We start from the raw sequence: 56,013 nt of genomic DNA, 5'->3' as shown, positions 1-56,013 counted from the left end.
GAACATCACCAGGGAAACGAGGAAGATCCGCCGGGCGCCGAGGACATCGCCGAGCCTGCCGAGCACGGGCAGCAGCACGGTGCTGGCCAGGGTGTAGCCCACCACCACCCAGCTCATCAGCTGCAGTGCACCCAGCTCTCCGGAAATGGTGGCAAGGGATGTGGAGACCACCGTGTGGTCCAGTGCCCCGAGGAACGAGACGGTGAGCAGGGAGGTAGTGAGGAGGCGAAGTTTTACAGGTGATAGTTGCATAGTGGTCTGTCCGAACGATCGGACCGTCGACGCGACGTGGTGTGCCCCCGGCGCACCAACACGACGGGGAACGGGTCCGGACGGGACCCCGGCGCCACTCCCCACCCTACAACCACTTAAGTCTAAAAACAACAAAAGATTGCACGGAATCGACGGAGTCACTGGGCGGCCCGCGCGCTTGCCACCTCGTGGGCCAGCCGTTGGTCTTCCAGCAATTCCTGCAGGTCAGCCAGCTCCCTGCCGCTCGAGGCGGCTTCGATGGCGCGGCGCAAGGCCAGCCGGGCCGGAGCCTCGTAGCGCTCCGGCGCCCTCAGCGCCCCCTCCACCGTCGAGGTCTCCAGCTTGACCCGGCCGGCAGCATGGTCAATGGCAACCTCCGTCCTGACCTCGCCCAAGGCCAGGACCTGGAGCAAGCCGCCCGCGGCGGGCCCTTCGAGGACGGTGCCTACCACGGTGGACGAAAGGCGGCTTCCGCCGGCCACCGGCGAATCCAGCAGTGCCATGATGCCCTGCGCGGCCGCCATCCCCACCCGGAAGGTCAGCCGGGAACCCGCCAGGGACCGGACCCAGCCGAGGCCGTCACGGATCACGGCATCCAGGAGCGCTGCGGGGGCGGCGCACTCCACGGTAACCACCCTCGGCAGCGTCCCGCGCCGCGCCCGGACCGCGTCCGCCACCATGTCGGCGCGGAGGCCGGGGCGTTCGACGACCACCGGGATACCTCCGGACCAGGTCCCCGCTGCGAAGACCTCCCGGGGCAGGGCCTCGGGATCCGCGATCACCACCGCCGCCGCTCCCTGGTCCCGGGCATCCAGCAGCCCGGCCCACCAGTTGCCGGAGCCGGGGATGACGGCAACAGCACCGCACACGTCATCCGCCAGCCTGGCACTGGCGGGAAGCCAGGTCGATTGCGTAGTGCGCGTCAGCCAGCAGTTCGTCGTACTCCACCGGGACCTTGGCCTCAAGGCACGATGCCAGGGCGCGCCACTCAGCCACATAGCCGTCCACGGGATCCCTCCCGTACTCGGTCCGCTGCCCATCGTCCGCGCGTGCGCTGATGACGGCGCTTCCCGCGTGGACGAAGGCCGGCGGGAAGTTGACCTCGATCCGGTCATGGGAGGTGGCAATGGCCATGCGCCAGAGGGCGTCGGGGCCTTCCGGAAGCATGGTGAGGGCGAGTTGGACCAGGACACTGCCTGCCCGGTACCCCACCAGGTAACCGATGGGCGGGGCGAGCTGTGCATAGACAACCTCGTCGATGCCCGGCGCGATGCCCCTGACCGCAGGCAGGTCATGGATGGCCAGCCCGATCAGCAGTTGCCGCAGGACTCCTGCCGCAATCTCCGGGCGGCCCAGGTCCGGGCGGCCGTGGGCTGCAGCCTGGAACGGGGCGCCTTCCGCCACGAGCCGGTGGTACCTGTCGTTGGGCGGAAGCGCCAAAGTGACCGATACGGCCCGCACCCCGCCGTCGAGCGCAGCAAGGTGGTGCCTGGCGCGGCCCCAGGCGGCATCAAACACGTGGTTTGTTCCCACCAGGAGGATGGCGCCGGCCGCGCGGCAGGCATCGATGGCTCGGCTGGCATCTTGCCTGGTGGTGGCCAGGGGTTTTTCGCAGAAGATGGCCCGCTTGCCGGCCGCCACTGCCGCCAGGATATGGCGGGCGTGTTCTGACGGCGGGCTGCAGACAGCCACCACTTGCACCGCCGGGTCTGCCAGCAGCTCCCCATCCCCGCTGGACCAGCGCGCACCACACGGTTCAGCAAGATCCCGGGAACGGCCACTTCCGGCATCGGCGAGATGCACCACATCAAACAGGTCCGGGAGCCCGCGCAACACCGGCAAATGAAGGGCCGCAACGCCGGGCCCCGCTCCGAGTATCCCTATTCTCCAAGGCATCGTCGCCTCCTTCTTATGTCTCTATTATTCATAAGTCGGCGAAGTTTTAGCCATAGTTGATCTGATTTCGCGCCTTAGTCGCGTGCCATGTGTGAGAATTGGTGCCATGACGACAGACTCCACCCTCCGTTTCGGAGCACAAACGGACGAAGTGACCAGCCTGCTGCGGATCGTCAACCTGGTGCGGACAGGCGAGGCGACCACCCGGCCGGAAATCGGCAAGGTTACCGGGCTGGGCCGGGGCGTCGTGAGCCAGCGGGTGGACCAGGCCATCGCGATCGGATTCCTGGGTGACGGCGATTTCGGGGCCTCGTCCGGAGGCCGCGCGCCGCGGACCCTCCGCTTTCGCTCGGAACAGGGGCGGATTGTCATCTGCGCCCTCGGCGCGGCACACATCAGGGTGGGCTTCGCGGCGCTCGACGGCGACATCATTGACCACGCACACCGCAGCTGGGACATCGCCCAGGGACCGGAGAAGACGATCGATGCCGTCATGTCCCTTGTTGAGGACGTGCTCAAAGATCACCCTCCCGTGCCGGTATGGGGCGTCGTGGTTGGCCTGCCGGGACCGGTGGACTTCGCCACGGGACAGCCCGTCGCTCCGCCGATCATGCCCGGGTGGAACGGCTACGACGTCCGGACGCCCTTCGAGGAACGCTTCAACGCGCCGGTATGGGTGGATAACGACTCCAACCTGCTGGCGCTTGGTGAGCGGGCCCGCCGTCGCGACATGCTCACGGACCTGATCTACTGCAAGATCGGCTCGGGCGTCGGCTCCGGCCTGCTGTCCAAGGGCCGTATACATCGTGGTGCCAACGGCGCTGCCGGGGACATCGGCCACGTCCGGGTCTCCGACTCCAACGAGCAGTGCCGCTGCGGCAAGGTCGGATGCCTCGAAGCTGTGGCCGGCGGATGGGCCCTGGTGCGGGACGCAGAGCACGCCATCAAGGAAGGCGCCACCACTTCCCTGGCCGGCCGGGCGAAAGAGCGGGCGCTGACGCTGGAGGACATCACGCTCGCGGCACAGGCCGGCGATTCGCTCGCCATCTCGCTCGTCCAGAAGTCCGCCCATGTAGCCGGCGAGACCATTTCAGCCCTGGTCAACATGTTCAACCCGGGAGTCATTGTCATCGGCGGTGCCATTGCCTCTGCGGGCGAGGTGTTCCTGGCCGAGGTTCGGCAACGCGTGTATGAGCTGTCACTGCCCCTCGCCACCCGCGACCTCACCATCACGTTGTCCGTGAACGACGAGCGCGAACCACTGCGCGGCGGAGCCGAGCTTGCACGCGAGCAGTTGTTCGATGTCACCTTCCCGCGCTGGTTTGCCGAAGGCCGGCCATCCCCCGAACGCACGGCAGTGCCGGCCTGACCTGGCATTCCCGTCCGGCAGCGCCGCTCACGCCACGTCGCGGGAGATGCCCGGCACCACGGCCGGACGTACAGCCAGCCGGGCCTCAACGTGGAACGGGAGTACCAGCGCAGACCCTGATGGTGCCTGGAGGTACGGCACCATCAGGGTGAAATCGACAGCGACGGCGTGCGCGCCGGCGGAGATTTCCTGCGGGAACGCCAGGACAAGCCTGTCCTGGATGAACCACCAGCCGGACTCTGCTTGCAAGGCATCGGCAGGCACGCGCCTGGCACCGAGCACCACCGACACCAGGCCCGCCGCAACCGGCACTCCATCCACCTCCACAGCCAGGCCCGCCACACTGGAGAGCGGCATCGAACGGATCCACGGCAAACCGAGCCGGAGCTCGAAACCGGCGGGAACGGCGGTCAGCGCATCGTCACGCAAAGCGGTTTCCAATCCAACACCCTTCCTTTATCCTAAAACTGACATAAGTTTGTCAGTTAAGTGCATAAAAGGAAAGGGAGCCATGGCTAACGAAATTCCCGGCGGCTGGACCCTCTGCGCCAGCTCATTCAATTGGGTGCCCGACATCGTGGCCGCCCGGCGGACGGCCAGGGACATCGTTTCCGGCATTGCGGACTCGGTGCGGACGGTGGAGCTCGAACCGGGGCTCGTGTGGCGGTCCTTTCCCGCTCCGCAGGACGATGAGGTGGACGCCCTCCGGGAATCCCTGGCCGCGAAAGGGGCCCGCATCAGCATTGTCGGGGCGAGCCTGGACGACTTCACCTCCCCCGGCACCAGACGGTCCCAGAAGGAGCGGCTGGACTTCCTGGTGCCCCAACTGCAGGCTGCGCACCGGGTGGGAGCCCACGGAGTGCGCCTGCCGATCGGCCAGGCAGGGCCAGAGCTGCTTACCCTGCTGCAACCGCTGCTGCACCGGCTGGACATGGTGTTGTACGAGGAAATCCAAGGGCGGCAGGCTCCGGGGAGCCCCGGCGTCGACCCTGCACTGGAGGCGATCGCCGCGCTGGCGGATGACCACGTGCGGGTGCTCGTGGACATCAGCATGCTCATGCCCGCCCTTCCCCCCACCTACCTCGAGGAACTTCGCCGAGGCGGCATCCCCGCGGACCTCCTGGCACGGCTGGAACACGACTGGCTGGATCCCGCCACCCTCGACGCCGTCACGGCCCTGCTCCGGTCGGGGCAGGTGCCGCCGCGGATCCACACCCTCTACATGAACCTGTTGATCCGTTTCGGCCGCAGCGAGGCTGCGGACCTGCGGGGCATCATGCCCTTGGTGGGGGCCTTCCACCTGAAGTTCTGGGACCTGCACGACGACGGCGGGCGGGTTTCGCAGCCGCTGCGGGACGTTGCCGCCCTGCTCAGCCGGAGCAGCTTCACCGGCACGCTGACCAGCGAGTGGGGCGGCCACGAGTGGCTGCAGGACGATCCCACCGAGATGACGCGGCGGCACCTGGCCCTGGCGGAAGCGGCGCTGTCCACGGGCGTTTGAGCCTGGTAGCCAAACATAACGGCCGGCCCGGAATCTTCCGGGCCGGCCGTTGTGTTGGCGTTGCTATTTGGTGCTGAAGGCGGCGTCGAACGCGGCCGCAGATGGCTCGTAGCCGGAAAGCCTGCGGACAAACTCAAGCGCTTCGGGAGCGCCGTCCAACCGGTCCATGCCTGCGTCCTCCCATTCCACTGAGAGCGGTCCGCGGTAGCCGATCGAATTGAGCATCCGGAACGCGTCCTCCCAGGGCACATCGCCGTGGCCGGTGGAGATGAAATCCCAGCCGCGGCGCGGGTCGGCCCACGGCAGGTGGGACGACAGCCGGCCGTTGCGTCCGTTGACCAGCCGCTTCTTCGTGTCCTTGCAGTGCACGTGGTAAATGCGGTCCTGGAAGTCCCACAGGAATCCCACGGGATCAATGTCCTGCCAGACCATGTGGCTCGGGTCCCAGTTCAACCCGAAGGCTTCCCGGTGGCCGATCGCCTCCAGGGTGCGCCGGGTTGTCCAATAGTCGTAGGCAATCTCCGACGGGTGCACCTCATGGGCAAACCGGACGCCCACCTCGTCAAAGACGTCGAGGATCGGGTTCCACCGGTCGGCAAAGTCCTGGTAGCCGGCGTCGACCATCTTCTCCGTGGCCGGCGGGAACATGGCAACGTACTTCCAGATGGACGATCCCGTAAAGCCCGTCACCGTCTTCACGCCTAGCTTCGCAGCCAGCCTTGCGGTGTTCTTCAATTCCTCCGCGGCGCGCCGGCGGACGCCCTCCGGATCGCCGTCGCCCCACACCACGTCCGGAAGGATGCCCCGGTGCCGTTCGTCGATCGGGTCATCGCACACTGCCTGGCCCTTGAGATGGTTGGAAATGGTCCACACCTTCAGGCCGTTGCGTTCGAGGATGTCCAGCTTGCCCTGCACGTAGGCGTCGTCATCCCAGCGCCAGGGATCCAGGTGGTCACCCCAGCAGGCGATCTCCAGTCCGTCGTAGCCCCACTCGCCGGCGAGGCGGGCCACTTCTTCGAAGGGCAGGTCGGCCCACTGGCCGGTGAACAAAGTGATCGGTCGTGCCACGGATGTCTCCTCCCTATACTGCCGGGGCGGGTACGCCGGCGGCGACCCGTGTCCAGGCGGAATCATTGTCGGAACTGCGTTCAACTGCCTCCAGTACCTGCTGCACCTGCAGCCCGTCGGCGAAGGTCGGTTGCGGGTGGGCACCGTTGGCGATGCCCTCCACCAGGTCCTTCACCTGGTGCGAGAACCCGTGCTCGTAGCCGAGCATGTGGCCGGCGGGCCACCACCCGGACAGGTACGGGTGCTCCGGCTCGGTGACCAGGATCTTCCGGAACCCTTGGCGGTCCGGGGAAGCAGTCCGGTCGTAGAACTGGACGCTGTTGAGGTCTTCGAGGTCGAAGGCGAGGGCCCCCTTGTCCCCGGAAACCTCGATCTGAAGCGCGTTCTTCCTGCCGGTCGCGAACCTGGATGCCTCGAAGGAGGCCAGGGCGCCGGATTCGAAGCGGCCGGTGAAAATGGCGATGTCATCCACCGTTACCTTGCCGAATCCCGCACCCGCGGTTCCGGACAGCCCCGCGCCCGATTCGAGCAGCGGCCGTTCCTTCACGATGGTCTCGATCACGCCGGAGACCGTGCGGAGGGTGAGGCCCGTGACGAACTGGGCGAGGTCGATGGCGTGGGCTCCGATGTCGCCCAGCGCACCGGATCCGGCGTGTTCCTTCTGCAGGCGCCACGCGAGCGGCATGTCCGGGTCAACCAGCCAGTCCTGCCGGTAGGAGGCCCGGACCTGGCGGACTGTTCCCACCGCACCTTCGGCAATGAGATTGCGCATGAGGGTTACCGCGGGGACGCGGCGGTAGGTGAACCCCACCATCGCACGAAGGCCGCGGGCGGCGGCCCTTTCCGCAGCTTCGGCCATTGCTTCGGCTTCGGCCACGGTGTTGGCCAGCGGCTTCTCGCACAGGACGTGCTTTCCCGTCTCCAGTGCAGCAATGGCGATCTCGGCGTGGGAGTCGCCCGGGGTGACAATGTCGACGACGTCGATGTCTTCCCGCGCGATCACGTCGCGCCAGTCGGTGGCCGCCTCAGCCCACCCCCACTTCCGCGCCGCCTCATTCACCGCTTGGGCGTTCCGGCCGACAATGACCGCCATGTCCGGCTCGGCGGGAAGGTCGAACACCCGCGGAGCCGTGCGCCAGCCCTGGGAATGCGCGGCGCCCATGAACCCGTACCCGATCATGGCCACGCGCAGGGTGGTCATGCCAGCACAACCTTTCGGTCCACGGCCACCCGGTTCCCCACGTACCGCATTGGAGCGATCTGCATGTAGAGGAGGCGGAGGGTCAGGATGACCTCGACGTCGATTTCCTCGCCGGCGTCGGGAACACGGTCCAGCGGGATGATGATGTCCGGCTTGTCAGCCACGAACCACAGGGTGTCCCACTGCTCCGGAAGCTCCGCGATGGAGTACGACCTGCCCTGCAGTTCGAAGCGGAGGGATTCCTTGGGGATTTCCACGCCGTTGACGGTTGCCGCGACGTCGTCTACGGCGGACAGCCACAGACTCCGGTACCACGGGAGTTGCACCGCAACGGAGATGCCTTCCGGGTGCCGGCGGACGTCGGCGTCCTGGAAAAGGGAGTTATGGGTTGCCATGATTAGTCCTTACTCAAAGGTCTCGACGAAAGTCTGGTGGGGTGCAGGCGGCTGCGGTTCCAGCGTCTGCCGGGCCGACGGATTGTAGGGGTGGTATTCGCTCGGGACCGGCTGGTCCGCGGGCGGCATGAAGACGGGCTTTCCGTCGTCACCGAAGTACATGAGGTCCAGGGCGAAAGCGTGCTGGTTCTTCTCGGCAAAGCTGATCCAGTTTTCCTCGAAGGGTGCCCGCAGCAACTCGTAGCAGCGGAACTTCCAGATCTTCCATTCACCGTCCTGGCGCAGGAAGTCCACCGCGTATTTGCACCAGACCCAGTGGGCCCAGACTTTCTTGCCCTGGACTTCGCCCGGCGAGTACATGTAGTCGGGGCTCTCCTTGGCCACGTCCGGGTCGGTCAGGCCGGACTCGTTGCCGGTCATGATCCAGACGCCCTTGGCGGTCTTGCCGTCGGCCGCCACCTCGATGACCGGAGTGGTGGTGTAGTGCAGGATCAGCTTGCCGACGGGTTTGGGGCGGCCCTGGTGGTACCGGATCACGCTGTCGTAGTCCGTGTACTGCCCGGCGTTCGTGTACCGGGCACGCACCCCCGGCGTGCCCGGCTTGACCCAGAGCGGGATGATTTGCTCATCCTCAAACGCGTTGTGAAGGTACATGTAGCGGTTGAACAGGTTCTCGATGTCCCCCCGGTCGTTGGCCCGGCGCGCCAACCGGAGCGCTTCGCCAAGCTCGGCGCGGAGCCGCTCCACCTCGGCGGTGAGGTCGGTGTCGATCGCAGGCATTGATTTCTCCTTAGGCGGGAACCACTGATTCTTCGATGGCCTTGCGCATGAGGGCGTGCTGCTTCTTGACGAGCTCGATGGGGTCGGATTCGCCGAGGTCGGCAAAGGCGTGGCCCTCCCACTCGCTGGACAGGAAGCCCTGGTAGCCGCCCTTGACGAACTGGCGCACAATCCTCGGAATGTCCATGGCGGGCTCGTTGCCGTTCTCGTCAATGTCATAGAACTTGGCATGGACGTGGAACATCTGCGGCATGATGTCCAGCCATTCCTCCGGCGGAACCAGGCCGTGCATGTTGAAGGCCAGCCGGGTGAAGGGACCGAGCTGCGCCGGATCGAAGTTGTTCTCCCGCAGGTAGTCCTCAAACTCCTGGTTGCGTTCCTGCATGGGCAGTGGCTTGCGCCAGATGTCCTGCATGACGGCGAAGTGTTCCTGCGGCAGGCCCATCTGGGTCAGCGTGCGGAACAGGGTGGGAGAGAGGCTGTGCATGGTGGAGCTGAAGTCAGCGGTGAAACCCAGCCGGTCGCTGTCCAGCTCGGCGTACATCTCCCGGATCTGCAGGATCTTCGGATCGTTGGGGCCCTGCGGGGCGTGGATCTCGTAGCCCAGCTTCTGGTCGTACTTTTCGGCCAGGGGAAGAAGCCGCCGCAGCAGTTCCTTGCCGGCGGACCGGATCACGATCTTGTTGAAGCCGAGCGTGTTGGCGGTCTTGAGCTGCCTGGCGAAAAAGTCGAATTCCTCGTCCGGCGTCATGTCCCGGTCCTTGCGCCGGCCCATGTCCAGGTTCGTGCCGACGGCGCTCGGGGTGAGGCCGTAGCGGTCCATGCTGTCGCGCCACAGTTTCACGAAGTCGTCATCCACGTCGGGATAGGTGCGCAGCATTTGCGCGATGTTGAATTCGACGCCGGGACCGAGGCCTTCGTCGGCGACGGCCTTGATCAGGGTTTCGGGGGTGTACAGCCCGGCCGCGAATTCGGAGGTGAGTGAGTAAAGGGTGATGCCAAGCTCGATGCCGGAGCCTGCGATTCCTTCTGACATGTTCTGTGATCCCTTCGGTGTCAGCCGCGGACGGGCTGGGCGAGGTGGCTGTTGAGGATGCGTCGCGCTTCGGCGGCGTCGGTGACCATGGCCGAGCCGGCGTCGGCAGCGGCGGAGCGCTGGACGGCCTGCTCTCCGCGGATGATGTCGAACGGGTCCTGCCAGTTGTTCCAGTGCCAGCCTTCGTATTCGCTGGAGATCGCACCGGAGTAGCCGTTCTCCACCAGCTGGCGGACCAGCCCGCGTACCGGAACGGACGGCTCTTCGCCGTTCTCGTCGATGCCGAAGAACTTTCCGTGGACGTGCCGGACCCACGGCATGATTTCCAGCCAGGTGTCCAGCGGCGCGGGGCCGAAGAGGCCGGTTCCATTGATGGCGAAGTCGATGCCAAGGTCCGGGCGGCCGTTGCGTGCGGCCAGGCCGATAAAGGCGCCGAACCGCTCGCCGTGGACTTTCTGGGTGTTGGGCGGTCCTTCCGCGTAGAAACCGTTCCACAGGTCCACCACCTGCTGGAGCAGGTCCTCGGACGCTCCGCGGCGGCGGTAGGCCTCCAACAGCGAAGGGGCGAAGCCGGTGACGGTGGCGCCCCAGTCTGCGGTGAACCCCAGGAGCGGGGAGTCGAGCTTCTCGTAGCGGTCGCGCAGCGCAAGGACGCGTTCGTGTGCCCCGTGCTGGTCGGCGTGGACCTCCAGCGCCAGCGTGACGCCGTACTTTTCTGCGACGGGAAGGAGGCTCTCCATGGCATCGGGTGTCAGGGAGATTTGAACCCGGGCGATCGGGAAGCCGAGCCGGGCTGCCACTTCGATCTGCTTGCGCATGTATTCGACCAGTTCATCGTGGTTCATGAGCCGGTCGCGGCGGATTCCGGTGTCAACGTTGACGGCGAGCGAGGTGGGCACCAGGTCCACCTCCGCCACAAGGTCCCGGAACTGCCCCACGAAATTGTCATCGACGTGGTCGGGGAAGCCGCGCAGGCTGGAGAAGCCAATGACTTCGAGCCCGGGTCCAAAGCCCTCGGCCGCCACTTTGCGGATCAGGCCGTCGAGATCGTACTGCCGGCCGTGGAAGGCGCGGGTGAAGCTGTAGAGGGTGACGCCCTGGATGGGCGTGCCAAGGCTGGTCATCGTTGTGCCACCTTCATGGTCTTGGTGTCGTGCTCTTCGATGTGCAGCACGCCGTGGTCGGTGATGATGTACGGAATGTAGAGCTTCAGGTCCACCCGCACCTCGTGCCCTGCCTTGGAAGGATCGACGGGAAGGTCCCCGGACAGGACGGCGGAGTCCAGCGGGAACCACCATTCGCCGGTCTGGTCCACGAGCTCCCCGAAGCTGAACGTGCGGTTGTTCATGGTCCAGCGCAGCGATTCCTCCGGTGCGGCAACACCGTCAATGGTGAGGGCGGCCCCGGCGATGCATGAACCGGGGAGGGCCCGGTACCAGGGAATGCGGACCTCGACGGCGGCGCGGCCGTCCTGGCTGGTAAGTGTTCCTTGCTCGATTATGCGGTCGGCGATCATCGAGACCTCCTTGTCTGCGGCATGCCTTGCCGGCATCGGAATAGCGGCAACGTGCGCTTATTCATTATTTAGTCATTCTATTGTCTGAATCAGACATAAGTAAAGCATCGGCGAGTTCCGCCGCAATTTTCCCTGCGCCGCGGACAGCGAGCGCCACCGATGTCAGGGTGGGGTTGCACGCTGTGGCGGTGGGAATCACGCCGTTGCCGGCCACGAAGAGGCCGGGGACCTGCCAGACCTCGCTGTCCGGGGAACACACGCTGCCGCCGTCGTCGTACTGTCCCATCCGCGTGGTGCCCTGGTAGTGCAGCGAGGCACCCGGCGGGAGGACGAACGGCCGCTCATCAATCGGCTCTCCCACGGCCCTGCCGAGCCGCACAATCTCCTCCTTGGCCCGCTCAAGCACCTCCCGGTCCTTGTCGGTCAGGCTGTAGTGGATGCGCAGGGCAGGCATCCCATAGCTGTCCACGGCGGTGTCGTCGAAGGCGACCCTGTCGTCCCGCTGGAGGTCCTTGGCGCAGAACAGCCCCAGCCCCACAATCGATCCGGGAACGACCGGGTCGTCGTCGGCCAGGGGGATGGGTGAAGCATCCAGCTGCATGATCTGGCCATGGAAGGGCATCTCATCCGTGTACGGCACCCAGGTCACTCCGCTTTGCTCACTGAGGGCTCCGTCCGCGCTGGACTGCCCCTCCTCGGCACTGACGCCGCGCAGCCGGGTGGCGAACACCACTTGGGCCTGGTCATTGAGGTACCGGCCCAAGGCCTCGGGCCGGATCCCGGAAGCCCACAACAGTTGGGGGGTGCGCAGGGCGTCACCGCCCACCACCACATAGCGCGCGGCAATGCGGTGCGTTCCGCCACCGCGGCGGTCTTCCACCTCGACTCCGGCGGCACGGCCGCCCTCCACCAGGACACGCCGGACCAGGGACTCGTCGAACAGGTCGAACCGCTGGTTTTCCCGGGTGGCAGGACCCATTACGACGTCGGATCCGGACCACACGAGGCGGCCGTCGCCTCGCCGGTGCACGGCGAGGGGCATGGGCTGGACGCGGAAGGCCGGGCTGCGGCCGTCGTCGACGGCGGCAGCGAGCCGATCGTGGACGAGGCCGGAGAACGGTGCCGCTTCAAAGGCAGAAGTGGTGACGCCGAGGAGGCGGTCGGCTTCGTCCAGCAGCTGGTCCAAGTCCGGCAGGAACCCGATGCGTTCCTTTCCACCGGGGCGCGGGCAGGCGGCGGTCCAGTGGGCGGCCATGCCGCCCACGTTGCTGGACATTGCCGCGACGGGCATGCCGTCCTCGCCCGGGAAGGCGTAGCCGTCCTGCAGCAGATACGTTCCGGGACGGGCGCGCCGTTCGCCGCTCTTCACGGCACCGGGGGAATTGACCGTCTCAGCCCCGGGGCCGGGGCCTTCCGAAGCCCGTTGGGCGGCTGCACGGCGGGCCTCATCCTCGATGTTCTTGACGTGGGCACCCGGTGGAGAACTGACCGTGGGCCCCACCTCGAACATGGCGATGCTGGCGCCAGGGGCCCGCTCACTGAGGATGCGGGCGTACGCGGATGCGGTGGGCCCACTGCCCACGACGGCTACATCGACAGAGGCGGGGTAGCGGCTGCTGCTCACCGTCCTGCCGCCAGTTCCTGGATGCGCCGGACAGACTTGGCGGACTCAATCGTGGGGTAGTACTCAAGCCCGACGGGGCCGGCGTAGCCGCTGTGCTGCAGGTCGGTGAGCCTGGCGGCCCAGTCGATGGAACCCGATCCCGGTTCGCCGCGGCCCGGCGCGTCGGCAATCTGGACGTACTTGACCAGCCGGCCCGCGTTGGCGAGCTCTGCCACCACGTCCTCCCCTTCCACTGTTGAGTGGTAGAGGTCGTAGAGGACGCCGAAGTTGGGCGAGTCCACTCCCCTGGCGACATACACGGCCTCGGAGGTCCGGTCCAGCAACGCCCCGGGGTGGTCCACCCGGATGTTGACCGGCTCCAGGACAAGGGTGATCCCCGAGCCTTCGATGTGGGCAACGCCCTTGGTGAAGATCTCAATGAGTTCATCGAGCTGGTCCTGCCGCTTGCGGCCGCCGAACCCGGTGCCGCTGCCTACGACGATCCGCGGGCAGCCCAGTTCCTGTGCCACCTTTACGCCGGCATCGAGGCCCTCGTAGAAGGGCTCGTGGTTCTTGGGCGGAATCATGAACTGCATCCGGGGCTCGGCCAGCTGGGCGGTGAGCTGGACGCCGGTTTCCTGCAGCGCCTCCTTGAGGGCGGGAATGTCCTTACCGGTGGGACCCCACATTTCCACGGCATCGAAGCCTGCCGCCGCGGCCGCGCGTACGCGGTCTGCGGCGCTGTCGCCTGCTTCGGAGAACAAAAGGTCGATATTGGGTGCGAGCTGGAACATGGCAGTCTCCTGGAATTCTTGGAAATGGGGTGGCTAAAACATGGGGTGGTCGTGCACCGGGTGGTCCGGGACGGGCTAGAGCACGTCCCAGTGCTCCACGATGCGCCCGGCTTCGAAGCGGTAGATATCTGCGACGGCGGCGTCGGGACGCCCGGGTCCTGATGCCCGGACGTGCACCATGGCCAGGTCTCCGTCAACGAGGATCCGCTGGACCTCGAAGCGCGAGTCCGGCGAGCCGTCGAACTTCGGCGTGAGCATCCGGATGGCGGCCTCCGGACCGTCCGGGATGGTCGGATTGTGTTGCTTGTATTTATCGGCAACAAGGAACCCGAAGGCTTCCCGCACCCGTTTTTGGGTGTAGAAGATCTCCACGAAGCGTTCAAACGCCTCGCGGTTGCCGGCCATGCGGATCAGCCTTTGAGTCCGCCGGAGAAGCCCTGGATGAAGCGCCTTTGCGCGAACAGGAACAACGCCAGGATGGGAATCATGGACACGATGACGATCGCGAAGATGGAATTCCACTTCGAGACCAGCGACCCGATGAAGTAGTACATGGCTACCGGGAGCGTCTGGTTGGCGGATCCGCCGAGGAAGATCAACGAGGTGAAGAAATCGTTCCACACGATCAGTCCGGCGAAGATGGTGACCGTTCCGGTAGCCGGGGCCATCATGGGAAACACCACCTTGGAGAAGACCTGGGTCTTGCTGGCACCGTCGATCGTGGCGGCTTCCTCGTAGTCCGTTCCGAGGCCCCGGAAGAAGTTCGAGTACAGGAAGATCGAGAGCGGCAGCAGCATCCCGGTATACAGGACGATCAGGCCCCAGGCCGATCCGGTGAGACCCAGGCCACGGGCGCCCATGTACAGCGGCACCGCGCCCAGCTGGCCCGGAAGGATGATGGCTACCAGGAAGAGGTAGTACGCCGCCTTGCTCCACCTGCGCGTGCTGCGGGAAATAACGTAGCCGGTAATTGACCCCAGTGCGATCAACCCCAGGATGCTCCCGGTGGTGATGATGAGGCTGTTGACCAGTCCGGCCATAACGTTGGAATTGCCTGTTGCCGTAAGGACCTTCACGAAGTTGCCAAAGTCCGGATTGCCGGGAAGCGCCAGGGCGGAGGTGGTGTACATTTCGCTGTCCGGCTTCAGCGCCGTGGTCACCAGGAAGTAGAACGGGGCGAGGAAGACCAGGGCCAGGGCCCACAGCCCGATTTCGCGGATCAGGGTGAATTTCGTGTAGCGGAACATGGATTAGTCCTCAGGATTCGATCGCGTCAGCCGCTGCTGGATCACGGCGAAGACCAGGATGATGAAGGCGAGCACCAGGGCCAGGGCAGCGCCGCCGCCGAAGTTGCCCAGCGCGAATGCCTGCTTGTACACCTGGGTGGCCAGCGTTTCCGTGGCCCCTGCCGGGCCGCCGCCGGTAAGTGCCATGATGGGGTCGAAGACCCGGAGGCCCTGGACAATGCCCAGTGTTGTGGCGATTGCGACGGCGGGACGGATCGCCGGCAGGGTGACGTTCCGGAAGCGCTGCCACAAGTTGGCGCCGTCGATTGCCGCGGCTTCTTCGACCTCCACCGCAACACCGGTGAGTCCGGCCATGAAGATCACCATGGCGAACCCGGTGGAGGACCACACGAGGACCACCAGGACTGTCCAGATGGCCCATTGCGGATCGGCGAGCCAGGGCTTCGCCAGTTGACCGAGCCCCGCCGCCTTCAGCAGGACATTGATGGGACCGTTGAAATCGAAGATGTACTTCCAGATGTAGGCGGTGGCGAGGGGGCTGAGGACCACCGGCATGAAGAACAGCGTGCGGAGGATGTAGCGCGTCTTCACCACACGGTTGAGTCCCAGCGCAATGATCAGACCGGCGATGTTGCCCAGCAGTACCGATCCGAACGCGAGGAACAGTGTGTTGGAGAGGGCGCCGACCTTGGTGGGGTCCTTGAAGATTGCCTCGAAGTTGTTCAAACCGGTGATCTTGAAGGAACCGATTCCCGTCCAGTTGGTAAAGGCGAAGAACCCGCCGATGCCTGTCGCCACGTAGTGGATGGCGATGACGAGGGCGATCCCGGGGAGCGCCCACCACCAGTGTCCAAATTCCAGGGAGCGGCCCCGGGGACGGGCTGGGCGGCCCGTCCCCGGAGCGCGCTTGCCTCGCCGGGGTGCTTCTGCTGCTTCGCTCTTGGGTTGCATCGTCGCAGTCATGATAATTCCTTGCTTGTCCCGTTGAGTCGTTGGAACGGTAGTGGAGTGGAAGACTTACTGTCCCCAGGCGGCATCCATGGCCTGCAGGACCTGGTCAGTGGTCTTCTGCCCGGTGATCAAGCCCTGGACGCCGGTGGCCAGGGCGTCGTAGACGGACGAGTTGGGCCACTGGCTGTTGGGCAGGGGCCCGTACTTTCCGCCCTTGATCAGGTCGGCTACGTTCTTGTAGGCGCTGCCGTTGAAGTCATAGCTGTCCAGTCCGCTGACGGGAAGGGCGCCGTCAATTTCGGCAAAGGCCTTGGTCTGTTCCGGCTCAGCCGCCCAGTCGAGGAATGCCTTGGCAGCATCCTTGTTCTTGGAAGCGGCGTTGATGGAGAACGCGTAGTTGGCACTGGCGAACGTGTAGGCCTTGTCCGAGGCCTGCTCGGCCGGGAGGGCACGCACATCGAATTCAGAACCGGCGGCCGCGGTCTTCAGCTGCTTCCAGCTTGGGGCGGGGATGAAGCCGGCAACGGATGTTCCACTGGCAAGGCCCTGGGTGATGGCATCAAATCCTGCGCCGGCCGCACCTTGCTGGAAGCACCCCGCATCATTGAGTTTCTTCACGGCGTCGAGGGCAGACTTCCACCCGTCCGAGCCGGCAAACGTTACCTGGTTTGCGGTCCGCTTGGCGTTCCAGTCCGGATCGCCTGCATAGACCCTGCTGGCAGCAAGGGACATGGCCATCAGCCCGGTGTTGGGGGCAGCCGCGCCGGCAAGGGCGAAGAGGGACTTACCGGAAGACTGAAGGTTCTTGCACTGCTTCTCCAAGGCGGCGAAGTCTGCGGGGAAGTCGGTGATGCCGGAGGCCTTGGCCGCCGTTTCGTTGGCCACCAGGCCTACGACAGTGATCTCCATGGCCTGCCCGTAGACTTTGCTGTCCGCGCCGAAGAGGGCGTCGCTGCCGGAGGGAACCAGTTTCTTGGCGGCATCGTCCAGCGGCTCAAGGAAGCCTGCCTGTGCGAGGGGAAGGATGCTGCGCCCCTGGCCGGAACCCGGCGTCGTGACCACGACATCCGAGGCGTTGCCGGCCTGGAGTTGGGTCCGCAGGGTCTGGTCGTAGGAATCATTGGGCTGTGGGTTGAACGTGATTTTCACGTTCGAGTGGGACTTCATGTAGTCCTCCGCCAGCGTCTGGAAGGGGCTCTCGATGTTGTTGGAGGTGGCGAAGGAGAGCGAAAATTCCTGGGATCCACCGGAGGAAGAGGTGCTGCTGGCGGAGGTGGAGCAGCCAGAGAGGGCGAGGGCCGCAATGGTGGGAACGGCGAGGGCGCCGACCACCTTCAATCCCGCGGAGCGACGGTGCTGTGTCATGTCCAGCCTTTCAGACTTCGTTGTCGAGGAATCCGGAGTCGTGACCCCGGTCACTCACAAGTATGCGGGAGATGTGTAGAAAAAGCACATAAGTATCGCGTATGACAGACATAAGTTTCACGAAGGTTCGCAGAAGGATTGCATAAAGAGCCGTGATGGCGGGGCCGCTCCCGCACGCGCGGGCTGCCGCTCGATGCCACGTCCACGGTAGGCGCGCGGCGGCTGCTTAGCTGCCCGGTCCCAGGTGAACGGTGACGACAGTCCCGGACCCGGGCGCGGAACCGAGGTCAAGTCGTCCACCGGTCGCGGCGGCAATCCGGGCACAGGTTGCCAGGCCCAGGCCGGATCCGGGCGGGTCACCCTGGCGGTCAAGGCGCACCAGCGGATCGAGCACGCGTTCCCGGTCGCCGGAGGCGATGCCCTTGCCGTTGTCGATTACGCGCAGGACCGCCCCATCTTCGCCGCGGTGCCCGGTGACGTGGATGACCGGCGGCACGCCCGGCCGGCGGTAGTTAAGGGCGTTGTGAATGAGATTTTGCAGGAGCACCCGGGTCTGGACCGGGTCCGCGGTAAATACCAGCTCCCCCGAGTCCACGGACGCTCCCGACTCCTCCACGGCGGTGGCCAGGTCCGCGATGACATCCCCCACCAGTTCCGCCAGGGAAACCGCGGCCGGCTGCAGGTCGCCTCCGATGGTGGCGAAAGCCAGGACGTCCTCGACCATCGCCAGCATGCGCCGCCCGGTCCTGCCCACAATGCCTAGATACTCCGGAAGCCGGGCGTCGTCTCCTGATTCTGCGTCCATTTCGCCCAGTTCCACGAATCCGAGGATCGAGGTCAGCGGGTTGCGAGGTCATGGCTGATCCTGCCGGCAAACTCCGCCAGATGGCTGTTGCTCCGCTCGGCTTCGGCCAGCGCGTCAGCCAGGCGGCGTGCGCGGTGTTCCAGCTGCAGGACGTCGACGATTTGGGCGGCGAGGATTTCAAGGCCTCGGAGTTGTTCGCCGCTGAGCCGGCCGGTCTCCCGGGCGCCGGCACAAAGGGTGCCAAGGACAAACCCGTCGTCGGTCACCAGCGGAATGGAGGCGTAGAACCTGACACTGCTGCGCCGGCCGTCCACGTAGGGGTTGTCGCGGTACCGGGAATCCAGGGAAGCATCCTCGAGGACGGTGGGTTCACCGCTGAGGAACCCCACCGCGCACATCGAGTCTTCCCTGGTGCACAGATACGGTTCCATGCCCGCCGTGGCTGCCTGGTACTGGAGGTCTTCGGTAATGATGTTGATGGCTGTTACCGGCTGGCCACAGACCGTGCGGGCCAGTTCAACAAGATTCTGCAAGCGTTCCGACGCAGCCGGAACTTCAACGTGTCCGTCCGGACCTGGAATGGGCAGTCCGGTTCCGGCGAGGACCGCGTCGCGGACCATCTCGTTCACCGTCATGGCCTGCGGCCCTTGCCATCAGCGCGCTGGAACCACCGGCCATCCGCACGTGCGGTGGCCAAGCCTTCCATGCCGGGATCGTCCACCGATCCAGCATCCCATACAGGCGCCGCCGCGCAGGGAGAACACGGAGGGGCTTGCTCACATCGAGGAGCCGGCCCTCGATTCCGCCTTCGGCACGGAACGCATGCTCTTCCGAACCAGGTCATGCTGCCTGCGCACCAACAGCAAGGGGTCCACCTCCCCCAGTTCGGCGAAGGCATGGCCCTCCCATTCACTTGACCAGTACCCGTGGTAGCCGCCTTCGACGAAGACGCGTACCAGCTCCGGATAGTCGATTGCAGGCTCGTTGCCGTCGTCGTCGATGTCGTAGAACTTGGCGTGGACGTGCAGGATCTGGGGCATGATGTCTGCCCATTCCCGCGGACTGACATGGCCGTGCATGTTGAAGGCGAGATGGGCGAAGGAGCCAAGCCGGGCTGGATCGAAGGCCCGGCCCTTGAGGTAGCCAATGAACTCCTCCTGGCGCGCCCGCATCGGCGCGTCGGTGGCCCAGATGGCCTGCAGCCTGGCCACCGAGTCGTCGTCCAGGCCTGCCCGCCGCACGGCACGGAGGAGCGTGGGTGACATGCTGTGCATGGTGGAGGAAAAATCCGCCACGAACCCCAGCAGCGGCGAATCGAGATCTGCGTAAACATCCCGGACCTTCATGATTTCCGGCGAGTTGGGTCCCATCGGAGCGTGGATTTCGTAGGCCATCTTGAGTTCCAGCCTCTCGGCCAGCGGCAGGAGGCGGCGCAGCAGGGCGGGCTTGGCGCTCTGGATACGGACCAGGGGGAAGCCCAGTTTCTTTGCACCATGGAACAGGGTCTCCGTGAACTCGTATTCCTCGTCCGGCGTCATGTCGCGGTCACGGCGCCGGCCCATGTCCAGGTTCGCACCGAACGAGCTGGCGGTGAAGCCATGCTTGTCGAATGCAGTTTGCCACGCCCGGGCGAAGCCATCCGATACGTGGGGGTAGGTGGGGAGCACCTGGGAGGCCACGATCTCGATCCCAGGGCCAATGCCAAGATCGGCAACCCGGTCCAGCAGCCCGTCGAAGTCGTACCAGCCGGCGCGGAACTCGGCGCTTGCCGAGTACAGCGTCAGCCCGAGGGAGAAGGGGTCGTCCCCGGTTGCGGGCGGAGGGGGTGCCGCCGCCGCCTTGAGTAGGGGTGCGGGGGCAGGCCCATCCGTGACGGCCAGCTCCAGTGTCTGGTTCACGAAGTTGGGGACGTACATGCCCGGGCCCCCATCCTGCCCCGGGGCAATCTGCATATACGGCAGCCGGAGCTCGCCGATGAGCTGGACGGTGTGGTGGTCCCCGGGAACTGCGGGCTGGTCGCGGCGGACAATGAGCAGCGGGTGTTCCTGCAGGTACCAGAGGGTTTCACTCTGCACCGGAATGTCGGTCAGCGCATATCGGGTGCCCCCGAGCTCCAGGGACAGCTCCTCTTGGGGGACGTCCCGGCCGTCGATGGTGAGCCGGAGGCTGGTGACCGAGGAGAGCCAGAGGCTCCGGTACCACGGCAGGGTAAGGGAAAGGGCAAGTCCGTCCGCGTGGGTGCGAAGGCTGGATTCGTCAAGAAGTCCGTTGGGCATGATGGTTCTCTTTACCGTGATTGGGGATGGTCAGTCGAGTTCGGAGGTGATGCTGCGGATCAGGGCATGTTGGCGGCGCACCTGCTCGATGGCACGCCAGGGAGTGCGTTCGCCTTCGTATTCGCTGGAGAGGTAGCCGGTGTAACCGGAGTCCTTCAGCGCCTGGAGCACGGGACGCCAGGGAATCTGCTGGTCTTCCAGCTGCTCGTTGATGTCGTGGAATTTCGCCTGGATGAACACCACGTATTGGGCGATGTCCTTGAAGTCCGCGGGGTTAACGGCAATGCCGTCAAGGAACGCCGGACGGGTGTCCCGGGTCTCGTCTTCACGCAGCGGAATGGGCCGGTCCTGGAAAATGCCGGTGTCGATGAGCAGGCCGAAATTCTTGGTTCCGGTCCGCTCAATGAGCCCGATGTAGTCATCCACTACTGGGTGCTTGATGGGGGTGGGCGAGTGGATCTCGGGGCAGATGACCATTCCCAGCTCGTGGGCCAGGTCAAGGGAGCGTTCCACCGATTCAGTCCAGATGGGGTCCGGCACGAGGTCGCTGGAGACCACACCGATTTTTGGCCGGACAAAGCTGAAGCCCAGCCGGTGGGCCAGTTTCAGGTCCCGCTGCAGGGCCTGCGCGCCTTCGGTGGCCGTCATCGACCGGCCCGGGTGGAGCCTGGTATCAATCCAGGAACCGTAGTTGGTGGGCTCCAGGGAGTACTTTTCCAGCAGGTTGAACCAGGTATCGATCCAGGCCGGCGAGGGTCCCGGATAGCCGGGAACGTGCCCCTCACCGAGGATCTCGACCCCTGTTGCGCCCACGTCGGCTACATGGGCCAGGGCACTTTCGAGGTCCAGGACCGTGCCGTAATCGCCCATGTAGCTGTAGAGGGAAACTCCGTAGCGGAACGTCCCGTCACCGCCTTCGGGTGCCAGCGTGACCTTGCGGCTGACCCGGTGGATGGTGGGCTGGTGCTCCTCAGGAATGTAGGACATCCGTAACCGCAGCTCGATGCTCAGTTCGTGGACACCTTGCGGAAGGCCGCCGTCGAACGGAACCGTTATCACCGCCGCCTCCTCAAGCGGCCAGCGGACCCCCTCGCTGACCCACAGCTCCGGCAGGGTGAAGGTCCGGCCGCCGAAGGTCCACAACGGAATGTCCGGACCGACGTCCACCAGGTTGCCGACGCGCACGGCGACACCATCGACCAGGGAAGCCGCCATGCCCCGGTAGGAGGGCATCCGGACGCGGAACTGGAAGCCGGTCACCCGCCCTCCTTCCGTAACGTTGCGGAAGCCTGCGGACTGGATGAGGTCTCTTTCGAGAAGCATCGTTGCTCACTCTCTGTAGGGGCAAGCCGATCGTAGCAACCATTATGTCCTTTTCAAACTAAAGTATGTAGAGTTCCATCAAAACTATCGATGAACGAGGGAGTGGGCGCAGTGGCCGAGAAGTTGAGGGCACTTATCCTGTCCGGACACATGACCCGGGAGCATGACAACGAATTCCGCCGCTTCCGCGCGCACAACCAGTGGCTCACCACTGTCCTGGAGGACACGGGCAGGTTCCACGTGCGCGTCGTCGAGGACCCGCGCGGACTGGGAGCCGGCGTCATCGATAAGTACGACGTGGTCCTGGTGGTGTTCGAGGGGCGGGACGGCTACCACGAAAAGGCGGTGGGCTTCGGTGCCGAAACCGATGCCGCGCTGCTGAAGTTTGTCCACGAGGACGGAAAGGGCATGGTGTGGTTTCACGGCTCCGCCGTCCAGGAGGACGACTGGGGCTACCCGGAGGAGTACAACATCATGCGGGGCGCGAAGCTCAGTGTGTCCACCGGGCTGCGGCCGCGGCCCTGGGGCGAGGCCCGGCTGCAAACCTCCGAGCCCCGCCATCCCATCACCGAGGGTGTCAGCGGGACATGGACCGTCACGGGTGACGACATCTTGACCGGCGTGCAGCTGTACGGCGGCGCGGAAGTACTGCTGTCAGTATTCGATGACGTGGAGTCCTACGAGAATGCACCCAAATGGCCCATGCCGCATTACCCGGTGGATATCCCGGAGGAAAACCTCGCCAACCTTCCCGGGATCAATACGCAGCAGCCTCTTGCCTGGATCAACAACTATGGCAACGGCCGCAGCTTCACGATCACCATAGGCCACGACATCGACACGTTCCGGCGCATCGAGTTCATCCGCATGTTCCCGCGCGGCGTGGAGTGGGCCGCCACCGGGAAAGTCACCCTCGACGGGCCGGACCGACGTGGTGAGCGCCGCTTCCTGCCGTGGCCCTACTACAACCACGAGGGGTAGGCACCGTCCCGCTCCGGATGCTGCCTCAGGCCTCCATTCCTGCCGCGTGCAGCTCCTCCCGGGTGGGCGGGTTGGCGCCCGGGCGGGATACCGTGACTGCCGCGGCACGGGCGGCATGTTGCAGGAGTTCGGAGAGTCCCTCGACGGGAAGGTCACGCAGGTCCTGCCGGTTCTGGGCGCCGTCCAGCTCCCGGTCCACCAGGCCGGACAGCAGCGCCGCCATGAAGGAATCCCCAGCCCCCACGGTGTCCGCCACCTCCACCCTGGGCGCAGGAATGGCGGCTTCGCCGGCACGGCACACGCCCCACGGGCCGTCCGCACCGCGGGTGACCACCACCATCGCCGGACCTTCCTCCCCGCCCAGCGCCAGCCACTTGCGGGCCGAATCCAGCACATCCTGTCCCGGGTAAAGCCAGGCCAGGTCCTCGTCCGAGGCCTTAACGACGTCGGACAACGTGACGAACTTTTCCGCCTGGCGCCGGGCAAAGTCCACGTCCGTGATGATGCTGGGGCGGCAGTTGGGATCGAAACTGATGGTGGCGGACGGGTGCGCGTATTCGACGGCGGCGAGCACCTCGGTGGCACCGGGCGCCAGCATGGTGGCAATGGAGCCGGTGTGCAGCAGGGTGGTTCCCTGCAGCATGAAGCCAAGCCGGTCTGCCAGGTGCGGCAGCTCCCAGGCGAGGTCGAAGGTGTAGGTGGCGGCGCCGTCGTCGTCAATCAGTGCGGTGGCCACGCTGGTGGGCAGCTCGTCCGGGGGCATCGGCAGCATGACGGAGCTGGCGCGCAGGTGCGCCGCCACCGAGTCGCCGTACGCGTCCCGGCCGTAACGGCCGATGAACTGCACCGGGTGGTCCAGCCGGGCCAGGCCCACCGCGACATTCAGGGGGCTTCCGCCCACGTGGGCCTCGATTCCGGAAGCGCGCTGGACAACGTCAACAAGGCCTTCGCCGATCACTGTGAGCATGGTCATACTCTGCCAGAAAGAGGCCGGCGTCAGCAGGTCGTGTCAGCCGAGCAGCTTTCCAACCAGTTCGCGGCACGTCACATAGGCCTCCGCGGCGGGATCGATGAGCGCGAAGTGGTCCCCCGGCACCGTGATCAGCCGTGCCGGGACGGGTCCGGAACGGCTGGCGTCCACGTACGTTGTGGACATGCCCAGGGGAACATCATCGTCTTCCGCCGCGTGGACGGCAAAGACGGGAACGTCCAGTGGCAGCGCTGTCATGGGGTCGGCCATGCGGTGGCGCCCGGGGAAGTCCGACGACGGTCCGCCCAGCAGGTTGCCCACGGCGCCGTTGCTCAGGCCCAGCCTCTCGGCTTCGGCAAGGTTCAGCACGCCGGATTGGCTGACTACCCCGGTGAGGCGGACGCCGTCGTTCGTATTCTTCACTTGCCGGGCATCCGCCCCGAGCCCCTCCAGCCGGTCCCTGCCCGCCGCCCACACTGCCAAGTGGCCGCCGGCGGAATGGCCCAGCGCCACCACTTTGCCCAGGTCCAGCGAGTGCGGTTCTGCGAGCGCGGCAAGCTTGCCGATGCCCGCGAGGATGTCCCGGAAGGTCCCCGGCCAGCCTCCGCCGTTCCCGGCACGGCGGTACTCCAGGTTCCAGGCGGCCATGCCATGCTCCGCCAGGTCCCTCGCCAGCGGCTCCCCCAGTTCGGCGCCGTACGTGGAGCGCCAGTAGCCGCCGTGGATCACCACCACAACGCCCCGGTGCTTTCTGCCCGCAGGAAGATCCGGCAGGAAGAGCTCGCCCCACTGGCTGGGGTCCTGGCCGTAGTCATAGCGGTGGCGTTGCACCCTGCCGAGACTACATCCGTCCTTGGGAAGCGGCCTCCTGTCACACTGGCCGCCCGGGCCTCGAAAACTGGGCGAGTCCGGGCGTCCTGCCGGGTGTCCGTTTAGCCTGCCACATTTATGGGCACCATTCCTGGCATGGAAGAGGCTGAAGCAACAACCCAGGCATCCACCGTCGAGGACTGGACGCGCGCACTGGCGGAGTCCACGGGTTCACCGGGTGGGGGCGCGGGTACCGGCCTGATGCTGGCGGTGGCGGCATCACTGACGTCGATGGTGGCCGGCTACAGCGGTGGCGAGGACGACGGCGGGAAGCCATCGGAGATACGGACCCGCGCACAGGCGCTGCGCCGGGAAGCCCTGCAGTTGGCTGATGACGATGCGTCCGCCTCCAAAGCCTTCGGTGCTGCCTTCCGGCTGGAACCGGGGCCGGAACGGGACGAGGCAGTCCGCCGTGCGTCGCTGGAAGCTGCAGCATCGTCGGCTGTCCTTGGCGAGCGGGCCATCGAAGCCATCGACGACCTCGCCTGGCTGGCGACCAAGGGCAACCGTTCATTGGTTGCGGACGTTGTTGTTGCGTTCGGCGCCCTCCGGGCCGCGGTGGCAGGCGCCCGCACGAATGTCAGCTTCGACCTTGGCTCCCTGCGCTCCACGGGAGACAGCCTGGATACGGTGCGTCGACAGCAGCCGGACCTGTGGGCCGCGGTCCAGAAACTCAACGGAGCCATGGACCGCATCGACGCGGTAACCGCACGCATCGACCACCGCGCGGCCCCAACGGACTCAGCCTGAGCTGTTGGACTCTGCCGCAGGGCTGTGCTTATTGTGGGCAGCATTGTTTGCAGGTGAGTCCGGGGGGAGGCGTACGGCATGGAGCCAAAACTCAATGCGTGGATCTTCCTCCGCCCCCTTTTGCTCGCCGTGGCGGCAGCAGCTGCATGGATCGCACTGTCCGCTGCGGGCGCCTCCGCTGATTCCGCCGCTCACAACGACCCACTCCTGGCTGCTGCCCCGCCTGCCGTGGGAGGGGTCGCTACCGCAGTTAGCCAGCAGGCCCTGGACCCCATACCTTCCCGCACTGTCAGCAAGCCAGCCCCAGCCCTTGCGGCAGTGCCGCCCATCCAGCCGGCGGCCAAGGACGCCGCCGCCCTGGCCGACCACGTCACGGAGACCGTCCCGGTGGTCAACACCGTCGTCCCGGAAGGAACGGTAGCCGCAGCAGTGGATCCGGCCCTGGGCACGGTGGACCGTGTTGTTGGCGGGACCGTGGTTCCGGTGGCCGGCGCGGTCCTCGAACCACTGGCCAAACCACTGGCCCCGGTCCTTGACCCTGTTCTCAGCGCCGTCCCCTTGCCTGCGCCCGTGGCGGCCGGAGAACAGCCGGCCGCAGCGACCCTCCCGCCGGCTGCCGACGCCCCGCCGCCCGGAGGGGGAGCACCCGCTGGGGCAGCCGCATCGGTGGCTGCGCCCACGGGCATTGCGCCGGGTTCAGCCCTGGCCGGCCCTAAACTCCTGCCCCTCCACGAACGGCTGCCCGGCAACGGCCCGCCGCTCACCCTGCAGCCCGTGCACGCCGCCGGCGCGCCCCAACTGCCGGGGGCGGAACCGCACAACACGCCGATGCAAGGGCCCCTTGACGCGCCGCCCGGCACCGCTGCCGGCGGAAGCGGTTCAACCAGCGGCAATGGTTCGGGCCTGCCCGCATGGCTCGCGCCCCATACCCTGCAGATCCCCGAGGCCGGCCCGTCCAGCGTCCAAGGCGGTTCGCCCCTGGCCATGCCACCGGTGTCCTTCGATCCCGGATCATCCCCTGACTAGTTGAGGCCTTCAGCGTCCCAGCGCTAACGAGCCAGTCCCGGGCTAAGCAGTAGGCCCGATCCAACTTTCAGGAGAACCCCAAATGATGCACCGCACTATCCGAGGATGCCTGCTCAGCGCCGTAATCGCAGGCGGCCTGCTGGGCGCCAACGGCGCAGCCGCCAACGCCGCCGCCACCCCGGCGCCAGCACCGATCTCCCTTTCCATTGACCACGCCGCAGCCGCAACGGGCCGCGCGCACGTTGGGGAGGCAGCTGCCAACGCAGCACCCAGCGCCCCAGAACCGGGAACCGCGCCGAACACTGGCGTCAACTCCGGACTGCTGGGCGTGGGCGTGGTGCTTGTGGTCTTTGACGGCGTGCTGGCCCTGATCCTGGGCCGAAAGCGCGGCTGACCCGGCGCGGGTAGCGTAGGGAACCACCACTTATCAGGAAGGCCCCCGCATGGCACGCGTCTTCATTACCGGATCCACCGTAGGGCTCGGCCTGGCAACAGCGGACACGCTGCTGCGGGACGGACACGACGTGATCGTGCACGCGCGGTCCCCGCAGCGGATCCCCGCGGTACAGCACCTGCTGGACCGCGGGGCACAGTGCATTGTCGGGGACCTCGCGGCCCAGGCCGAGGTCCGGCAGATCGCGGCCGACGCCAACCGAATCGGCCGGCTGGACGCCGTCATCCACAACGCCGGCGTCCTCAGCGGCGCGGCGCTGCTGCCGGTGAACGTGGTGGCCCCGTACCTCCTGACAGCGCTGATCCCCGGACCCCGCCGCCTCATCTACCTGAGCAGCGGCATGCACCGCGGCGGCGACACCGGACTGGACGGCCTGGACTGGGCAGGACGCACGACGACGGCCTCCTACTCCACCACTAAGCTGCACGTCACGGCGCTGTCGGCAGCAGTGGCCAGGCTGGCGCCGGACATTGCCAGCAACGCGGTTGATCCCGGATGGGTGCCCACCCGGATGGGCGGCCGCTCAGCACCGGACAGCCTGGAACTGGGCCACCGCACCCAGGAATGGCTCGCTACCAGTGACGACCCGGCAGCCCTGTCCAGCGGCGGCTATTGGTACCACCAGCACCGGCAGGCCCCGCACCCGGCCGCCGATGATCCGCAATTCCAGGACCGCCTGCTGGCCCGGCTCGCGGAACACACAGGCGTCACCCTGGCGGGCCGTGACTGACGGAATCAGGCCACAGTGTCCGCGAATTCGCGGATGGTGACACCTGAAAAGACCGCCGGACCGCCGTCAGCGTAGAACGAAATGCCGGTGTCGCCCTCCGCCAAGAACACCTGCTGCGAAAGCACCGTGTGGCCGGCGTTCACGAACACTTCCACGCTTTGCATGTCCACGAAAATTCGCAGGTGGACCGACCGCGCCGCGGCATCGATCGGTGCCGCGGCCCGCGAGTAGGGCACCAGCGAGTATCCGGGCAGGTCCGATGGTCCGCGATCAACATAGACCTCCGAACCGTACTTGCCGATGTTCGTGTGCCGCGAACCGTCTGCGGAGCGGCCAACGGAAACCCCCACATTCGTGGCGGCATCCCACGAGATGTCCAGCTCCAACTCGTAGGCGCTGCCCCTCCACGGCAGGACGGTGCTGCCATGCACGGTACGGTCGGGTAGATCCGTCGTGGACGTCGCGTAAGCTGCGAGTGCGGCAACCGGGCTGCTCAGGAGGCTGTACCACCCCCCGCCTTGGCGCTCCAGCCGCAACTCCCGCACTATCGAGTTCTGGCCGTTGTAGCCGTCTGTTGCGTCGGTGGGGACGTCCCGGCCGGCGTACTTCCAGTCGTTCATCCACGCCACCGCATACCGCCGCGAGTCCGGCGCTTCCACGGCAGGCCAGGTCACCGCCGCATACCAGTCCCAGCCCCAGTCCAGCCATTGAGGATTGGCCACGTCATCCGCGAGGAACTGCTGCCCGTCCCACGTTCCCGTCCAGTAGGCGTAGGTCATGGGCAGCCCGATGCTGTAGGCGTCCATACTGGCGCCAAGCACCCAATGCCGGGTGCCGTCGTCGGCCGTCATCTCGAAAAGGTCCGGGCACTCGATGCCGCCCAACGCGTGGTTGGGGTAGTCAAAGTTCCGCTGCAAATACCAGTCGCGCAGGTTGGCAGAAGTGTAAAAGGCGGCGTATCTAGCCCTTCCGATGACGCATACCCACTCACCGCGGGCTGTATCCCAGTGGATCTTCGGGTCGCGGAACCATTCCGCATTGTCGATCTCCGCCTGCGTGGTGGCGGTCCGGCCGTCCGGATTGGGGATTACCGGGGCCGGCAGGGCAGTGAACGTGTAGCCTCCGTCGGTTGACCAGTACAAATACTGTTCCTGGTACTTGCGGATACCGTCGGTGGGCTGCGTCGCAAGGACCACCAAGGCGCCCGCGCCGAAGCCGGCCGTATTCGCAGTGTCCACGACGGCCGACCCTGACCAGACGGGAAAGTCCGGCCGCAGCGGCAAAGCGGCACCATGGTGTTCGTAGGCGACGCCATCCTCGGTGGTGGCGTGGTCCCAGCCGCCTGGCCCGTTGTTCTGCGCGGAATGCAGGTAGTAGAGGTGGTAGGTGCCGCCGAGGAAAACAGGTCTTTGCGGGTCGCACAGCCAGCCCGATGGCGGGGTCAGGTGAAAGTGCGCACGCAGGGACCGCTGGGCCCTGGCGGGGGTCCCCCGCCTGGCACTGTTGCCGAGCAGGGCAAGGGCTCCTGCTCCGGTTCCCTGCAGGATGTGGCGGCGGGAGATGGCGTAGGTCATCGTTGACTTCCTCTCATGGGGCGGCTTCGCCGGAGGGCGCTGGATGCGGGGGACCGTCCCCGGTCCATCCGGATACCAGGTGATTAAGCGCTTAAGCAGAAGAGGCTAACCAGCGGAAACATCGGCGGTCAAGGGTTTTGGGCAAAGCGGCAGGCTTGGAAAGTCATTTTGCTAAAACGCTTGATCAGGTCACCATTCCGCGCTACCTTCATGGTGATCAAACGCTTTAGCAGAAATGGACATCACCGCCGATGGGCTATCCAGTCTTTTTTCAACCCGCCGATGCCTGGGTGGGGGACCTGATCCCCTACCAGGCGAACGGCGAGTTCCAGCTCTTCTATCTCCACGAGGTCCGCAGCGAGCCCAAACCGGGAACCGCGTGGAACCTGGTGACCACCAAGGACCTCGTCCAGTTCGAGGACCACGGTGTTGCACTGGCGCACGGGACACTGGAGGAGCCGGACTTCAACTGCTACACCGGCAGTATTGTGGCCGACGAGTCCGGCATCCACCACCTGTTTTACACCGGCCAGAATCCGGCCCGCCTCGGCGCGGACGGCCTGCCGCTGCAGTTGGTCATGCACGCCAGCAGCGCGGACGGGATGGCCACCTGGACGAAACACCCGGAGCTCGCGTTCGGCGCACCGGACGGCTACGGGTCCGCCGACTGGCGCGATCCGTTCGTCTTCCGCGACAAGGAAGCGGGAGTGTGGCGGATGCTGCTCGCCGCCCGGCATGCCGGCGGCCCAGAACGCCGCCGCGGCGTTATTGCCCAGTGCGTCTCCACCGACTTGGTGACCTGGACCCACACGGACCCGTTCTGGGATCCGCGACGCTACATCACCCACGAATGCCCGGACGTCTTCGAATGGGGTGGCTGGTGGTACATGGTCTTCTCGGAGTTCTCCGAAACCTTCACCACCAGGTACCGCATGGCAAAGAGCCCCACCGGCCCATGGACGGTCCCTGCCCTGGACAGCGTTGACGGCCGCGCCTTCTACGCCTCCAAGACGGCAGAGCGGGACGGCCGGAGGTTTTTCTTCGGCTGGATTGCCAGCAAGGAAGGGAATTCCGACGACGGCGCCTGGCAGTGGGCGGGCACCATGGCCGTCTTGGAGGCGCGGCAGAACCCCGACGGAACGCTGTCGTTCGGGTTTGCCGATGAGCTGGTGGAGAGCTTCTGGGACGAGGTGCCGCTGGAGCTTGAAACCGGGCTGCCCCTCCGGCTGGACGTGCCGGACGGCTACGGCGCCGCCGTTGCCACCAACAACCTGCCCGCCCAGTTCCATGCCAGGGCGGTGTTCGATATCCAGGCCGGCACCACCGAATGCGGAATGCTGCTCCGCTCCAGCCCGGACGGTGACCGCTCCTACATCCTCCGCCTCGAACCGAAGCGCGGGCGCCTGGTGTTCGACCGCTGGCCCCGGACCACCACCGGCGACGCCCAGTGGCACGTGTCCGGCGATGTTCCCTTCGCCATCGAACTCGAGCGTCCCTGCAACCTTCCACCCGGCCGCCACACGCTGGAAGTGGTGGTGGACGGGGACCTCTGCGTCGCCGTCGTGGACCGCCAGGTGGCGCTCAGCACCCGGATCTACGACCTTCCCGCCGGCGCAATCGGCGTGTTCGCCGGCGAAGGATGCGTCACAGTCACCGACCTCGAAGTACGCAAGCGCACGGACAACTGAATACCACTCCTCCGTTCCACCCGACCCGTTCCACATGATCCACTCCAATCAAGGGAGATTGCCGCAATGAAGAACCTGTTCCGCGCTGCCGCCGCCGCAGCAGTCACGGCCCTGGCCCTGACCGCCTGCGGAGGCGGAGGCACCGCCAATACCGCCAACGTCGCGCCAACGGGAGACATCAAACCGCGCGAAATTTCGTGGCTGCTGTCCCGCCCGGCCGACGGCGCAGTCATCAACATCATGAAGAAGCTGGCCGACGACTACGGCAAGGACCACCCGGGCTTCAAGCTGAACCTGATCACCACTCCTGACCGGCCTTCCTACATCCAGAAGCTCGAAACCCTGGCGGCGGCCAACAAACTGCCTGAACTTTTCGACACGGACGCCACGCCCTTCGCCCAGCAGCTGGCGAAACAGGGCAAAATGCTCGATGCCGGAAAACTGCTGCAGACCCTGGGGATCTACGACAAATACCGCCCCGGGGCACTGGACTACCAGCGCTTCGACGACGGCTCCCTCTACATGATCCCGTTCCAGTTCGAGCTGGAGTTCATGTGGTACAACAAGGCACTCCTGGCGAAGGCCGGGGTGGCCGTACCCAAGTCCCTGGACGATATCCCCGCCATGTGCACCGCCCTGCGCAGCAAGGGAATCACCCCCCTTGCCATCGACGGCCAGGACCAGTGGCCGCTGGAGCGGTACGTCGCCTACCAGCCGTTCAGGGCAGCCGGCCCCGACTTCGTCCAGAAACTGAAGAAGGGCGACGCCAAGTTCACCGACTCCGCAGGCCAAAAGACCGTCAACTGGCTTGCGGAACTGGGCAAGGCCAAATGCTTCCAGGACGGGTTCTCCGCGCAGGGCTACTCAGACGCGCAGAACCAGTTCACCTCCGGCCAGGCCGCCATGTACAACATCGGCACCTGGGAACTGCCCAGCCTCGCCACGGACAAGCTCAACCCTGCCGTGCGCGACGACATCGACTTCTTCACCCTGCCCACCACAGCCGGCTCGGTGACGGCGGCCAACGAGTTCGTGTCCCCGTCCGGCATCGGCATGGCGGTCAACGCCAAGACCTACGATCCGCTGGTGAGCGACTTCCTGAAGTTCGCCCTGCAGAAGTACCCCGCTGAATACGCCGCCACAGGGGCACTCTCCCCCACCACCGACGTCGAAACCACCATCCCGTCCAATGCCACCCCGCTGTACCGGAAGGCCCTGGACCAGGCCAAGGACCTCGGGTCCAAGCAGGCCATGCCGTGGGACACCCAGCTGGACCCCACCACCAACGGCCGGCTGCAGCAGGAGCTGGTCCTGCTGGTGCAGGGCGAAATCACGCCCCAGCAGTTCACGGAGACCATGGACAGCACCATCGCCCAGAACGCCCCCAAGTTCTTCAAGTAAAGGCCAGCCATGCTCCCCCACAGGATGCTTCCGAACAGATCGAGGACCTCCGTCCTGGTCTTCCTGCTCCCCCCGCTGCTGCTCTACGGCGCAGCCGTCCTCTTCCCTATCTTCCAGTCGCTGGTCCTGAGCTTCTTCTCCTGGAACGGCATCAGCGACATGGAATTCGTCGGCCTGGACAACTACCTCCGGATGTTCACCGGTGACGACATCTTCTGGCGGGCCTTCGCGAACGCCCTGGCCTACCTGGCCATCTGCCTGGTCCTGCAGCTCGGCGGAGCCCTGCTGGTGGCCAGCCTGCTCACCTCCCTCCGCCGCGGACGGGAACTGATCAAGACGCTCTACCTGCTGCCGGCCGTGATTTCCACGGTGGCCATCGCCTTCCTGTTCGTGCGGATCTACTCGCTGGAGCCGGTGGGCCTGCTCAACCAGCTGTTCGCCTGGGTGGGCCTGGGCAGCCTGGAACGGCCATGGCTGTCGGATGTGAACACGGTCCTGGCGGCCGTGTCCGCACCGGAAGGCTGGCGGTTCACCGGGTTGTACATGCTGATCATCTACGCGGCACTGCTCGCGGTGCCCAAGGAACTGGAGGAGGCCGCGGTCCTGGACGGCGCGTCCCGCTGGACCCTGTTCAGCAAAATACGGTTCCCGTACATCCGCCCGGTCTGGATCACCACCACCATCATGGCCACCACCTACGGCCTGCGGGGGTTCGACATCCCCTACCTGATGACCAACGGCGGCCCCGGCCAGTCCTCGGAGCTGCTCACCACCTACATGTACAAGACGGCCTTCACCAGCACGGACTTCGGCTACGCCAGCACCATCTCGGTGTTCATCGTGGTCGAGTGCCTCGTGGCAGTCGGCCTCATCCTGTTCCTGCTCAAGCGGAAGGCAGACGCATGATCACCCAGGCAGCCCCGCCAACCAGGCCGCCCGCCGTCGTACCTCCCAAGCCCGCCGCAAGGCGCCGCAAGCGCCGGCCGGACCTGTTCCGCACCCTGTCCCGCGTCCTGATCATGCTGATCGTGGTGGTCCAGGTCTATCCGCTGGCCTGGCTGTTCCTCACCAGCCTGCGCACCGAGCAGGACTTCGCCAGCGGAGACCCGTTCGCGCTCCCGGGCTCGTTGACCTGGGAGAACTACGCCAGGGCCTTCGAAACCGGGGACCTGGGCCGGAACATCCTGAACAGCTTCGTGGTGACCATGGGCGCCAATGTCATGATCGTGCTGCTGGGCATGATGGCCGCCTACGCCATCCAGGTGCTGGGGTTCCGGCTCAGCAAACTGGTCCGCGGACTGTTCCTGATCGGGATCATCGTCCCGGTCCAGATCGCACTGGTCCCGCTGTTCATCGATTATTCGCAGGTGAACCTGCTGGACACCTACCAGTCGATGATCATCCCGCTGGCCGGTTTCTCGCTGCCGATGTCCGTATACCTGTTCTCCTCGTTCTACGAATACATTCCCAGGGAGACCTATGAAGCGGCGTCCCTGGACGGCGCGGGGCCGTACCGGATCTTCGGGCTGATCACCCTGCCGCTGTCCGTGAACACGGTGGTCACCGTGGTGCTGGTCAACAGCATCTTCATCTGGAACGACTTCATCTTCGCCAACACCTTTGTTTTGTCGGAGGACCTGAAGACCATTCCGCTGGGCCTGCAGAATTACATCGGCGCCATGGGCAAGGTGGACTGGACGGCCACATTCGCCGCCGTCTGCGTCACCATCACCCCGTTGCTGCTGGTGTTCCTGGTGCTCAACAAGGCCATGATCCAGGGGCTCGAGAGCGGGGCGACCAAGGGATGAGGGCCAGGTCCGGTGGTTATACTCCTGAAGGAGGGCAGATGAGTTCAACGGAGAATGGCGCGGAGGCATCCGCGCGGGAAACAGGGCGCCCCTCGCCAAAGGTGCCTGAGCGGCCGCATCCCGTGACCCTTCGCGAGGTGGCAGAAGCGGCCGGCGTTTCCACCGCCACGGTATCGCTGGTGGTCAATAAGAAAAAGGACGCCCGCATTGCCGAGGAAACCCGCAGGCGCGTCACGGACGCCATCCGCACCCTGGGCTACCGGCCCAACGCCATGGCCAAAACACTCGTCAGCGGGACGTCCAAGTTCATTGGGCTGGTGGCCGACGGCGTAGCCACCACGCCATTTGCCGGCCAGATCATCCACGGGGCGCAGGATGAGGCCTGGAAGCACGGCTACGCGCTGCTCATCGCCAATACCGAGGGCAACGGCGAGCTGGAGCAGGACGCCATCGCCATGATGCTGGAGTACAAGGTGCGCGGCATCCTCTACTCCACCTGGTTCCACCGCCAGACGGATATCCCGCCGCCGCTGCGGGAAGCGGACTTCGTCCTGGTGAACTGCTTCTCCAACGAACAGGGCGCCCGCGCCGTAGTTCCGGACGAGGTCCAGGGCGGCCGCTCCGCGACGGAACTCCTGTTGGCGCACGGCCACCGGCGGATTGCGTTCATCAACGCCACCATTCCGGCACCGGCCAAGGACGGGCGGCTGGCAGGTTACCGCCAGGCCCTGGGGAACGCCGGAATTCCGTTCGATCCGGACCTCGTGATGGAGGCCTATCCGGACCAGGAAGGCGGCTACCGGGCCACGGCCGGGCTGCTTCAGCGAGGCGCCCCTGCCGTGTTCTGCTACAACGACCGCATGGCCATGGGCCTCTACGACGGCCTGCGGGAACACGGCCTGGCCATCCCTGGGGACGTCGCCGTGGTGGGCTTCGACAACCAGGAAGTCATCGCCGCGCACCTCCGGCCGCCGCTGTCCACCGTGGCCCTGCCGCACTATGAACTCGGCGCCGCCGGGGTCCGGGTGCTGCTGGGAATCGACCCCGCCCCGGGCGGACCGGCAAAGATCCACTGCCCTGCCGTGGAACGCGCGTCCGTGCAGGTCCAGGCCCACGCATAGCCCATCGATTGCTCCGTACCGGTCGTTTGTGCGGTGCGTAAACCACAAGTACGGAGCAGACGGCCGGTTTAGGCGGTACCGAGGCGGCGTTCGACGTCGGCCGCTTCCGGATACGCCGCCTGCGTCCCCTTCCGGGTGGTTGCCAGGGCGGCGGCCACGGAGGCGAAAGCTGCGGCATCGGCGAGCGCATCGCCCGCGGCCAGCCGCACCGCCACCGCACCGGTGAAGGCGTCCCCGGCTCCGGTGGTGTCCACGGCGGCCACGCGGGTGGGCGCCACGAAGGTCACCTGGGCGCCGGGAGCCGCCTCCGAATCCAGCACCACGGACCCGTGCGCGCCGAGGGTCACCAGGACCTGCCGGATCCCGCGCCCGGCAAACCGCTCCCGGACCGTATCCCATTGCGACGCGTGGGCGTCTGCCCCCGGAACGGAGGCGCCGGGGCCAAGGAACAGCGCCGCCTCGTGCGCATTGACCAGCAGGACGTCTGTCAGTTCCGCCAGCTCCGCCGGAATGTGCGCGTACGGCGAGAGATTCAGCAGAACTGTTGCGCCGGCGTCGTGCCCTGCCTGGGCTGCGGCCAGCACGGTGGGCATGGCCACCTCCAGGCAGAGGCTGACGACGGCGGCACCGTCCAGGACGTCCGCGGCGCCGGCCACGTCCGCCGGGGACAAGGTGCCATTGGCGCCGGCGGAGATGATGATGTTGTTTTCGCCGCGGGCGTCAACGGCAATGACGGCGACACCCGTGGGCTCGCTGGAGTTGCGCACGTGGCTGACGTCCACGCCTGCCCCCGCCACCGAGGCCTCGAGCATGTTGCCGTTGGCGTCCTCCCCCACGGCGCCTACCAGGCTGACATGGCCGCCCAGCCGGGCTGCTGCCACGGCCTGGTTGGCGCTCTTGCCGCCCGGGTTCACGGCGAAGCCGTTGCCTTGGACCGTTTCGCCCGGCTGCGGGAGCCGTTCGCAGTAGATGGTGAGGTCGGCGTTGAGGGAGCCGACGACGACGATCCGGCCCGGGTGCCCAACGCCCGCGCTGGTCATGCGGCCACCTCGGCCTCAACCGGCTTGGGAATCAGCAGCGAAGCAGCGAAGGCGGCAATGGTAAGGGCCAGGCCGACCACGACGACGGTCAGGTACGACGTGGCCGCATCGCCGAGCGCGGAGGTCGCCACCAGCACGGCGGGCAGGATGAGGAAGCTCAGGCCCGCGCCCAGGTTGAAGGCGCCGGCGTTCATGCCGGGGAGGAAGCCGGGGTTGCCGGCGGGCGAGAGGACAACGCCGAGTCCGTTGAGCATGATGTTGACCGTACCGGCGTACATGATGCCCAGCAAGACCGTTCCGGCAATCATCATGGGCAGGCTGTGCAGGCCCAGGAAGGCGATGACGGCGAGCGCGGCGATGCTGCCCAGGAGCCCGATCCGCAGCACCTTGGTGTAGCCAAGGACAGGGGCGAGCTTGCCGCTGAGCGGGCCCACCAGCCAGCCCAGCAGGGCGTACGGGGTGAGGATCATCAGTGACATTTCGGTGGGGCCCACACCAAAGCCCGGGCTGGCGGCCTGGACGTAGGCGGGCACGATGCCGTTGATGACGGCGAAGATGCCGGTCATGGTCAGGGTGGTGGTGAGCAGCGGTGCCCAGGTGGCGCGCTGGCGCAGGTGCACCGTTTCCACCATGGGCTGGGCGGCGCGCTGTTCGGTGCGCCAGAAGGCGAAGAAGGCGGCGGCGGACACCAGCACCAGCGCCAGGCTCAGCAGCAGCGTGCCGGAGTTGAAGCCGCCCACGAGCTTGGCTGCTTCGTTGAGCGCGGTGAGCAGGGCGCCGACGGCCACCACAATGAAGAACACGCCGAGCCAGTCCATCCGGGTGCCGGCGCCGGGCTTGCTCTCGTTGGCGAGGAACACGATGAGGGCGGTGGCCGCGAGGGCCAGGACCACCATCAGCCAGAATATGCTGCGGAAGCCGAAGTGCTCGGCGAAGTAGCCGCCCACGAAGGAGTCCACGCCGGCCACGCCGCCGTTGACCGCGGTGATCAGGCCCATGAGGGTGCCGTACTTGCGGGGGTTGCTGACGGCGGAGCGCAGCATGATGAGGCAGAGCGGGACGGTGGGGCCGCTGACGCCCTGGATGATGCGGCCCACGAAGAGCCAGGTGATGTCCGGGGCGAGCGCCGCAATGACGGAGCCCACGGCCATGAGCAGCATCATGCCCACCAGGACCTTCTTGCGGCCGATGATGTCGCTCAGGCGCGGCAGGAACAGGGAGAACAGGGCGGCGGCGGTGAAGAACCAGGTCTGGGAGAGCCCGATCAGGGCCTGGTCCGCCTTGAGTTCCTGGCCCATGGTCACCAGGGCGGGGCTGAGCATGGAGGCGTTGAGCTGGAACGCCACGCAGGCGGCCAACAGGGCGGTCATGAGGGCGGCGATGTTGCCGCGTCCGGTTTTGGTTTCAGTCATGGTTGCGGTGGCCATCTACTTGACCCCTCCGGCGGTGAGCTGGGCACTGTGGCCGGATTCGACGTCGGACGCGTTGCCTTGGGCGCGGTCTGCACCTTGGTGCCTGCCGCCGTCGTCCGCCTTGGCATTGGCGCCGGGCTCGCCGATGCGGACCAGCGCGTCGGTGACGAGGTCCCAGAACCGTGCGTGGTCCAGGTCCACGGCCACGCTGGTGTGGCAGTCATTGGGGGCCGGGGCGCGGAAGTCCGCCACGGTCATGCCGAGCGTGAGGCTGCCCTGAAGTTCGATGTTCACGGGGACCTTGCGGGTGCTGACGATGCTGGGGTCGATCACGTACGCGACGGCACAGGGATCGTGGACCGGCGGGTAGTCAAAGCCCTGCGCGTCCTTGTAGGTGTGCGCGAAGAAGTCCATCAGCTCGGTGACGAACCTTGCCGGGGTGGTGCCGATGGCGGCGATCTTTTCCACGACGTCCGGGGTTGCCAGTGCCTGGTGGGTGAGGTCCAGGCCCACCATCACGACAGGCCACTTCTCGTTGAAGACGATGTGGGCGGCCTCGGGGTCGATGATGATGTTGAACTCGGCCACGGCGCTCCAGTTGCCCACGTGGTAGCCGCCGCCCATCAGGACCACTTCCTTGACCCGTTCCACGATCCGCGGTTCCTTGCGGGCAGCCATGGCGATGTTGGTCAGGCCGGCGGTGGGGACCAGGGTGACGGTGCCGGGTTCGTGCGCCATGACGGTGTCGATGATGAGGTCGACGGCGTGGCGCGGGTCCAGCTCGATGGTGGACTCCGGCAGGGCGGGGCCGTCCATGCCGGACTCGCCGTGGATGTCCGGTGCGGTTTCGATGCTGCGGACCAGCGGGCGGGGGCAGCCGGCGGCGAAGGGGACGCCGGTGATGCCGGCGATGGTGCCGACGGCGAGGGCGTTGCGGGTGACTTTTTCGAGGGTCTGGTTGCCTACCACCGTGGTGACGGCCAGCAGTTCGATGTTGGGGTTGCCGTGTGCCAGCAGCAGGGCCACGGCATCATCGTGGCCGGGATCGCAGTCCAGGATGATCTTCCGGGGTTCTGTTGAACCCGTCCGGTACTGGCTCGCTTGGGGATTTGGTTCCACGATGGTGCTCCACGTCATTGGGGCCTGCCTTGCGGGCAGGGGTCTTGAGTATTCCGGGAGTGATCATGACAGGGTTTCGTGGCTCACGTCAAGCGCTTAACGTGAACGTGGGCATCACTCCACGTCAAACGCTTAATGCCTTGCTGAGCATGGAAGGCCAGCACTCCCACCGCGCCCAGCCTTTTGGGGCGTGACCGGTGCCCGGCGGCGCCTACTACGATCAAAGTATGGATTCCGGGGAACAGGTGCAGCAGCAACGGCCACGGCCGCGGCGCGTGACGGCGGCGATGGTCGCCGCGCGGGCCGGCGTTTCGGTGGCCACGGTGTCACTGGTGGCCAACGGCAAGACGGCAGGCCGCGTGGCCGAGGACAACATCTCCCGGGTGCGGGAGGCCATTGCGGAGCTGGGGTACGTGGTGGACGGGATCGGCAGTTCCCTGGCCAAGGGGGTCAGCTCGATTGTGATCCTGGTGGCGCCGGACATCTCCAACCCGTTCTTCGCCAAAGTGATTGCCGGGGTGCGCGAGTCGCTGGGGCCGCAGTACCAGCTGCTGCTGTCCGTCACCGAGGCCGGCGAGTTTCCGGAGGCCGCCGATGTCCGGCGGCTGATGTCCCTGCGGCCGGCGGGGCTGCTGGTGGACGCACCCAACGCCGGGTTCCTCGAAGACCTCGCGTCACCGTCGCCCCTTGTCCTGCTTGATGCGCCGGGCCTCGAGTCCTACGCACCCTCCGTGAACCTGGATGTGGCCAGCGGGGCACGCCAGCTGGCGGCGCACCTGGCCGACGCCGGGCACAGGGAAGCTGCCTATGTGGACAGCGTGACCGGCACCGAGACGTTCGCCGTCCGGCGCGCGGCGTTCCTGGAGGAGGCCGCCTCGCGCGGCATCAGCGTCAGCCCGGAACGCATTATCAGCACCACCATCGACGTCGGCGCGGCGGCGGGCGCGTTCGCCGAAGCGTGGCCGGACTGGCAGCGCGCGGGGGTTACCGCCGTCGCCTGCGCCACCGACACCCACGCGTACGGGGTGCTGCAGGAAGCGCGCGTGGCGGGGATCCGGATACCGGAGGAGCTGGCCGTGGCCGGGTTCGACGACCTGCCCTATTCGGCCACCAGCAATCCGGGCCTGACCAGTGTGCACCTGCCGGCCACCGCCCTGGGCCAGAAGGCCGGGGAGCAGCTGCGCAGCCTCATGGAGGGAAAGTCGCTGGGCCACGGCGGCGTCACGCTGGAGACCTCGCTGGTGGTGCGCGGCTCCACGTCGGCCGCCGCAACGTAGGCTTCCTGTCATACCCCGGCCGTAAGCTGGGACCATGCCGAGTAACTGGGAAAGTCTGGACGCACCGCTGCGTGAGTCGGTGCAGCACAACGTGGAGATCTATGAGCGCGTCCGGCCTGCCCTGAAGCTGGTTACCCGCGATGTCCTGCTGGTTTTGCGTGACATGCTGAAGGGCAGCGAGGTCACGCCGCTGTTCGTTACCGGCCGCACCAAGACCGTAGAGTCCTTCAAGGAGAAAATCTCGCGCACCGAGGAGCCACTGGAACCGGGTGGGCGGAGGCTCCTGAAATTTCCGGACCCCTTCCGGACGCTCAATGACATGGTGGGCATCCGGGTGATCACCAAGCTGCCGGCGGAGAATGCTGCGGTGGCCAACATCATCAAGCGCCAGCGGCAGCTTTTCGACTGCCGCGGCGACCGGGAAAAGGACATCGGTTCCATCGAGTCAGGAACCTACGGGTACTCCAGCCGGCACCTGATCCTGCGCACCATCCAGAATGAAGCCGTCAAGGAGTACCAGCAGGTTTTCAACCCGGATCTGCAGCCCAACGGCAGCTACTTCTTCGAGTGCCAGATCCGCACCATCTTCGCGCACGCGTGGAGCGAGATTGAGCACGATATCCGGTTCAAGGCCGAGGACCCCCGCGCCTGGACGCCGCACTTCGACCGGCAGTTCACCGCCACCGCCGCCATGCTGGAAACAGTGGAAACCGCCTTCTCTGACCTTCACGAAAACTACGAGGAGGTCCGCGGTTACTGGGACATGGACGGTGAGGGCGCGGCCCCGCTGACGCCGAACCGTATCCGGGATGTATGGCGGACCCTGCTTCCGCACGTGGACCGCAAGGTGGACGATGACTGGGGCTGGGCTGCCGAGCTCCTCGCCGCGCACGGGCTCAACCAGACCATGCAGCTGGCCGGGCTGCTCAGCGCCAACCAGATCACGGAGGTCCGCAGGGCCCTGGACCACCGCTACTCCCCCGGCCCGGACCGGCTCCTGGACGACCTCCTCCTCTGGCAGTACGGCACCAAGCACATCGACCTCACGGCGGAAGAGCCCGACGCCGTCCCGCACCCGCGGCGGGACAGCCTCCTGCGGCGGCTGCGGCAGATTGAGCGGTACAGGATGACGAAGAAGTAGGGCGTTGGTGGAACGCGTGCGGCTGGTACTGTCCGGCTTCGGTGCCGTGGGCCGTGCCTTCGGGGATGCCGTTTTGGGCCAGGATTCCGGGCTGCGGATCGCTGCCATCAGGGGGCATGCTTCTCAGGTGGTCCTTTCGCCCGGCTCCGGGGTGCCCGAACGTTCTTCCTGGGGGCCTCTCCGTCCTCTTGGGGAGACGCTGGCCAGCACTGGTGCCGCTGTTCTGGTCCAAGCTCTGCCGTCTTCGCCCGAAGCTCACGGCCGGGCGTTGCAGGAGACGCTGGCTGCCCTGCGGAGCGGCGTGGATGTGGTCACGGCGACGAAGAGCCACGTCCTCAGCAACTGGCGCGAGCTTGAGCAGGCCGCTGCTGAAGGCGACAGCCGGATCCGGATTTCGGGAGCAACCGGGGCGGCGCTGCCCACGGCGGACCTTGCCCGCGTGGCGCTGAACGGGATGGGCTGCACTGCGGTGCGGGCCTGCCCGAACGGGACGTCAATGTTCGTTTTGGACCAGCTGGCCGCAGGTATTGGGCTTGACGCTGCGGTGCTGGAGGCCCAGCGGCGCGGTATTGCAGAGGCGGACCCGTCCGCGGATCTGTCCGGGAAGGACGCGGCCACGAAGGTTCGGCTTATTGCTGGGCTGCTGTGGGACTGGGACGTTGCCCGGATTGCGGTAGAGGCGGAACCGATCGATCAGCGGGCGCCGGCCCTGGCTCTGGCCGCCGCCCGGCAGGGACTCCGCCTCCGCGCCGTGGCGCGCGCGTCCCTTGAGCGGCCGATGGTAGTTACCGTTCGCTTGGAAGCCGTGGCGCCCACGGATCCGCTTTTCCACGTCGCCGGCCCGGAGAAGGCAATGGTCTTCAGCTGCCCCGAGGCTGGCGACCTCACGGTGCAGGGCGGCCGCTCCAGCCCTGCCGGGGCCGCACTGGCGATGCTGAAAGATGTACTTAACCTGCTTGGGCTAAGTGGCGTCGGGTTTCAGTGAAGGGCATCTGTTGGAAGGGAACGACATGAACGAGATGCCTGCCATTGACCGGATGCTGGCGGAGAGCCGCGTCGGGCTTGACCGTGTCCACGCTTCTGATCTGGGGCGGGAGATGGCCGACGGTGCCCTTGTTATGGAAACTAGGCCGGTCGATCAGCGGGAGCGCGACGGTGACCTTCAGGGAGCAGTGGTCATTGACCGAAACGTTCTTGAATGGCGGCTGGATCCGTCAAGTCCCCACCGGCTCCCAATCGCAGGCGACCCTGACCGTCGGATCGTGGTGGTGTGCAAAGAGGGCTACAGTTCCAGCCTCGCTGCGCCCACCCTGCAACGGCTGGGCCTGACCCGGCGACAGACCTCATCGGCGGCTTCCAGGCCTGGGCGGCGCTGCGGAAGTCCGACTAGTTCCGCACCTTTACGAAACGTCAATTATCGGCTCTCTAAAAGAGTCGAGGGAGTGACAGCAAAAGGGGTTGTTTTCCCAGTGTCGGTAGTGGGCGTTTTCCTCTGGCTCCCGAACTGGCTGGTGCTGGCTAGCGGCTTTCCACGCGTGCGCGCACAGTTCGGTAGGCGAACTCTACGAGGTAGTCGTTGAGGGCATGGCTTGCTTTTTCGGCGTCCTCTGTTTCGCGGTTGAGGATGGCGCGGAGGATTTGGGCGTGTAGGCGTGATCCCTGGCTGATTTCGGCTTGTTCGTCCCGGACGTGGGTGATCCAGAATCGGCGCGAGAGTCCTTGGAGGGGGGCCATGGCGTCGGCGAGGTATTCGTTATGGCTCGCGGCGACGATCATCTGGTGGGTTTCCTTGACTGTGTCCAGGTACTGCCTGAGCGTGAAGCGGTCTGCCTCGAGCAGCTGAACCATTTCCTGCATTGCGTTGCGCTCAAGGTTGGTTGCGGCTTCACAGGCCAGACGCACCGCCAGGGCTTCGAGTACCCGCCGGAGTTCGAGCATCCTTAACTGGGCTTCTACTGAGGCGGGTGGGACGAGTACGCCTTTGTTGGGGTGGATCTCCACGAGCCGGTTCCGGGCCAACTGCTGCAGGGCCTCCCGCACCGGGGTCCGGCCCAGGCCGGTCTTCTCCATCAGGACCGCCTCGGAGACAAGTGAGCCGGGAGTAAGTTCCTGGAAGACGATGAGGCGTTCAATCTCCTCGTAGGCTTGGGCGGCTTTTCCCTGCTGCATCATGCTCCCACTCTAGCCGAACCCCTTGCACAACCGGTATATCGGTCGCATACTGGTGTGACTGGCTTCACCTCCCCTTCCCACTTTCAACAGAATTGAGGTCTGCAATGGCGAAGACCCTTACCGTCGAACGGCGTTCCATCGACTACATCCCACCTGAAGAGCGCCACGGCAAGCCCAGGAGCCTGCTCTTCGTATGGTTCGCTGCCAACACATCCATCACCGCAGTCGTAACAGGTGCCCTGTTTGTCATCTTGGGCAACAGCGCTCTCTGGTCGATCCCGGCCATCATCCTGGGCAACGCGGTAGGCGGGTTTTTCACCGCCCTGCACTCCGCCCAGGGCCCCAAACTCGGTGTGCCACAGATGATCCAGAGCCGGGCGCAATTCGGCTACTTCGGGGCGATCCTGCCGCTGGTCCTGGCCCTGATGATTTACGTCGGCTTCTACGCCACGGGCCTGGTCCTTGGCGGCCAGGCGATCGGCACCCTGCTCCACGTCCCGCCGCAGGTGGGCGCCATGGTCTTCGCACTCATGTCGGCGACACTGGCCATCATCGGCTACCGCTACATCCACAAGTTTTCGCACATTGCCGCCGTCCTGAGTGCCGTCGTGTTCGTCATCCTCCTCGTCCGCATCATCGCCGACGGGAACATCGGCCCAGTCGTGGAGACCAACGCGTTCGATGGGGCCGCGTTCGTCCTGGGCATCTCCCTCTCGGCCTCATGGCAGCTGACCTTCGGACCGTATATTGCGGACTACTCGAGGTATCTACCCGAGGACACCCCCAAGCGCGCCACGATCGGCTGGACCTTCCTGGGCAGCGTCCTGGGCGGCTCCCTGGCCATGACCCTGGGCGCTCTCGCCGCGGCCCTGGGCGGCAAAGCCTTCGGTCACGACCAGGTCGGCTACCTCGCCGGGCTCGGCGGCGCCATCTGGCCGCTGGTCCTGCTCGCCGTGATCCTGGGCAAGCTCACCGGCAACACCCTCAGCTCCTACGGCGGCTACATGTCACTCGCCACGATCATCACCAGCCTCACCGGCCAAGACCGGGTCAGCCCCCGTCAACGCTCGCTCTACGTCATAGCGATCTCGGTCGTTTCACTGGCCATCGCGTTGGCGGCCACCAACAACTTCCTGACCAACTTCACTAACTTTCTGTTGTTCCTGCTCTACTTCATGACCCCCTGGTCGGCCATCAATCTCGTCGACTACTACTGGGTCCGCAAGGAGCGCTACAGCATCGCCCAACTCTTCCTCCGAAACGGCGAATACGGCCGTTTCAACAAAGGCGCCTTCCTGGCATACGCCGTCGGAGTGCTCATCCAAATCCCGTTCATGAACAGCTCGCTCTACGTCGGCCCCATCGCCAACCTGCTCGGAGGCGCAGAAGTAGCCTGGCTCATTGGCCTCGTCGTCGCAGGCGGCCTGTATTACGCCACCTCCCGCGCCGTCCGAAACCGCGCCAGGACCTTTGAATCAATTTCAGGAAAGCCGCATGGGACCGCTGTCCCCGCAACGGCAACCATCACCTCTGAGGAGACCTTGTGAAATACGACCCCGCGCTCGAGCGCAGCCCCCTCCCCTACTCGCCCTTCAAGAGCTGCACCGTTCCCCGACCCATCGGCTGGCTCTCCAGCATCAGCCCGGACGGCGTGGAAAACCTGGCCCCTTACAGCCAGTGGCAGAACCTGACCTTCGACCCGCCCATGGTCATGTTCTCCGCCAACCAATACCCGGACGGGCGGCGGAAAGACACCGTCCTCAACGCGGAGCAGACCGGCTGGTTCGTCTGGAACATGGCCACCTACGACCTCCGTGAGGCCGTCAACATCAGTGCCATGGCACTGCCTTTCGAGGAAAACGAGTTCGACCGCGCCGGCATCAGCAAGCGATACGCCGAGCTCTCCCCCACACCCATGGTTGCCGAGAGCCCCGTTCATTTCGAATGCAAGTACCTCTCAACACACAGAATGACTGGCAACTCCAACGTCGGGACCATCGACATCGTCTTCGCACAGGTCGAACGGATCCACATCAACGACGAAGTCCTCACCCCCGACGGCCGACTCGACATCCCGAAAATCCGGCCCCTGGCCCGAATGGGATACCACGACTACACCTCCATCACAGAGACCTTCGAGATGAAAATCCCCCAAGCGTCCGACGACGAGGCATACGGCCTCGCCGGCCAACCCGCCTAACAAACCCCGCGATCCCGAAGACCCTGCACTCCCCCTGCAGGGTCTTCGGCTACACAGCGGAAGTCACCCAGGGACTGTCTGAATAACGGTGGATCCACAGTTGGCCTGACACGCCGGGCGTTGCCTGGCGGGGAGGACTGATCATGAGCGACACCATGGATCCCATGGCGACTGATGTGGATCAGCAAGAGTTAGCGCAGCAGCTCCTGGCCCAGGCCAAGGAACAGGGCATCGACCTCGTCGGCCCGGGCGGCCTGTTGAACCGGCTCACAAAGAACGTCCTGGAGACCGCGCTAGAAGCGGAAATGGACGAACACCTCGGATACGAAAAACACGACGTGTCCGGGCGCGGGAGCGGGAACTCCCGCAACGGCACCCGCACGAAAACCGTGCTGACCGAGATCGGGCCCGTGGAGATTGACGTACCGCGGGACACCGGCTCAACATTCGATCCGCAGATCGTGCGCAAGCGGCAACGCCGGCTGACCGGTGTTGATGAGATCGTGTTGTCGTTGAGCGCTAAGGGGCTCACAACCGGGGAAATCGCGGCCCACTTCGCAGAGGTGTTCGGCGCCGGGGTCTCCAAGGACACCATCTCGCGCATCACGGAGAAAGTCATCGGCGAGATGACCGAGTGGCAGAACCGGCCCCTGGACCGGGTCTACCCGGTGATGTTCATCGACGCGATACACGTCAAGGTCCGCGACGGGCAGGTCACGAACCGCCCGGTCTACGTCGCTATCGGTGTCAGCGTCAACGGTGAACGCGACATTCTCGGGTTGTGGGCCGGGGACGGCGGCGAAGGAGCGAAGTTCTGGCTTTCAGTGCTGACCGAGATCAAGAACCGCGGCGTCGAGGATGTCTGCATCACTGTCTGCGACGGGCTCAAGGGCCTGCCTGAGGCCATCAACACGGTCTGGGAGCGGGCCGTCGTTCAGACCTGCATCGTGCACCTGATCCGCAACACCTTCCGCTACGCCGCCCGGCAGTTCTGGGACGAAATGTCCCGGGACCTGCGTCCGGTCTACACGGCACCGTCCGAGGCTGCGGCCAAGGACCGCTTCGTCGAGTTCTCGGGCAAGTGGGGCAAGCAGTACCCGGCGATCACCCGGCTGTGGGAGAACGCTTGGAGCGAGTTCGTGCCGTTCCTGGACTACGACGTCGAAATCCGGCGGGTCATCTGCAGCACCAACGCCATCGAATCCGTCAACGCCCGCTACCGGCGCGCGGTCAGGGCCAGGGGCCATTTCCCCACCGAGCAGGCGGCCCTGAAATGCCTCTACCTCGCCACCCGGGCACTAGACCCAACAGGCAAAGGCAGGGCACGATGGGCCACACGATGGAAGCCGGCGCTCAACGCCTTCGCCATCGCTTTCGACGGAAGAATCAACTAAATGCCAACCGTGGATCCACCGAAAATCGGACAGTCCCGTCACCCAATCGGACAAACTACTCCCGGCTCGGCCCAGCCGGTACAGATTTACAGAATATCCGTTATCGGCTTTTTGGTCTAAATGCGGGAGGCTAAGAAGGCTACAACGCGGAAACGTTGGGCAGGGGTATCTCCTTTCATGCTCCAAGCAATTTGGTCCGGGACTCATCCAAACTCTCGCGCTGGCTGTCCTGCTTGCGTTGGCGGCGCCGTCGTCGGGTTATTTTCCTCATAAGACCAGGCAGAGATCCATGGGCAAGGCCAAGGGCTCGCTTCCCCTAGTGGAAGCAGACCAGCGTGATCTGCTGGAACGCGGTCGAGGTAGTCCTTACCAGTTTCCCGTATGCACTCGTCGAGGATAGCGCCGGGGCACATGCTGGAATCGGCACTAATGTCGGGCCCTTAGACTGTAGCCTCCGGTTTTTCGCACTGTCATGCTGTCCGCTATGCCCTATTTCCTCGAATATAGAACTGGGGTAAGTGCCGGATGCTTCGCAGTGAAAGGCACCGATTTCAGTGACGCTTTGGCTAAGGCAACAGATGCTCTCCGTGGCCTGGACTGCCTCCACGCAACCTTGCTCTACTCCTCCGAGCAAAATTTATTCGGGACAGGGGAAGTTCTACCAGCCTTCACGCGGGCCAGAGGCTGGAGCACCGGAGAGGACCAGCCCGGGTAGCTCATTCCTTAGAGCTGCGCCCAAGAGAAAGCCGGTTGTGCGAAACCGTCCATCGGTTGCTAATGACGTAGATGCTGCTCGCCTTCTCCGGGGCACGTGACCGGAACATGAAGAGGTGGGAGTGGCGGCCCTGTCGTGCGCACTGGGTTGGAGCCGTTTTCGCCGCTTGAGTGAGCAGCCTCTGCCGACACCTTTTCTGCTGTCTGACTCGATCGAGTGGGCCGTGAGTTTCCATGCCTGTGTTTTTTGATGGCAGGTTCTCCCGGATTTTTCGTGGATACCTAGGATGCCTCGTCCCACCCCGATTGAGGAGTGGCGCAGGTACTGCGGAAGACATACTGCGAAGGTTGTCTGCGCTCCCGACTGGACCAGTCGATGGATGGCCTGTGATGTTTGGTGGGCAAGTAGCCAAGGCGGTACACGGCCATAAGTTCCAGGTTCTCCGGGACCTCGAGCAACTGCTTGATGCTGTTCCAATTCTCGGGAGCTTCCATGGGGAAGGATATGAATTGGATGCCCATCCCGAGTTCAACTGTGGTCAGCCACAGATTTTCCATCGCCGCGCCCAGGCTGAATACGGAATAAAAGGCTGATAGTTGCCCTGGCCGGTACTCACCGCGGTCCAGCAACGCCCAATGAGAAGTGGGGAGCCCGCCACCAGTTTCCGGTTCTCCTCTCCCAGGGTCTGTGGAACGCGGAGAGTGTTCATCAATGATTGTCCTGACGGCGTGAAAACCCGTTTTGTGAACGGGCGCAGGAGGGCCGGCAGTTGGTCAAAGAGCATTCCATTGCGTTGTTCCTCCATCTCTTGTCGACTGAAGCGGAAATATTTCTTGTACCGCTCAAAGAATGTCCCTTCGGACATGACTTTACTCATGCTGGAGCCGCTGATTTCGGCGATCCTGTCTATGGTTTCCCGTTCCTCAATGAGGACGAAGCGCCAGGGCTGGGAGTTGAATTGGGACGGCGCCGCGGCGGCCACCTTCATCAGCAGCTGCTGGTGTTCTTCGCTGACCTTGTTCGGCAGGAAAGGGCCGTTAGTGGTTTTACGGTTCAAAACGACGTCCAGGAATTCCATACCCGCACCTACCTCCAGGCAACGAAGAGACTGACGAGAAAAAACGGGGCGGCAGCGACCGCGATCGCGGCGTGCCGGGACCGGTTCGAGGAACCGACGGTGGGCTGTTAGCGGCCATGAAAAACTGCCCGTAGGCGGCCACGAAAGTGCCCACTGACGGCCAGTAGAACTGCCCATTGGTGGCCATGAGATCTGCCCACTTCCTTACTTGTCCTGCCGCGTCTTAAGCGGCGGGGGCCTCTCCCCGGGATTTGATGACGGTGTCTAGTCGCATCGAATGTCGCCCAGGAAGAGGCCCTGTATGAAGTCTGACGGAGAAATCATGGAAATTCTTGCTGCCTACGATCTGACCGGATCGTTGCGTGCAACCGCGGAGCTGACGGGCTGTTGCCATCACACTGTTGCCAGGCATGTTGCGGCGCGGGACGCGGGCCGGCCGATCGCTGAACCGGCGCCCCGTGATCGTGTCACGGACGCGTTCTTGCCCAAGATCGAGGAATGGGTCGAGACGTCCAAGGGCCGGATCCGCGCGGATAAAGCCCACGAGAAGCTGCTCGCTCTGGGTTATGTGGGGTCGGAGCGGTCTACCCGCCGGGCGATCGCGCAGGTGAAAGCGGCCTGGCGGTTGGGCCATGTGCGCGTGCACCGGCCTTGGATCGCGGAGCCGGGGATGTGGCTGCAGTACGACTTCGGTGACGGGCCGCGGATCGGCGGGGTGAAGACCATCCTGTTCGTGGCCTGGCTGGCGTTCTCGAGGTTCCGGATCGTGATCCCGCTGCGGGACCGGACCGCTCCGAGCGTCTTCGCCGCGCTGGACCGTTCCTTCCGGATCATAGGCGGTGCACCGACCTATGTCCTGACGGATAACGAGAAGACGGTGACCACCGCGCACGTGGCCGGGGTGCCGGTGCGGAACCAGCAGACCCTGGACTTCGCCCGGCATTACGGGGTGACCGTGCTGACCTGCCAGCCGGCCGATCCGGCCACGAAGGGTGGGGTCGAGGCGTCGGTGAAGCTGGCCAAGGCCGATCTGGTGCCGACCGATACGAATCTGCGGGCCGAGTACTCCACGTTCGCGGAGTTGGAGAAGGCGTGTGAGGTCTTCATGGACGAGGTGAATAACCGGGAGCACCGTGCCACGCGGCGTAAACCCGCTGCGGTGCTGGCAGAGGAGGCGCCCCGGTTGCATCGGGTCCCGGAGACTGCTCACACGGTCGCGTTTGGGCTCGCCCGCACGGTCCCGGAGAACACCCCGATGGTGACGTTCGAGAACGCGCAGTATTCCGTCCCGGCGCACTTGCTGGGGACCAGGGTGTTCGTCCGCGTCCACGGCAGCGGCCCGGGCGAGCAGGTCATCATCGTCCATCACGGCCCCGGTGGTCCGGTTGAGGTCGCCCGGCACGAACGGGCAAGGCCCGGCAGCCCTGCCATCAACGATGAGCACTTCCCCGGGATCAGAACCCGGGTCCCGGGCGATTACACACCCAGAGCCCGCACCGCCGACGAAGCCGAATTCCTGGCCATCGGCGCCGGCGCGGCGACGTGGTTGGTCGAAGCCGCCGCGGCCGGGACGGGGAGGATGAACCTGAAAATGGCCGAGGCCGTGACCCTGGCCAAAATCGCCGGGACCAAGCAAGTGGACCGGGCCCTGGGCGACGCGGCACTCCATGGCCGCTTCGCCCACGGCGACCTGGCCTCGATCCTGAACGCGAACGTCAGACGCACCACCACCCACGCCGCGGACGAGACCCGCTCCCTGACCCAAGGCACCAGCGCGTGGGCAGGCCTGGGCGCAGCGCCCTCCAGCACCGCCAAGGAGCAGAACCGATGAGCCCCGTAAGCACCACCGCCCCGGCCCTCCCGTCCGAGCTCGAAGCGCTGATGCGGCAACTGAAGATGCCCCACGCCCGTGCCCTCGCACCGGAACTGATCGCGACCGCCCGCGCCCAACGCTGGGAACCGGCCGAGATCATCAAGGCACTCTTCGCCGAAGAAGCCGCCGGCCGGGCCCGGTCCATGCTCGCCACCCGGCGCAAAGCAGCAGGCTTCCCGACCGGGAAAACCTTCGACGCCTGGGACCCCGCCGTCTCGTCCATCCCTAGCCCAACCCAGCAAGCCCTGCGCACCCTGGAATGGATCACCCGCAGGGAAAACCTCGTCGTCTGCGGACCCTCCGGCACCGGGAAAACGTTCTTCCTCGAAGCCCTCGGCCAGCAAGCCGTCGAAGCCGGCATGCGCGTGGCCTGGTTCAGACTCGAAGACCTCGGCGCCCTCATCCGCGCCCACCGCACCGACGACAGCGTCACCCGCGCCGTGACCAGAATCCTCCGCGCGGAACTCGTGGTGATCGATGACATCGGCCTGCTCCCGGTGGCCACAGACGCCGCTGAAGGACTTTACCGGGTAGTCGACGCCGCCTACGAAAAGCGCTCCGTCGCGATCAGCTCGAACCTTCACCCGGCAGGCTTCGACGAGCTCATGCCCAAAACCCTCGCCACGGCCACCGTTGACCGGCTCCTACACCACGCTCACGTCTGCCAAACCAACGGTGATTCCATCCGCCTCACCCAGGCCCTCGCCGGAAAAGGAGTCACCCAACTGAACTAACAAGACCCGACGATGGCCAACCCCGCCGAACCAAGCAGTGGGCAGATCTATTGGCCATCACCGGGCAGTTTTACTGGCCACCAGCGGGCACATCAACTGGCCGTCCGTGGGCAGAAACTAATGGCCATTGACAGTGGGCAGCGCGGCCAGGGGTAAGGCGGCCGGAAGCAGGAACCAGCCGGCAGGACTGGACGACCACAGCAGGGAGCTGGCGGCGGCGGCCGTCAAGAGGCAGGTAAGCACGAACAGGGCGTGGTGGAGCCAACGGAATCCGGCGGTGTTCCACCATTCAAGGGCGACGCCAAGACCGAGCAGGCAACCAGACAGGAAACCTGCCGCTGCCAATCCGAACCACAGCTGCGCCCCTGCCATGTGCCCCCCTCGTAGTCCGGGCCCTTACCCGGGGGCCTTCTGCCCGCTCAACAATGCCAGGAGGAGGTCCTACTCTTCACGTCCTCGATCCACCGCTGTTTGGGCAGATGCCGGCGGAGTTTCCCCGGGCGGAACCCCACCGCCGGGCGTCAGCCCAGTAATGGTCTCATCGGCGGGATTTGGGTTGACCGCATCATACGTCGCATTCCGGTCCTGTTCGCGGGCCCCGTCCGGATCGGGCAGTTCCTCGTCACTGTCATGATTGCTCATATCCCTACACTCCTCCTCGGCTGCGCTTGTCACAAGCTCAGCCGGATAAAACCCAATATGGGACTGCCGGACCGCGCAGGGTCGAAAAGGGGTTGGGCTTCCTGCCGAGAATTAGCGCCTTCCTGCCCAGAAAGGCATACTCCATGCCAACTATGAGGCGTCCCTTTGTCGTGGCTGAAATCAGGCATCGAAGGACTAGAGGTTCTTCCTGAGGCAGCCACTTTTGAGGCCCAGGAGATACTTTCTGCCGTACCGGTGGACTGGCTTTTTAGTGCACCTCGGGTCCGGAAGCGGGGCAGCGGCGGGTTCAGTACCCCACTGTCAGGGCTTTCCGCGTTCGTCGAATTCCTCATCGAGTTCGTAATGGCGGAACTCGGTCTCCGGGTCCGTTTCTCCGTCATCAACAATTTCGCGGTCAAGCTGACGCTGAACCTGACTATCCAGGACCTGCAGTTTCTCATCAGGTATTACGCTGAGGTCTGCGGGGAACGGGTCCGCCGGAGTGAGATGCAGGTTATCGTGCATGGAGATCCTTTCGTCCGTGAACTTGCTTTCGCACCCAGGTGGTCGGAATATCGTACGGCCTCGCTCAGAACAGGTGATCCTCAGGACTGCCCGCTTCTCCATGTCCCACTTTTTAGATCTGGTGTGAGGGATTGAAGGTGCTCGAGGGCGGGCACGCCCGGTAGGACGGGACCCCAGGGCCGGCTGTTCAGCAGGGTTGCCGACAGCCGGCATTAGGATAATCGGATGGACGATGGGGACGAGCGGGAATTTTCGGCTGAAGAGATGCGCAGCTACGCCGCTGATTGCCCATTTTGCGGTGAAACGGCATACCCCACTTGGGAGCGGGCCGACGACGCGCCCGAGGGGGAACCTCTGGGGACGTGGAAACTTGTCTCGCTAAACTGCCTCACTCCCGGGTGTCCGAACTCCCGCTACAGCGCGTAGTCCTACTGAACGTTGCAGGAAGGCGTCCCGGGCCCTCAGACGGACCCGAGCATCTGCTATTGAGCGGCAATGAAGCGACTGCCCCCGACAAGGCCGGCCCGTGAAGGCAGGGCTGGCATGCTCTCCGGGTCGGGAGCAGCCAGGCCCAGGATGCGGTGGGCTCATCCAAGGCCACCGGACGTGGTGGGCGCGATAGTCGTGAGGTCCTAAACCCGGCCCTGTACGCTTACCGCCCCGGCGGCCACAGTCCTGTTCCCGCTGCCAATGACTTGGCTGCTTAGGGTCCAGTTGCCAGGTTTCCGAGGGTGACGTGCAGGGTTTGGGATGCTGAACCGCGCTGCACCACGATGTCGACCTGCTGGCCAGGGTCCTGCTTCCTGAGGGCCACGAGCAGGTCTGTGACGTTTCCAATCTGGTTTTGCGCAAATTTGGTGATGATGTCGCCTGCTTTCATGCCGGCCTGGTCCGCTGGGCTGCCTTGGGAAACGCTGACAACCAGCGCTCCGGCGGTGGCGGGCAGGGAAAACCGTTGGGCGAGTTGGGGTGTGATGTCCGTGGGAACCACGCCGAGTGCTGCATGCTTGACGGATCCGCTCGCCAGGAGTTGGTCGGCAACGTTGGTCACCGTCGAGGATGGCGTGACGAACCCGATCGCAACCGCTCCGGAGCTGGGCGGCAGGTACGCCTCTGAAAGTCCGATGACCTGTCCGGTCGAGTCTGCCACTGCACCGCCGGAGTTGCCCGGAGAAATCGGAGCATCGGTCTGCAGCAGGTCAATGGCGCCGTGAGGTGATTCCTTGGACGGCGGCATGTTCCGGTGCAGGCTCGAGACAATTCCTGCGGTGACTGTTTCCTCCAACCCCAGCGGGCTTCCGATCACGACCGTCATCGAACCTACCTCCGGATCCGAGGTGGCGAATTTTGCTGCCGGCAGTCCGGTGCGATCGACCTTGATGACGCCAACGTCCGTGACGTCGTCCACGCCCAGGACCGTCCCTTGGGCCTGTGAGCCGTCGGCGAACTGAACCTGAACGTTCTTGAAGGGCTGTTTTTGCTCGTTTTCGATGACGTGGGCGTCGGTAACGATGGATCCGTCACTGTGGTAAATGACACCGCTGCCGAGGCCAATCTCCGTCCGGATCGTAACGACCGACGGTTCGACCTCTTTGACCACGCCGGGGACCGCGGGCAGCCCGCCACCTCCGGCCGGGGTCGCCGCTGAAGCAGAAACCGACGGTGAAGCGGCGGTGGAAGTCGGTCCGGGCGCAGGACTTCCGGTGCAGCCGGCCAAGGCCAGTGCTGCTGCCGTCACTGCAGCGGCCGGATAAATCCTGAAGCTTGTCATGGCTTACTCCTTCTGCAGAGCTTCCGGCTGGGAAAGCGGCTCCTTTGCGCTTGGGACCTGCTCAACCCAACGTTCCGTGGCGGCGAGGACCGGCCGGGAAGGGCGACGGGCGCACCGGAACATGACCTTATTCAACCGCAGTAATTGCGCTTACGCAACAGTTCAAAGGTAGTCAGGTTTCCTCGCCAAGGGTTCGCGTCATTTTCTGCCGCCTGGAAGTGCCGCGCGCTTGAAGGAAATGCTGGCAGGCGCCCCGCGAACGTTCAGAGGGAGGGCCGACCCGCCCCGTAACCATCCTGGTTAACAGCGACATCCTCTCGGGAAACTACGACCAGTTCCCTAACCTCCCGGGCCTGGCGCAACTGCCATACATCGACCCCGACGGCAGGATCATCATTGCACTCTCCACAGCCCCCGGCTGCCCTTCATCCCAAACACGAAGTCCTAGCAGAGCTGGCCATATTTAAACCGAACCCCCTCGCCTCCCAAGGAATGTGCCGCCACCGCCCGGGGCGATATCGGCAGGGAGGACAGGACAGAAACCCTGTCTTGGGTGCTGCCAACTGCGCACCGGACAGGGGTGCTGGGGGCCGGGCTTGTTGAGGGCGCAGTGCTCCCTGGTCACTGATGGCATGTTCCGGCAACGGGGAAGGCCCCCTGAGCAGGGATGTCAGGGGCGGGGTTTCAAGGGGTGCCCCGTGCCTGGGGCAAGGGAGGGCAGCTCCGCCCAGGTGTTGGTGCGGCCGCGTTCTGCTACAGACAGTATCGATTGTCTCTTCTTCTCCGGCGCATTTTGCTCAAGATTTCCGCAGGAAAACCGTAGATTTTGCCGGGTCCAAGTTCCCGGACATCACGGTTCAAGGAACCGGGCGTACTGTTGCCTGAGCGAACGGTTCGGCCCCGATGAACCAGGAATGAGTCGCCGAAGACTTTGGCGGAATTTTCTGCCGGCGGGCCGACGATGGCAAGCGGAAGGCGGCACCTTTGGTAGGCCAGCGCATAACCCTTGGGGACAAAGGCGAAGTGGCTTTGCGTCCTGACGGCATTGTCCAGGTCCGGTGGTTTAGTGGAGTGTCAATCGGTGAAGCGGATGCTTTTGTTGCGATGGCCGCCGCTGATTCCCTGGGCGGCGGCCGTGGCACACGGGTGCTGGTCGACATGGCCGGCATCTCGGGGCTTAACCGGGCCGGGCGGGCCGTGTTTGCCCGTCGATGTTCGGCCCGGAAAGTCGCCCTCCTGGGCGCATCCCCCGTTGATCAGGTCATCGCGAGCTTCTTCCTCCGCCTCAACATCCCTCCCTGTCCCACCCGCTACTTTTCCTCCACTGCAGAAGCCGAAGGTTGGTTGGCCACGCCCGCCGCGTCAGTCGGGGCGAAAAGAAGATGCGGGGACTGTCTGAATAACGGTGGATCCACAGTTGGCCTGACACGCCGGGCGTTGCCTGGCGGGGAGGACTGATCATGAGCGACACCATGGATCCCATGGCGACTGATGTGGATCAGCAAGAGTTAGCGCAGCAGCTCCTGGCCCAGGCCAAGGAACAGGGCATCGACCTCGTCGGCCCGGGCGGCCTGTTGAACCGGCTCACAAAGAACGTCCTGGAGACCGCGCTAGAAGCGGAAATGGACGAACACCTCGGATACGAAAAACACGACGTGTCCGGACGCGGGAGCGGGAACTCCCGCAACGGCACCCGCACCAAAACCGTGCTGACCGAGATCGGGCCTGTGGAGATCGATGTGCCGCGGGACACCGGCTCGACCTTCGATCCGCAGATCGTGCGGAAGCGGCAACGCCGGCTGACCGGTGTTGACGAGATCGTGTTGTCGTTGAGCGCTAAGGGGCTCACAACCGGGGAAATCGCGGCCCACTTCGCAGAGGTGTTCGGCGCTAGGGTCTCCAAAGACACCATCTCGCGCATCACGGAAAAGGTCATCGGGGAGATGACCGAGTGGCAGAACCGGCCCCTGGACCCGGTCTACCCGGTGATGTTCATCGACGCGATTCACGTCAAGGTCCGCGACGGGCAGGTCACGAACCGGCCAGTCTACGTCGCCATCGGTGTCAGCGTCAGCGGCGAACGCGACATTCTCGGGTTGTGGGCCGGGGACGGCGGCGAAGGGGCTAAGTTCTGGCTCTCCGTGCTGACCGAGATCAAGAACCGCGGCG

General features: G+C 65.3%; 55 protein-coding genes and 1 pseudogene (1 of these 56 only partly in view). 23 read left to right on the top strand and 33 right to left on the bottom strand.

The window, feature by feature from the left end:
• From J2T23_RS07385 to J2T23_RS07375, 3 genes are all read right to left on the bottom strand, one after another.
• Window positions 1-252: the beginning of an MFS transporter gene (locus J2T23_RS07385; RefSeq protein WP_307358556.1), read on the bottom strand. The gene continues 1,242 nt to the left of window position 1, outside the view; 252 of the gene's 1,494 nt are visible here — the first part of the coding sequence; its start codon is at window positions 250-252; its stop codon lies beyond the left edge, outside the window.
• 158 nt (window positions 253-410) lie between these two features.
• Window positions 411-1,121 (bottom strand): hypothetical protein, encoded by a 711-nt coding sequence (locus J2T23_RS07380; protein WP_307358553.1) that lies wholly within the window; start codon window positions 1,119-1,121, stop codon window positions 411-413.
• Window position 1,122: 1 nt separating this feature from the next.
• Window positions 1,123-2,148: a Gfo/Idh/MocA family protein gene (locus tag J2T23_RS07375; RefSeq protein ID WP_307358551.1), complete on the bottom strand. Its 1,026-nt coding sequence runs from the start codon at window positions 2,146-2,148 to the stop codon at window positions 1,123-1,125.
• Between the two features lie 106 nt (window positions 2,149-2,254).
• Between J2T23_RS07375 and J2T23_RS07370 the strand changes: the two genes are divergently transcribed.
• Entirely contained in the window at window positions 2,255-3,517 is a 1,263-nt protein-coding gene (locus tag J2T23_RS07370; RefSeq protein WP_141158667.1) for an ROK family protein, read from the top strand.
• Between the two features lie 27 nt (window positions 3,518-3,544).
• Here J2T23_RS07370 and J2T23_RS07365 read toward each other — a convergent pair whose 3' ends face one another.
• Window positions 3,545-3,958: a C-glycoside deglycosidase beta subunit domain-containing protein gene (locus J2T23_RS07365; RefSeq protein ID WP_141182943.1), complete on the bottom strand. Its 414-nt coding sequence runs from the start codon at window positions 3,956-3,958 to the stop codon at window positions 3,545-3,547.
• Window positions 3,959-4,028: 70 nt separating this feature from the next.
• Between J2T23_RS07365 and J2T23_RS07360 the strand changes: the two genes are divergently transcribed.
• On the top strand, window positions 4,029-5,018 hold the full coding sequence (locus tag J2T23_RS07360; RefSeq protein ID WP_307358545.1) for an apurinic/apyrimidinic endonuclease family protein: 990 nt from the start codon (window positions 4,029-4,031) through the stop codon (window positions 5,016-5,018).
• A 63-nt stretch (window positions 5,019-5,081) separates the two neighbouring features.
• On the opposite strand, the gene J2T23_RS07355 is transcribed toward J2T23_RS07360, so the two are convergent.
• From J2T23_RS07355 to J2T23_RS07275, 17 genes are all read right to left on the bottom strand, one after another.
• Complete coding sequence (locus J2T23_RS07355) at window positions 5,082-6,086, bottom strand: sugar phosphate isomerase/epimerase family protein (protein WP_109044129.1); 1,005 nt, start codon at window positions 6,084-6,086, stop codon at window positions 5,082-5,084.
• 13 nt (window positions 6,087-6,099) lie between these two features.
• Complete coding sequence (locus J2T23_RS07350; RefSeq protein WP_210411323.1) at window positions 6,100-7,287, bottom strand: Gfo/Idh/MocA family protein; 1,188 nt, start codon at window positions 7,285-7,287, stop codon at window positions 6,100-6,102.
• Window positions 7,284-7,682 carry a C-glycoside deglycosidase beta subunit domain-containing protein gene (locus J2T23_RS07345; protein WP_141182941.1) on the bottom strand — a complete coding sequence of 133 codons (399 nt, stop codon included), beginning with the start codon at window positions 7,680-7,682 and terminating at the stop codon, window positions 7,284-7,286. Before J2T23_RS07345 ends, J2T23_RS07350 begins: the two co-directional genes overlap by 4 nt.
• A gap of 9 nt (window positions 7,683-7,691) precedes the next feature.
• Window positions 7,692-8,462 carry a nuclear transport factor 2 family protein gene (locus tag J2T23_RS07340; RefSeq protein ID WP_141158671.1) on the bottom strand — a complete coding sequence of 257 codons (771 nt, stop codon included), beginning with the start codon at window positions 8,460-8,462 and terminating at the stop codon, window positions 7,692-7,694.
• A gap of 10 nt (window positions 8,463-8,472) precedes the next feature.
• A complete protein-coding gene (locus tag J2T23_RS07335) occupies window positions 8,473-9,498 on the bottom strand; it encodes a sugar phosphate isomerase/epimerase family protein (protein ID WP_141158672.1) in 1,026 nt (341 codons plus the stop codon).
• Window positions 9,499-9,518: 20 nt separating this feature from the next.
• Complete coding sequence (locus tag J2T23_RS07330) at window positions 9,519-10,622, bottom strand: sugar phosphate isomerase/epimerase family protein (protein ID WP_141158673.1); 1,104 nt, start codon at window positions 10,620-10,622, stop codon at window positions 9,519-9,521.
• The gene (locus J2T23_RS07325) at window positions 10,619-11,014 is read right to left on the bottom strand and encodes a C-glycoside deglycosidase beta subunit domain-containing protein (protein WP_109044134.1); all 396 of its coding nucleotides are present in this window, start codon (window positions 11,012-11,014) and stop codon (window positions 10,619-10,621) included. The genes J2T23_RS07330 and J2T23_RS07325 overlap by 4 nt, the downstream gene beginning before the upstream one ends.
• Window positions 11,015-11,078: 64 nt before the next feature.
• Window positions 11,079-12,638: a c-glycoside 3-oxidase CarA gene (carA, locus tag J2T23_RS07320; protein WP_307358529.1), complete on the bottom strand. Its 1,560-nt coding sequence runs from the start codon at window positions 12,636-12,638 to the stop codon at window positions 11,079-11,081.
• Window positions 12,635-13,411 carry a TIM barrel protein gene (locus J2T23_RS07315; RefSeq protein WP_307358527.1) on the bottom strand — a complete coding sequence of 259 codons (777 nt, stop codon included), beginning with the start codon at window positions 13,409-13,411 and terminating at the stop codon, window positions 12,635-12,637. The genes carA and J2T23_RS07315 overlap by 4 nt, the downstream gene beginning before the upstream one ends.
• A 75-nt stretch (window positions 13,412-13,486) precedes the next feature.
• Window positions 13,487-13,816, bottom strand: a complete 330-nt coding sequence (locus J2T23_RS07310) for a nuclear transport factor 2 family protein (protein WP_307358525.1) — start codon at window positions 13,814-13,816, stop codon at window positions 13,487-13,489.
• A gap of 5 nt (window positions 13,817-13,821) precedes the next feature.
• The gene (locus tag J2T23_RS07305) at window positions 13,822-14,658 is read right to left on the bottom strand and encodes a carbohydrate ABC transporter permease (protein ID WP_307358521.1); all 837 of its coding nucleotides are present in this window, start codon (window positions 14,656-14,658) and stop codon (window positions 13,822-13,824) included.
• Between the two features lie 3 nt (window positions 14,659-14,661).
• On the bottom strand, window positions 14,662-15,621 hold the full coding sequence (locus J2T23_RS07300; protein WP_141182938.1) for a carbohydrate ABC transporter permease: 960 nt from the start codon (window positions 15,619-15,621) through the stop codon (window positions 14,662-14,664).
• 54 nt (window positions 15,622-15,675) lie between these two features.
• Window positions 15,676-16,974 (bottom strand): ABC transporter substrate-binding protein, encoded by a 1,299-nt coding sequence (locus tag J2T23_RS07295; RefSeq protein WP_307358518.1) that lies wholly within the window; start codon window positions 16,972-16,974, stop codon window positions 15,676-15,678.
• 226 nt (window positions 16,975-17,200) lie between these two features.
• Window positions 17,201-17,779 carry a sensor histidine kinase gene (locus tag J2T23_RS07290; RefSeq protein ID WP_307358515.1) on the bottom strand — a complete coding sequence of 193 codons (579 nt, stop codon included), beginning with the start codon at window positions 17,777-17,779 and terminating at the stop codon, window positions 17,201-17,203.
• Between the two features lie 32 nt (window positions 17,780-17,811).
• Complete coding sequence (locus J2T23_RS07285) at window positions 17,812-18,414, bottom strand: GAF domain-containing protein (RefSeq protein ID WP_307358513.1); 603 nt, start codon at window positions 18,412-18,414, stop codon at window positions 17,812-17,814.
• 141 nt (window positions 18,415-18,555) lie between these two features.
• A complete protein-coding gene (locus tag J2T23_RS07280) occupies window positions 18,556-20,055 on the bottom strand; it encodes a C-glycoside deglycosidase beta subunit domain-containing protein (protein WP_307358510.1) in 1,500 nt (499 codons plus the stop codon).
• 30 nt (window positions 20,056-20,085) lie between these two features.
• Window positions 20,086-21,378, bottom strand: a complete 1,293-nt coding sequence (locus J2T23_RS07275; protein WP_307358507.1) for a C-glycoside deglycosidase beta subunit domain-containing protein — start codon at window positions 21,376-21,378, stop codon at window positions 20,086-20,088.
• Window positions 21,379-21,468: 90 nt separating this feature from the next.
• Between J2T23_RS07275 and J2T23_RS07270 the strand changes: the two genes are divergently transcribed.
• Complete coding sequence (locus tag J2T23_RS07270) at window positions 21,469-22,359, top strand: ThuA domain-containing protein (protein WP_246857321.1); 891 nt, start codon at window positions 21,469-21,471, stop codon at window positions 22,357-22,359.
• Window positions 22,360-22,384: 25 nt separating this feature from the next.
• Here the strand turns inward: J2T23_RS07270 and J2T23_RS07265 are convergent, their stop codons facing one another.
• Complete coding sequence (locus J2T23_RS07265) at window positions 22,385-23,332, bottom strand: carbohydrate kinase family protein (protein ID WP_370871420.1); 948 nt, start codon at window positions 23,330-23,332, stop codon at window positions 22,385-22,387.
• A gap of 36 nt (window positions 23,333-23,368) precedes the next feature.
• Window positions 23,369-24,160 (bottom strand): alpha/beta hydrolase, encoded by a 792-nt coding sequence (locus J2T23_RS07260; RefSeq protein WP_307358500.1) that lies wholly within the window; start codon window positions 24,158-24,160, stop codon window positions 23,369-23,371.
• Window positions 24,161-24,277: 117 nt separating this feature from the next.
• On the opposite strand from J2T23_RS07260, the gene J2T23_RS07255 reads away from it, so the two are divergent.
• From J2T23_RS07255 to J2T23_RS07240, 4 genes are all read left to right on the top strand, one after another.
• Complete coding sequence (locus J2T23_RS07255) at window positions 24,278-24,949, top strand: cyclodeaminase/cyclohydrolase family protein (RefSeq protein WP_370871419.1); 672 nt, start codon at window positions 24,278-24,280, stop codon at window positions 24,947-24,949.
• Between the two features lie 78 nt (window positions 24,950-25,027).
• Entirely contained in the window at window positions 25,028-25,975 is a 948-nt protein-coding gene (locus J2T23_RS07250; RefSeq protein WP_307358498.1) for a hypothetical protein, read from the top strand.
• A gap of 82 nt (window positions 25,976-26,057) precedes the next feature.
• Window positions 26,058-26,369 carry a hypothetical protein gene (locus tag J2T23_RS07245; protein WP_307358495.1) on the top strand — a complete coding sequence of 104 codons (312 nt, stop codon included), beginning with the start codon at window positions 26,058-26,060 and terminating at the stop codon, window positions 26,367-26,369.
• A gap of 49 nt (window positions 26,370-26,418) precedes the next feature.
• On the top strand, window positions 26,419-27,159 hold the full coding sequence (locus J2T23_RS07240) for an SDR family NAD(P)-dependent oxidoreductase (protein ID WP_307358493.1): 741 nt from the start codon (window positions 26,419-26,421) through the stop codon (window positions 27,157-27,159).
• A 5-nt stretch (window positions 27,160-27,164) separates the two neighbouring features.
• On the opposite strand, the gene J2T23_RS07235 is transcribed toward J2T23_RS07240, so the two are convergent.
• A complete protein-coding gene (locus tag J2T23_RS07235) occupies window positions 27,165-28,733 on the bottom strand; it encodes a glycoside hydrolase family 32 protein (RefSeq protein WP_307358491.1) in 1,569 nt (522 codons plus the stop codon).
• 251 nt (window positions 28,734-28,984) lie between these two features.
• Between J2T23_RS07235 and J2T23_RS07230 the strand changes: the two genes are divergently transcribed.
• From J2T23_RS07230 to J2T23_RS07210, 5 genes are all read left to right on the top strand, one after another.
• Window positions 28,985-30,421, top strand: a complete 1,437-nt coding sequence (locus J2T23_RS07230) for a glycoside hydrolase family protein (RefSeq protein ID WP_307358489.1) — start codon at window positions 28,985-28,987, stop codon at window positions 30,419-30,421.
• A 66-nt stretch (window positions 30,422-30,487) separates the two neighbouring features.
• The gene (locus tag J2T23_RS07225) at window positions 30,488-31,822 is read left to right on the top strand and encodes an ABC transporter substrate-binding protein (RefSeq protein ID WP_307358487.1); all 1,335 of its coding nucleotides are present in this window, start codon (window positions 30,488-30,490) and stop codon (window positions 31,820-31,822) included.
• Between the two features lie 24 nt (window positions 31,823-31,846).
• The gene (locus J2T23_RS07220; RefSeq protein WP_307358485.1) at window positions 31,847-32,728 is read left to right on the top strand and encodes a carbohydrate ABC transporter permease; all 882 of its coding nucleotides are present in this window, start codon (window positions 31,847-31,849) and stop codon (window positions 32,726-32,728) included.
• Complete coding sequence (locus J2T23_RS07215) at window positions 32,725-33,630, top strand: carbohydrate ABC transporter permease (RefSeq protein ID WP_307358483.1); 906 nt, start codon at window positions 32,725-32,727, stop codon at window positions 33,628-33,630. Before J2T23_RS07220 ends, J2T23_RS07215 begins: the two co-directional genes overlap by 4 nt.
• A 38-nt stretch (window positions 33,631-33,668) precedes the next feature.
• Window positions 33,669-34,751 (top strand): LacI family DNA-binding transcriptional regulator, encoded by a 1,083-nt coding sequence (locus tag J2T23_RS07210; protein WP_141182929.1) that lies wholly within the window; start codon window positions 33,669-33,671, stop codon window positions 34,749-34,751.
• 68 nt (window positions 34,752-34,819) lie between these two features.
• On the opposite strand, the gene J2T23_RS07205 is transcribed toward J2T23_RS07210, so the two are convergent.
• Genes J2T23_RS07205 through uriH form a run of 3 tightly spaced genes read right to left on the bottom strand, consistent with a single transcriptional unit; the run spans window position 34,820 to window position 38,340 of the window.
• Entirely contained in the window at window positions 34,820-35,791 is a 972-nt protein-coding gene (locus tag J2T23_RS07205; RefSeq protein WP_307358480.1) for a ribokinase, read from the bottom strand.
• The gene (gene uriT, locus J2T23_RS07200) at window positions 35,788-37,203 is read right to left on the bottom strand and encodes a uridine transporter UriT (RefSeq protein ID WP_307358478.1); all 1,416 of its coding nucleotides are present in this window, start codon (window positions 37,201-37,203) and stop codon (window positions 35,788-35,790) included. Before uriT ends, J2T23_RS07205 begins: the two co-directional genes overlap by 4 nt.
• A 15-nt stretch (window positions 37,204-37,218) precedes the next feature.
• Window positions 37,219-38,340, bottom strand: coding sequence for a uridine-preferring nucleoside hydrolase UriH (gene uriH / locus J2T23_RS07195; RefSeq protein WP_307358477.1), 1,122 nt, complete (start codon window positions 38,338-38,340; stop codon window positions 37,219-37,221).
• A 269-nt stretch (window positions 38,341-38,609) separates the two neighbouring features.
• Between uriH and J2T23_RS07190 the strand changes: the two genes are divergently transcribed.
• From J2T23_RS07190 to J2T23_RS19875, 4 genes are read left to right on the top strand one after another with little or no spacing between them, the layout of a single operon-like run.
• Window positions 38,610-39,599: a LacI family DNA-binding transcriptional regulator gene (locus tag J2T23_RS07190; protein ID WP_370871427.1), complete on the top strand. Its 990-nt coding sequence runs from the start codon at window positions 38,610-38,612 to the stop codon at window positions 39,597-39,599.
• Window positions 39,600-39,633: 34 nt separating this feature from the next.
• Window positions 39,634-40,740, top strand: coding sequence for a GTP pyrophosphokinase (locus J2T23_RS07185; protein ID WP_141158694.1), 1,107 nt, complete (start codon window positions 39,634-39,636; stop codon window positions 40,738-40,740).
• Between the two features lie 7 nt (window positions 40,741-40,747).
• Complete coding sequence (locus J2T23_RS07180; RefSeq protein WP_246839883.1) at window positions 40,748-41,725, top strand: hypothetical protein; 978 nt, start codon at window positions 40,748-40,750, stop codon at window positions 41,723-41,725.
• A 25-nt stretch (window positions 41,726-41,750) separates the two neighbouring features.
• Entirely contained in the window at window positions 41,751-42,320 is a 570-nt protein-coding gene (locus J2T23_RS19875) for a rhodanese-like domain-containing protein (protein ID WP_370871418.1), read from the top strand.
• Here J2T23_RS19875 and J2T23_RS07175 read toward each other — a convergent pair.
• Window positions 42,259-42,912 carry a GntR family transcriptional regulator gene (locus J2T23_RS07175; RefSeq protein WP_141158696.1) on the bottom strand — a complete coding sequence of 218 codons (654 nt, stop codon included), beginning with the start codon at window positions 42,910-42,912 and terminating at the stop codon, window positions 42,259-42,261. The two genes, J2T23_RS19875 and J2T23_RS07175, sit on opposite strands and share 62 nt — an antisense overlap.
• 104 nt (window positions 42,913-43,016) lie before the next feature.
• On the opposite strand from J2T23_RS07175, the gene J2T23_RS07170 reads away from it, so the two are divergent.
• From J2T23_RS07170 to J2T23_RS07160, 3 genes are all read left to right on the top strand, one after another.
• Entirely contained in the window at window positions 43,017-44,459 is a 1,443-nt protein-coding gene (locus tag J2T23_RS07170; protein ID WP_141158697.1) for a purine-cytosine permease family protein, read from the top strand.
• Window positions 44,456-45,112 carry a flavin reductase family protein gene (locus J2T23_RS07165; protein ID WP_141158698.1) on the top strand — a complete coding sequence of 219 codons (657 nt, stop codon included), beginning with the start codon at window positions 44,456-44,458 and terminating at the stop codon, window positions 45,110-45,112. The genes J2T23_RS07170 and J2T23_RS07165 overlap by 4 nt, the downstream gene beginning before the upstream one ends.
• Before the next feature lie 155 nt (window positions 45,113-45,267).
• Window positions 45,268-46,506, top strand: coding sequence for an IS256 family transposase (locus J2T23_RS07160; protein WP_370871426.1), 1,239 nt, complete (start codon window positions 45,268-45,270; stop codon window positions 46,504-46,506).
• Between the two features lie 996 nt (window positions 46,507-47,502).
• On the opposite strand, the pseudogene J2T23_RS07155 reads toward J2T23_RS07160, so the two are convergent.
• Window positions 47,503-48,299 (bottom strand): annotated as a pseudogene (locus J2T23_RS07155) (nitroreductase family protein).
• Window positions 48,300-48,600: 301 nt separating this feature from the next.
• On the opposite strand from J2T23_RS07155, the gene istA reads away from it, so the two are divergent.
• Together istA and istB are read left to right on the top strand one after the other, a co-directional pair.
• Window positions 48,601-50,130 carry an IS21 family transposase gene (gene istA / locus J2T23_RS07150; RefSeq protein ID WP_307358466.1) on the top strand — a complete coding sequence of 510 codons (1,530 nt, stop codon included), beginning with the start codon at window positions 48,601-48,603 and terminating at the stop codon, window positions 50,128-50,130.
• Entirely contained in the window at window positions 50,127-50,906 is a 780-nt protein-coding gene (gene istB / locus J2T23_RS07145) for an IS21-like element helper ATPase IstB (protein ID WP_109864394.1), read from the top strand. Before istA ends, istB begins: the two co-directional genes overlap by 4 nt.
• A 117-nt stretch (window positions 50,907-51,023) precedes the next feature.
• Here the strand turns inward: istB and J2T23_RS07140 are convergent, their stop codons facing one another.
• From J2T23_RS07140 to J2T23_RS07125, 4 genes are all read right to left on the bottom strand, one after another.
• Entirely contained in the window at window positions 51,024-51,278 is a 255-nt protein-coding gene (locus J2T23_RS07140; protein ID WP_307358461.1) for a hypothetical protein, read from the bottom strand.
• 69 nt (window positions 51,279-51,347) lie between these two features.
• Window positions 51,348-51,548 carry a DUF6480 family protein gene (locus J2T23_RS07135; protein WP_307358459.1) on the bottom strand — a complete coding sequence of 67 codons (201 nt, stop codon included), beginning with the start codon at window positions 51,546-51,548 and terminating at the stop codon, window positions 51,348-51,350.
• A gap of 321 nt (window positions 51,549-51,869) precedes the next feature.
• Window positions 51,870-52,073 (bottom strand): hypothetical protein, encoded by a 204-nt coding sequence (locus J2T23_RS07130; RefSeq protein WP_307358457.1) that lies wholly within the window; start codon window positions 52,071-52,073, stop codon window positions 51,870-51,872.
• A 703-nt stretch (window positions 52,074-52,776) separates the two neighbouring features.
• Window positions 52,777-53,844 (bottom strand): S1C family serine protease, encoded by a 1,068-nt coding sequence (locus J2T23_RS07125; RefSeq protein WP_307358455.1) that lies wholly within the window; start codon window positions 53,842-53,844, stop codon window positions 52,777-52,779.
• 1,023 nt (window positions 53,845-54,867) lie between these two features.
• On the opposite strand from J2T23_RS07125, the gene J2T23_RS19920 reads away from it, so the two are divergent.
• Window positions 54,868-55,302 carry a DUF7793 family protein gene (locus J2T23_RS19920; RefSeq protein WP_442439571.1) on the top strand — a complete coding sequence of 145 codons (435 nt, stop codon included), beginning with the start codon at window positions 54,868-54,870 and terminating at the stop codon, window positions 55,300-55,302.
• A 14-nt stretch (window positions 55,303-55,316) separates the two neighbouring features.
• The coding region (locus J2T23_RS07120; RefSeq protein ID WP_370871873.1) for an IS256 family transposase at window positions 55,317-56,013 on the top strand (697 nt) is incomplete at its 3' end.

Origin of the sequence: Pseudarthrobacter niigatensis, from assembly GCF_030812615.1 — a bacterium.
GTDB lineage: Bacteria > Actinomycetota > Actinomycetes > Actinomycetales > Micrococcaceae > Arthrobacter > Arthrobacter niigatensis.
Note: the sequence above shows the minus strand (reverse complement) of the source record. Positions and strands in the feature narration are given on the sequence as shown.

Excerpts from the sequence above, each read along its gene's own strand:
- J2T23_RS07220 (WP_307358485.1), top strand. The coding sequence starts at position 31,847 with ATGCTTCCGAACAGATCGAGGACCTCCGTCCTGGTCTTCCTGCTCCCC.
- J2T23_RS07205 (WP_307358480.1), bottom strand. The coding sequence starts at position 35,791 with ATGACCAGCGCGGGCGTTGGGCACCCGGGCCGGATCGTCGTCGTCGGC.
- istB (WP_109864394.1), top strand. The coding sequence starts at position 50,127 with ATGAGCCCCGTAAGCACCACCGCCCCGGCCCTCCCGTCCGAGCTCGAA.
- J2T23_RS07130 (WP_307358457.1), bottom strand. The coding sequence starts at position 52,073 with ATGCACGATAACCTGCATCTCACTCCGGCGGACCCGTTCCCCGCAGAC.
- J2T23_RS07345 (WP_141182941.1), bottom strand. The coding sequence starts at position 7,682 with ATGGCAACCCATAACTCCCTTTTCCAGGACGCCGACGTCCGCCGGCAC.
- J2T23_RS07250 (WP_307358498.1), top strand. The coding sequence starts at position 25,028 with ATGGAGCCAAAACTCAATGCGTGGATCTTCCTCCGCCCCCTTTTGCTC.
- J2T23_RS07305 (WP_307358521.1), bottom strand. The coding sequence starts at position 14,658 with ATGTTCCGCTACACGAAATTCACCCTGATCCGCGAAATCGGGCTGTGG.
- J2T23_RS07310 (WP_307358525.1), bottom strand. The coding sequence starts at position 13,816 with ATGGCCGGCAACCGCGAGGCGTTTGAACGCTTCGTGGAGATCTTCTAC.
- J2T23_RS07340 (WP_141158671.1), bottom strand. The coding sequence starts at position 8,462 with ATGCCTGCGATCGACACCGACCTCACCGCCGAGGTGGAGCGGCTCCGC.
- J2T23_RS07185 (WP_141158694.1), top strand. The coding sequence starts at position 39,634 with ATGCCGAGTAACTGGGAAAGTCTGGACGCACCGCTGCGTGAGTCGGTG.
- J2T23_RS07125 (WP_307358455.1), bottom strand. The coding sequence starts at position 53,844 with ATGACAAGCTTCAGGATTTATCCGGCCGCTGCAGTGACGGCAGCAGCA.
- J2T23_RS07290 (WP_307358515.1), bottom strand. The coding sequence starts at position 17,779 with ATGGACGCAGAATCAGGAGACGACGCCCGGCTTCCGGAGTATCTAGGC.
- J2T23_RS07330 (WP_141158673.1), bottom strand. The coding sequence starts at position 10,622 with ATGACCAGCCTTGGCACGCCCATCCAGGGCGTCACCCTCTACAGCTTC.
- J2T23_RS07190 (WP_370871427.1), top strand. The coding sequence starts at position 38,610 with ATGGTCGCCGCGCGGGCCGGCGTTTCGGTGGCCACGGTGTCACTGGTG.
- J2T23_RS07245 (WP_307358495.1), top strand. The coding sequence starts at position 26,058 with ATGATGCACCGCACTATCCGAGGATGCCTGCTCAGCGCCGTAATCGCA.
- J2T23_RS07210 (WP_141182929.1), top strand. The coding sequence starts at position 33,669 with ATGAGTTCAACGGAGAATGGCGCGGAGGCATCCGCGCGGGAAACAGGG.
- J2T23_RS07215 (WP_307358483.1), top strand. The coding sequence starts at position 32,725 with ATGATCACCCAGGCAGCCCCGCCAACCAGGCCGCCCGCCGTCGTACCT.
- J2T23_RS07335 (WP_141158672.1), bottom strand. The coding sequence starts at position 9,498 with ATGTCAGAAGGAATCGCAGGCTCCGGCATCGAGCTTGGCATCACCCTT.
- J2T23_RS19875 (WP_370871418.1), top strand. The coding sequence starts at position 41,751 with ATGAACGAGATGCCTGCCATTGACCGGATGCTGGCGGAGAGCCGCGTC.
- J2T23_RS07230 (WP_307358489.1), top strand. The coding sequence starts at position 28,985 with ATGGGCTATCCAGTCTTTTTTCAACCCGCCGATGCCTGGGTGGGGGAC.
- uriH (WP_307358477.1), bottom strand. The coding sequence starts at position 38,340 with ATGACGTGGAGCACCATCGTGGAACCAAATCCCCAAGCGAGCCAGTAC.
- J2T23_RS07235 (WP_307358491.1), bottom strand. The coding sequence starts at position 28,733 with ATGACCTACGCCATCTCCCGCCGCCACATCCTGCAGGGAACCGGAGCA.
- J2T23_RS07225 (WP_307358487.1), top strand. The coding sequence starts at position 30,488 with ATGAAGAACCTGTTCCGCGCTGCCGCCGCCGCAGCAGTCACGGCCCTG.
- istA (WP_307358466.1), top strand. The coding sequence starts at position 48,601 with ATGAAGTCTGACGGAGAAATCATGGAAATTCTTGCTGCCTACGATCTG.
- J2T23_RS07325 (WP_109044134.1), bottom strand. The coding sequence starts at position 11,014 with ATGATCGCCGACCGCATAATCGAGCAAGGAACACTTACCAGCCAGGAC.
- J2T23_RS07280 (WP_307358510.1), bottom strand. The coding sequence starts at position 20,055 with ATGCCCAACGGACTTCTTGACGAATCCAGCCTTCGCACCCACGCGGAC.
- uriT (WP_307358478.1), bottom strand. The coding sequence starts at position 37,203 with ATGACTGAAACCAAAACCGGACGCGGCAACATCGCCGCCCTCATGACC.
- J2T23_RS07370 (WP_141158667.1), top strand. The coding sequence starts at position 2,255 with ATGACGACAGACTCCACCCTCCGTTTCGGAGCACAAACGGACGAAGTG.
- J2T23_RS07170 (WP_141158697.1), top strand. The coding sequence starts at position 43,017 with ATGGCGAAGACCCTTACCGTCGAACGGCGTTCCATCGACTACATCCCA.
- J2T23_RS07270 (WP_246857321.1), top strand. The coding sequence starts at position 21,469 with ATGAACGAGGGAGTGGGCGCAGTGGCCGAGAAGTTGAGGGCACTTATC.
- J2T23_RS07295 (WP_307358518.1), bottom strand. The coding sequence starts at position 16,974 with ATGACACAGCACCGTCGCTCCGCGGGATTGAAGGTGGTCGGCGCCCTC.
- J2T23_RS07160 (WP_370871426.1), top strand. The coding sequence starts at position 45,268 with ATGGATCCCATGGCGACTGATGTGGATCAGCAAGAGTTAGCGCAGCAG.
- J2T23_RS07140 (WP_307358461.1), bottom strand. The coding sequence starts at position 51,278 with ATGGCAGGGGCGCAGCTGTGGTTCGGATTGGCAGCGGCAGGTTTCCTG.
- J2T23_RS07240 (WP_307358493.1), top strand. The coding sequence starts at position 26,419 with ATGGCACGCGTCTTCATTACCGGATCCACCGTAGGGCTCGGCCTGGCA.
- J2T23_RS07375 (WP_307358551.1), bottom strand. The coding sequence starts at position 2,148 with ATGCCTTGGAGAATAGGGATACTCGGAGCGGGGCCCGGCGTTGCGGCC.
- J2T23_RS07285 (WP_307358513.1), bottom strand. The coding sequence starts at position 18,414 with ATGACGGTGAACGAGATGGTCCGCGACGCGGTCCTCGCCGGAACCGGA.
- J2T23_RS07315 (WP_307358527.1), bottom strand. The coding sequence starts at position 13,411 with ATGTTCCAGCTCGCACCCAATATCGACCTTTTGTTCTCCGAAGCAGGC.
- J2T23_RS07350 (WP_210411323.1), bottom strand. The coding sequence starts at position 7,287 with ATGACCACCCTGCGCGTGGCCATGATCGGGTACGGGTTCATGGGCGCC.
- J2T23_RS07360 (WP_307358545.1), top strand. The coding sequence starts at position 4,029 with ATGGCTAACGAAATTCCCGGCGGCTGGACCCTCTGCGCCAGCTCATTC.
- J2T23_RS07265 (WP_370871420.1), bottom strand. The coding sequence starts at position 23,332 with ATGACCATGCTCACAGTGATCGGCGAAGGCCTTGTTGACGTTGTCCAG.
- J2T23_RS07175 (WP_141158696.1), bottom strand. The coding sequence starts at position 42,912 with ATGATGCAGCAGGGAAAAGCCGCCCAAGCCTACGAGGAGATTGAACGC.
- J2T23_RS07135 (WP_307358459.1), bottom strand. The coding sequence starts at position 51,548 with ATGAGCAATCATGACAGTGACGAGGAACTGCCCGATCCGGACGGGGCC.
- J2T23_RS07275 (WP_307358507.1), bottom strand. The coding sequence starts at position 21,378 with ATGCTTCTCGAAAGAGACCTCATCCAGTCCGCAGGCTTCCGCAACGTT.
- J2T23_RS07255 (WP_370871419.1), top strand. The coding sequence starts at position 24,278 with ATGGGCACCATTCCTGGCATGGAAGAGGCTGAAGCAACAACCCAGGCA.
- J2T23_RS07300 (WP_141182938.1), bottom strand. The coding sequence starts at position 15,621 with ATGACTGCGACGATGCAACCCAAGAGCGAAGCAGCAGAAGCACCCCGG.